The following is a 57,671-nucleotide window of genomic DNA, read 5'->3' as shown; positions in this document are numbered from 1 at the left end:
GACAGAAAGTGAGCGCCGTAAAGTTGAGAAAGAAAAGCTGAAAGCTGAATCTGAACAACTGATGAAGGGCGAAGTCAAACGCGAAAACAAAAATAAAAATGTCATGAAAATTCGCCATGATGGTGGTGTGAGTGTTTCTGGCGTTGATAGCATGTTGGTGCATATCAGTAAATGTTGCAACCCTGTGCCAGGGGATAAGATTGTCGGCTACATCACTAAAGGTCGAGGGGTTTCCATCCACCGCGCAGACTGTAAAAATGTTCGCAGTCAAGAAGATTATGAAAAACGTCTGATTGATGTAGAATGGGATGATTCACAACACCTCACTAAAGAATACGTGGCCAATATCCATGTGTATGCGTTTAATCGTCCGAATCTGCTTAATGATATCGTTCAAGTGTTGTCTAATACAACAAAAAGTTTGATCTCAATTAATGCTCATCCAACAAAGGATAAAAAAATGGCCAATATCCATCTTTCCATTGGAATAAAAAATCTATCTGATTTGACTTTGATTGTTGATAAGATTAAGATGACACCAGATGTCTATAGTGTTAAGCGGACCAATGGTTAACATAAAATAGCAAAAAACTGTCCTTTGGGATAGTTTTTTTGTTAAAATGAAATTATGAAAATAGTAATCCAAAGAGTTAAAGAAGCTTCAGTAAAAATTGAAAATAAAATCAGAAATCAAATCACATCTGGCCTATTACTTCTCGTTGCAGTAGAAGATGCAGATACAGATTTTGACTTAGATTATGCCGTACGCAAGATCAGTAAAATGCGTATTTTTTCAGATGAAAATGGCAAGATGAACTTATCTGTACAAGATATCTCTGGCGAAGTACTTTCTATCTCACAGTTTACACTCTATGCGGATATTCGCAAAGGAACACGCCCAAGCTTTTCGCAAGCCGGGAATCCAGCATATGCAGAAGCGATGTATCTTAAATTTAATGAAAAGCTTAACCAGATTGTTCCGACTAAAGCAGGAGAATTCGGTGCAGATATGGAAATCAGTTTAATTAATGATGGACCAGTAACAATAATTATTGATACAAAAAGTGCACGAAAATAGAAAGCAGAGGACAATCGATGACAGTTAAAAATATCATTTTTGATCTCGGCGGTGTGATTCTTGATCTAGATTTTGAAAGAATGATACAGCAATTCCACAAATTAGGTATTCCAGATTTCGAAGATTATTTCACCTTGAAAAAACAGGCGGATTTTTTCGAAGCTTTGGAGTTGGGACTCATTACACCAGAAGGATTTTGTGACCGCCTTCGAGAAGAAGCAAAAGTCGATGTGGATAATGAGGCGATAGAAGAAGCTTGGAATCTTATTTTGAAAGATTTCAGTTCAGAGCGGATGAATTATCTGGAAAGAATTTCTGAAAAATATAACATTTTTCTCTTTTCAAACACTAACAGTATCCATGCAAAATGTTTTGAAAAAAGATGCTCAGAACAAACGGGAAGAACTTTGGAGTCTTACTTTAAACAGGTGTTTTATTCACATAGTTTACACCTGAGAAAACCAGATATGGCTGGGTTTAAAGAGGTTTTAGAATACTCTGGTTTACAGGCGGCGGAAACTTTGTTTATAGATGATAATTTAGCTAATATAGTGGGAGCGCAGAAGGTGGGGCTCCAAACAATTCATCTCCAAAAGCCTCAGACCATTCTCGACTTAGAAATTGATTAGCGTCAAGTCAATTGATAAATAAAAACTCCAGAAGGAGTTTTTTTGCTTTTCTGACTAGCCAAATTGAAGTAAATAGTATAAAATTTATAAAGCTAAATATTTTTAGGAGTATTCTACAGTTATGTTTTATATATTTTTACGCGGTTTAGTTCGCTTTTTACTTTTCATATTTAATGGTAAGGCTACATACCATCATACGGAACGCATTCCAGACAAGTCTGAGAATTATATTTTGGTAGCGCCACACCGCATGATTCTTGATCCTGTTTACATGGCTTTTGCGACACGTCCAAAACAGTTTATCTTTATGGCCAAGAAAGAGCTTTTTAAAAATCCTTTCTTTGCGTGGTGGATTAAAAAATGTGGGGCTTTCCCAGTCGATCGTGAAAATCCTGGACGTGAAGTCATTCAGTATCCAGTAAAGATGCTAAAAAAATCAGATAAATCTCTCATCATGTTTCCAACAGGTTCACGGCACTCCAACGAACTCAAAGGCGGTGTTACAATTATCGCTAAAATGGCAAAAGTTCGGATTGTTCCTGCTGTTTATCAAGGTCCTTTATCAATGAAGGGTATTTTTAAGCGTGAAAAAGTACAATTGAATTTTGGGGAACCTATTGATATTTCAGATATTAAAAAAGCAAATGCTGAAGGTATCGAAGAAGTAAATCGCCGTTTGGAAGCTGCATTTGCTCAACTCGATAAGGAAATCGATCCAAATTACAAATACGTTGCTAAATGATACAGTTGTATTGATATTTTTGAGGTAACTATTGGAAAAAACCTTTAAAAATGCTAAAATTAAGGAAATATCCCTTATTGGATAGTAAACGGAGAATACATGGCAAATATTATTAAAAAATTAGTAGAAAACGACAAAAAAGAGCTCAAAAGATTACATAAAATGGCTCAAAAAGTCGAATCATACGAAGAAGAAATGGCTGCCCTTGCAGATGAGCAACTGCAGGCCAAAACAGAAGAATTTAGAGAACGTGCAGCTGCCGGTGAGAGTCTTGATGACATGCTGTATGAAGTTTTTGCTGTCTGCCGTGAAGCAGCAAAACGTGTCCTTGGTCTTTTTCCTTTCCACGTGCAAATTATGGGGGGGATTGTCCTCCACAATGGTGACGTTCCGGAGATGCGTACTGGTGAAGGTAAAACTTTGACAGCTACCATGCCAGTTTATTTAAATGCGATTTCTGGCAAAGGTGTACACGTAGTAACAGTCAACGAGTATTTGACAACACGTGATGCAACCGAAATGGGTGAATTATACAACTGGCTCGGTTTGACTGTTGGACTTAACCTTAACTCTAAGTCACCAGAAGAAAAACGTGAAGCATATAACTGTGATATCACTTATTCGACATCATCTGAGCTTGGTTTCGACTACTTGCGTGACAACATGGTCACTCGTTTTGAAGATATGGTACAGCGTCCGCTCAACTATGCTCTTGTCGATGAGGTTGACTCCATCTTGATTGATGAGGCGCGCACACCATTGATTATTTCAGGTCAAGCAGAGGGCTCTTCTGCGCTTTATTACCGTGCAGATCAGTTTGCTAAGACTTTGGTTGGTCGTGAAGATTATGAAGAGGGCGATGATTATAAGATTGACTTACAATCTAAAACTATCTCACTCACAGATGAGGGGATAGATAAAGCAGAACGTTTCTTTGATATTGAAAACCTTTATGACATGGAAAATGTTGCCTTGACTCACTTTGTGGACAATGCACTCCGTGCCAACTATATCATGCTTCATGATATTGATTACATGGTTGATGACCAACAAGAAGTCTTGATTATTGACCAGTTTACAGGTCGGACAATGCCTGGGCGTCGCTATTCTGATGGTTTACACCAAGCGATTGAAGCCAAAGAAGGTGTGCCGATTCAAGATGAATCTAAAACCATGGCTTCAATTACGATTCAAAACTACTTCCGTATGTACAAAAAATTGTCAGGGATGACTGGTACAGCGAAAACGGAAGAAGAAGAGTTCCGTGAAATCTATAATATTCAAATTATTCCGATTCCAACGAACCGCCCAATCCGTCGTGTGGACCATCCAGACTTGCTTTATCCAACCCTTGAAGCAAAACTAAATGCTGTCTTGGATGACGTGAAGAAACGTCATGCTGAGGGACAACCTATTTTGATTGGTACTGTGGCTGTTGAAACTTCTGAGATTATTTCGAAAAAATTGGTCGAAGCTAAAATCCCGCATGAAGTTTTGAATGCGAAAAACCACTTCCGTGAAGCACAAATCATTATGAATGCCGGTCAACAAGGTGCGGTAACCATTGCGACCAATATGGCTGGTCGTGGTACAGACATCAAGCTTGGCCCTGGTGTTAAAGAACATCCAAATCCAGAATATCAAGGTCTTGCGGTAATCGGTACTGAACGTCATGAAAGTCGTCGTATCGATAATCAGCTCCGTGGACGTTCTGGTCGTCAAGGGGATGCTGGTGTCTCTCAATTTTATCTTTCACTTGAAGATGACTTAATGAAACGTTTTGGTTCCGAACGCGTTTCTGCCTTCCTTGATCGTATGCGTATCAGTGGTGATGATGCCGTCATCAAATCTGGCTTAATCACACGACAAATCGAAGGTTCACAGAAACGTGTCGAAGGAAATAACTACGATTCACGTAAACAAGTCTTGCAATATGATGATGTGATTCGTGAACAACGTGAAGTTATTTATGCACAACGCCATGAAGTGATTGTAGCAACTGAAGATATGACACCTGCTCTGTATGGTATGTTTAAGCGTACAATCGATCGCCAAGTTGACGGCCATGCAGCAACAGGAGATCTTCAAGAAGAAGCAAATCTGCTCAATCTTTATGAAACTGTTGAAAATACAATGCTTTCAGCGGATGTCTTTAGCATTGAAGATCTTCGTGGTAAAAGCCCACAAGAAATTAAAGATTTTCTTTTTGAAAAAGTTAAAGAACATTATGCAACACAAATGGAACGCTTGGGCGATAAAGAGCGTCAGATTGACTTCCAACGTGCTGTTATCCTTCGTGTAGTAGACAACAATTGGTCTGAGCATATCGATCATTTGGATCAAATGCGTCAGTCTGTAGGCTTGCGTGGTTATGCACAAAACAATCCGATTGTTGAATATCAAGAAGAATCGCACAAAATGTTTAATAACATGATTGGAGCTATTGAGTTTGAAGTAACTCGTTTGATGATGAAAGCTCAAATTCATCCGCAAACCGCTGTTCAAGAACAAGCACCGCGTGTAACTGTAACGGCTTCACAAGAAAACTTGACAAATGTGGGACAATCCTCTGCAGAAGGTATTGATTTCAGTAAAGTTGGCCGTAATGACATGTGTCCATGTGGTTCAGGTAAAAAATATAAGAACTGTCATGGTCGCGTTCACACAGCTTAGATAAAAAAGTGATAAAATAGACGAAACACCCTAACTTAGGGTGTTTCATTTTTCTAAGTTGATAAATACAAAAGATATCAATAAATTGAAAGGAGAAAGATGTCTTTCAAAATAATAAGCCCAGAGATAAATGTTGATGCAGTCAAAATGCTGGGCCACCTTGATAGCGAACAACATCAGCGAAAAGAAGCAAGAGACAGGGAATTAGAAGCAATTATCAAAGGTGAGGATTCCCGGCTTTTATTAATTATTGGTCCTTGTTCCTCGGACAATGAAGCAGCTGTTCTGGAGTACGCACATCGTTTGGCTAAACTCCAAGAAAAAGTAAAAAACAAGATTTTCATGGTAATGCGTGTTTATACAGCGAAACCGCGAACAAACGGGGAAGGTTATAAAGGAATCATTCATCAACCAGATGCAGCAGGTGAAGCTGATCTTATCAATGGTATTCGTATGGTACGTGATCTTCACTATAAAGTTATTACACAAACTGGACTGACCACTGCTGATGAAATGTTGTACCCAGAGAACTTGCCTTTAGTAGATGATTTAGTTTCTTATTATGCAGTTGGCGCCCGCTCAGTGGAAAATCAGCAACATCGCTTCGTGGCTTCCGGTATTGATGCGCCAACGGGGATGAAAAATCCAACTTCTGGTAATATCAAAGTCATGCTAAATGGCATTTACGCAGCTCAGCAAGAGCAAGGCTTTCTCTTTGGCCGTGCAGAAGTTCAAACTGCAGGGAACCCTTTGGCACATGCCATTTTACGTGGGGGGCAGGACGAGCATGGCAAAAATCTTCCCAATTACTATACGGATAATTTGCAGGAAGTCATTGCAAATTACGAAAAAATGGGCTTAAAGAATCCCTTTATCATTGTGGATACCAATCATGATAACTCTGGGAAGAAATATATGGAGCAAATTCGAATTGTACGACAAACGTTAGTCAATCGTGATTGGGATGAAAAAATACGCCGTTATGTACGAGGCTTTATGATTGAGTCGTATTTAGAAGATGGACGTCAAGACCGACCGGAAGTGTTTGGAAAATCAATCACGGATGCTTGTCTTGGTTGGGAGAAAACAGAGGCCTTGATTCAGGAGATTTATCAAGCGGAAATATAATAATTTCAGAGGATAAATAAAAAAGCCGAAATGATGAAGATAATTTAATGAAAAAATGATTGCAAACCTTTTCACTTTGTAGTATAATTTTAAAGTATAGATATGCTGAACAAAAAGGCATTATCGAATAAAAATTGAAATAAGGAGATTCCAAAAATGGCATCTAAAGAATTCCACATCGTTGCAGAAACTGGTATCCACGCACGTCCAGCTACATTGCTCGTTCAAACAGCTTCTAAATTCACTTCAGAAATTAACCTTGAATACAAAGGTAAATCTGTAAACCTTAAATCAATCATGGGTGTTATGTCACTCGGAGTTGGTCAAGGCGCTGATGTAACTATCACTGCTGAAGGTGCTGATGCTGATGACGCATTGAGCACAATCGCTGAAACAATGGTTAAGGAAGGTCTTGCTGAATAATGACATCTATGCTTAAAGGTATCGCTGCATCATCTGGTGTAGCCGTAGCGAAGGCATACTTGCTTGTTCAACCTGATTTGTCATTTGAGACAGTGACTGTTGAGAATATCGAAAATGAAGAAGCTCGTCTTGATGCAGCTCTTGCTGCCGCTCAAAGCGAGCTTCAAATCATTAAAGATAAAGCAGTAGATAGCCTCGGAGAAGAAGCCGCAGCCGTATTTGACGCACACATGATGGTTCTTGCAGACCCAGATATGACCGCTCAAATCAAAGCTACTATTGAATCTAAAAAAGTTAATGCTGAAGCAGCCCTTAAAGAAATCACTGACATGTTCATTGCTATCTTTGAAGGTATGGAAGACAATGCTTACATGCAAGAGCGCGCTGCCGATATTAAAGACGTTACAAAACGTGTAATGGCAAACCTTCTTGGTGTTAAATTGCCAAGCCCAGCTTTGATTAACGAAGAAGTGATCATTGTTGCTGAAGACTTGACACCATCAGATACTGCACAGCTTGATAAGAAGTACGTTAAGGCCTTTGTTACAAACATTGGTGGACGTACATCTCACTCAGCAATCATGGCACGTACGCTTGAAATTCCTGCTGTATTGGGTACAAACAATATCACTGAACTTGTTTCTGAAGGTCAACTTATGGCTGTATCAGGTTTAACAGGTGAAGTTGTTCTTGATCCAACTCCAGAGCAACAAAGCGAATTCCATGCAGCTGGTGAAGCGTATGCGGCACAAAAAGCTGAATGGGCTGCTCTTAAAGATGCTGAAACAGTAACAGCTGATGGTAAACACTTTGAGTTAGCTGCAAACATTGGTACGCCTAAAGATGTTGAAGGTGTTAACGACAATGGTGCGGAAGCTGTTGGTCTTTACCGTACAGAGTTCCTCTATATGGATGCTCAAGACTTCCCAACGGAAGAAGATCAATACGAAGCTTACAAAGCAGTACTTGAAGGCATGAATGGTAAACCAGTCGTTGTTCGTACAATGGACATCGGTGGTGACAAAACATTGCCATACTTCGACTTGCCAGAAGAAATGAATCCATTCTTGGGTTGGCGTGCTTTACGTATCTCACTTTCTAATAGTGGTGATGCAATGTTCCGCACACAACTTCGTGCACTTCTCCGTGCATCAGTTCACGGTACACTCCGTATCATGTTCCCAATGGTTGCATTGGTTACAGAATTCCGTGCTGCTAAGAAAATCTACGACGAAGAAAAAGCTAAATTGATCGCCGAAGGTGTTCCAGTAGCTGAAGGTATCGAAGTAGGTATCATGATCGAAATCCCAGCAGCAGCAATGTTGGCTGACCAATTTGCGAAGGAAGTTGATTTCTTCTCAATTGGTACTAACGATTTGATCCAATACACAATGGCTGCAGACCGTATGAATGAACAAGTTTCATACCTTTACCAACCTTACAACCCATCTATCCTTCGCCTTATCAACAATGTTGTTAAAGCTGCGCATGCAGAAGGCAAATGGGCTGGTATGTGTGGTGAAATGGCCGGTGATCAAACTGCTGTTCCACTTCTCATGGGTATCGGACTTGATGAATTCTCAATGTCAGCAACATCTGTTCTCCAAACACGTTCATTGATGAAACGTTTGGACTCAACTAAGATGGAAGAACTTTCAAACAAAGCTCTTACTGAATGTGCAACAATGGAAGAAGTTGTCGCACTCGTTGAAGAATATACAAAATAAGAAAAACGCGAAGAAATTCGCGCTTTTTTTGTATTTTAAGAATGATCAAAGTCCTTATTTTCGAATTTATTATTCTAATTAATAAGAAGAATAAAATAAAAAAGCCTTCAGAGGCTATTTTATTAGAAGGGGAGTCCTTTAGAGAACTTACCGAGTTTTTGTTCAGTAGTTTTTTCGATTTGAGTGAGAGCATCATTTACAGCATCTGCAACCAAATCTTGCAATGTTTCAGGATCTTCAGGGTCAATCACATCACTCTTGATTGTCAAGTTTGTTAATTTACGATCACCAGAAAATTCAGCGATTACTAAATCTTGTGCTGCTTTACCAAAAAAAGTAGTGTTGGCAATTTCTTCTTGTGAAGCTTGCATTTGTTTTTGCAATTTTTGTGCTTGCTTCATCATGTTTTGCATATTCATCATCGTGGTTTATTATCTCCTTGTTTCAAGACTTAAGTGCCTTGAGTATTGCAAATATATAGTTTCTTGATGTCATTATTATACCATTTTTGTGAATGATTTTGAAGCAGATGAGAAAACAAAAAAACGTCTAATTACTAGACGTTTAAATAATATGCGGAAGGCGGGACTTGAACCCGCACAGCCAAGATAGGCCACAGGATCCTTAATCCTGCGCGTCTGCCAATTCCGCCACTTCCGCGAATTGGTACTTTAATATAATACCATTTTAGGAAGGGGAATGCAAGAATAAACTGTAATAGGGTGTTTAGCACTGTAAAATAATCAATCGTTATAGTTTTTCAGAAATTTTTCAACAGATTGACGGTAAAGTTGAGGATTTGTCTCAAAGGCCTTGGCATGTGCAGCACCTTTAATCAAAAGCATTTCCTTTGGTGTTCCTGTCTTGACTGCTTGGTAGTTTTCCTTAAGCATTGACGTAGGCACATAAGTGTCTGAATCGCCGTGGATAAGGAGGATAGGGCGATTGTTTTGAGAGAGTGCTTGTGTCGCACTTGCTTCTTTTAAAAACCAACCTTGGCGCACTTTATTCATAGCGGATAAACTATAGACAAGGGGAAATGGCGGAATATTGTAGGTCGATTTGGCTTGATAGGTAATTTCCGACCAAACATCAGTATAGCCACAATCTTCGATAATACTGTTGACAGAGCTAGGTAATTCTGTCTCACTTGATGCCATCATAACAGTTGCAGCTCCCATAGAAAGTCCAAATAAAGTAATACGACTTTCAGGGTTTTCTTGTGTTAATTTTTTTGACCAGGCAATCACGTCTTTTTTATCGTAGTAACCATAAGTAATGAGCTGACCTTCTGAGGCTCCAGCAGCACGATTGTCAGGCATAAGCACATTATAGCCTAAATCATGGAAGAGTTGTCCATATTGGCGCATCGCTTCTTTATTTTGGCGAAAACCGTGGACAACAATAACTGTTTTATTTGTTTTATGTTCCGCTGGGATGTACCAAGCATTGAGCTTTAAGCCACCATTTTCCATGGTAAGTGTTTTTTTATTCAACTTATCAAATTGTGTGACGAGAGGATAATTTTTACTTGATGCTTGAACTTGGCCCACGGGAGCATCATTGCGGACATAGGCAACGGAGTAGAAATAATAAGTAATCCCCAAATCAACGAGCAGCAGTAGGCTTATGATACTAATTGTCCATAAAGCGAAAATTTTCTTTTACGTTTTTTCATCGCATTATTATACCAAATTTTTTAAGGAAAATAGGAATAATATTACCTAAGAGACATAACGTTCATACCAATAAATATGATTTCGTATGAAAAAACCTTCCCACAAGAGCCAACAAATGTGTGGGAAGGAAAAGGAGTAGTCGGGAATCAAAGGGGATTGATTCTTTGAGCCATTATGTTTAGGGAAGCGAAATGAAGATCACTTTATTGGCTCTTGGCTACATCTATCTTTTATTTACCTTTATTCTAACATGGTTTTGAGCTTATAAGTAATGATATGCAACAAGAATTAAAGCTAAAAAAGCGCTTTCTCGGAAAAAGGTGACTTTTCCTCTACTTTGTGTTAAAATAATGGAGATAATTTTTAGTATGGGAGAGAGTGGCTTGGCTATAAAAAAGACCTATCGTGTAAAACGCTCGAAAGACTTTGAACAAATATTTTTAGCGAAAAATAGCTTTGCCAATAAGAAATTTGTTGTATATAAACTCGATACTGAGCAACAGCATTTTCGTACAGGGATTTCAGTAAGTAAAAAGATTGGAAATGCGGTCACACGGAATCGTGTGAAGCGACTCATTAGACATGCAGTAGCAGAGTTTTCTTCTCATTTAGAAGATGAAGATTTTGTGGTTATTGCACGTCCAGGAGTCGAAAAACTCAGTTTTGATGAAGTAAGAAAAAATCTCAAGCATGTATTGAAATTGTCTAAAATTTATAAAGATGGAGAAAAGAATTGAAAAAGAAAATAACTTTGCTTTCGATGGCAAGTGCTTCTTTACTCTTATTGGCTGCCTGTGGACGTTCTGAGGTCACACAACATTCAACAAACTTTTGGGAACAGATAGTTTATGGATTTGCTCAGGTTATTCGTTTCTTGTCATTTGGTGGTATGACAGCTGTTGGTATTATTTTATTTACCTTGATTATTCGTGCGGCACTTTTGCCTTTGATGAATATTCAAATCAAGTCTAGCCAAAAAATGCAGGAAATTCAGCCTGAAATTAAAAAAATACAAGCGCAATATCCAGGTAAAGACGTGGATTCGCGTCGTAAAGTTCAAGAAGAAACACAAGAACTTTACGCTAAAAACAAGGTGAATCCTTATGCAGGATGTTTACCACTCTTAGTGCAAATGCCAATATTATGGGCGTTGTACCAAGCTTTGACACGTGTAGATTTCTTAAAGCACGGAACTTTCCTCTGGTTTAATATCGGAGATAAAGATCCAACATTTATCTTGCCAATTTTGGCAGCACTCTTTACATTTGCTAGCTCATGGTTGACAATGAAATCAGCCCCTGAGAAAAATGCAATGACAAGTACGATGACATTTGCTATGCCAGTGATGATTTTTGTTTTTGCGATCAATGTCGCAAGCGGTGTTGCTCTTTACTGGGTAGTATCAAATGGTTTCCAAGTCTTACAAACTTTGCTTATTGCCAACCCCTTCAAAATAATCGCAGCGCGTGAAGCTAAAGCCCAAGCGGAAAAGGATAAAGTAAAAGCACGTGAGAAGGCATTAAAGAAGGCTTTGAAAAATAAAAAGTAAATCAGGAGATAGGAGTTTTAAATCATGACTATTTTTACTGGGAGAACAGTTGAAGAAGCAATAGAACGCGGCTTATATCGTTTAGGTGTAAAGCGTGAGAATGTGCATATTCATGTAAAACAAAAAGAAAAACGTGGTTTTTTAGGATTTGGTAAAAAACGAGCCCTCGTAGACATAGAAGAAATCAAAGAAGAAACCATTCGTAAAGCGGATCGATTAGCAGAACGTGGTGTGGAAGATATCAACCTTGGTGTGCCTAAAGCACAGTCTGCTATGGAAGCAACGCTTGAGTTAAGCCAAATTGTTAAAGCTGTACGTGCAGCTGAAAAAGAACAAGAAGGTGAATTAACTCCAGAAGAACGTGAAGTTATAATTGAAGAAGTTAAAGCAGACATTGCTCAAAGCAAAGATCCGCTTCCAGAAGTCGAGGTTCCTGAGAAGGTAAAAGAAAAAGCTAAGGCTGTGCCGATGGAATTAACTGCTGAGGAAACAGAGTTTGCGGATAAAATTTCGACTTACTTAACAAACATTACCTCTGAAATGGGTATTGCGATCACTGTAAATGTAGCAAAAGAAGGAACTCTGATTGTTTTTAACTTAAATTCGAATCAAGATGCTTTACTCATTGGTAAACATGGGAAGATTTTGCAAAGTTTACAAACCTTGGCTAAAGCTTATGCTAACAGTATTTTAAGTACCCGTATAAATATTGCTGTCAATGTTGGCGATTATCATGAAAAGCGTAAAGCATATATTACCAGCTTGGCGCATCGTGCAGCAGAACGTGCTCGTTCTGGTGAAACTGTCTATATTAATGATTTACAGTCGAATGAACGCAAGATTGTGCATACAATTATTTCGAAAGAAGAAGGTGTTTCTAGCCATTCTGAAGGTAATGAATACAATCGTTATATCACCGTTACAAAAGAAATTTGACATTTGCGATGATTTGGTGTAGAATATTTTAGTATGCTTTAAGCACAGAAATGAAAGAAAGGAACACCGCAAGAACGGTGGAGCTACTTTCCCAAGTGAAGTAGCCCAGGGATTTAACAAATGAAACGTACTTACCAACCACATAAAAAACCTCGTAAGACTACTCACGGATTCCGTGCACGCATGGCAACTAAAAACGGACGTCGTGTACTTGCAGCTCGTCGTCGTAAAGGACGTGCTTCACTTACAGTTTAATTGTAAAAAAAGATTCTCACCCTCGGGTGGGTTTTTTCTTTTGGAAACATGATTCATAAAAAGGAACAAAAATAACTCTTGGAAAAGTAAAGCGTTTACTTTTATTGTGATATAATGAATTTATTGTAAAAGAAGAGGAGTTTTTGTTAATGAAAAAAATTCAAATTGCCGATATGCAAGCTTCACAAATTATCTTAGGCTGTATGCGTATCATAGAACCAGGAAAGAATCCTGTCAAAGTTATTGAGACAGCTTATGAAAATGGTATTAACTTTTTTGATCACGCGGATATTTATGGTGCTGGACAGTGTGAAACGTTTTTTGCCGAGGCTTTGGCGCAAACCTCTATTCGACGGGAAGACATTTATCTCCAATCGAAATGCGCTATCCGTCCAAGGATTGCCTTTGATTTTTCAAAAGAACATATTATCCAGTCGGTAGAAGGCTCTTTACAACGGCTACAGACGGATTATCTCGATACCATGCTCTTGCACCGCCCTGATACGCTAATGGAGCCAGAAGAGGTCGCAGAGGCCTTCTACGAGCTCGAGAAATCTGGAAAGGTTCGCTATTTTGGAGTTTCCAATCAAAATCCGATGCAAGTGGAGTTACTTAAAACAGCAGTGAAGCAGCCGTTACTCTTTAATCAGCTTCAATTTGGCTTGAAGCATACTGAAATGATTGATGCAGGTCTCAATGTGAATATTCCTAATCAAGCCAGTCATATGCAAGATGGTTCAGTACTAGAGTATTCCCGGATAAATAAGATGACGATTCAAGCTTGGTCTCCTTTCCAACATGGATATTTTGATGGTCCTTTTGTTGGTAATGATAAATTCCCAGAATTAAACAAAAAGCTTGAAGAATATGCTGAAAAATACAATCTTACCCCTTCAGGGATTGCTATAGCATGGATTAACCGCCATCCAGCGCGTATGCAAACAATAATTGGTACGATGACGGAACGACGGATCGAGGAAGTAACAAATGCCAGTGATCTGGTTCTCAGCCGTGATGAGTGGTATGCCTTGTATATGGCAGCTGGAAATATTCTCCCTTAAGCCGGTAAATTTATAGTTTAGCATTGAGTGATAAATGGGTCTAGTAGAGTCGTCTAGAGGTCCATTTATTCTAGCTACTAGACGAAATAGATTGAATTAGTGTCAGAAATGATGTATAATTAAAGAGCATTATTAGAAAAAATTAATTAAAAGGATTTTTAAGCAGTTTGCTTGAACCTACCCCAAAGGAGGTACATATTATGAGTTTTACAGATGAAACAGTCCGCTTTGAATTTGATGATTCAAGTAAAAAAGAAATCGGCGAAACACTTGTAAATGTTTATCGTGCACTTGATGCTAAAGGTTACAATCCTATCAACCAAATGGTAGGTTATGTTTTGTCAGGAGATCCAGCTTATATTCCACGTCACGACGATGCACGTAACAAAATCCGTCGTTTTGACCGTGATGATATTGTTGAAGAACTGATTAAAGAATACTTAAAAGCACACGGTGTACAACTTTAATGTACAGTAGAATTTTAGGTTTGGATGTCGGTACAAAAACTGTTGGTGTAGCTGTGAGTGATTTATTGGGAATGACGGCTCAGCCTGTTGAAACAATAAAGATTGACAGTGAAGCTGGTGAATTTGGTTTTGAGCGCTTAGCAGAACTAATAACAGAATATAAACCTTCAAAAATTGTACTCGGTTTACCCAAACATATGAATAATGATGAAGGTATTCGTGCAGAGGCTTCAAGAAACTATGGTGAAAAAATTACTGAAACGTTTGATGTCGCTGTAGAATACCAAGATGAACGCTTGACGACAATGCAAGCAGAAAAAGTATTAATTGATGGCGGTGTCCGTCGCAAGGACCGTAAAAAATCAATTGATAAACTCGCCGCTGTCTTGATATTACAAAATTATCTTGATGCGCACAAATTATTTTAGAAGTAGGAAGTATTATGTCAGAACATACACATGACCATGACCACGAAGACCGTTTTATCACTCTGATTGATGATAACGGTAATGAAAGCCTTTTTGAAATCTTGATCACTATTGATGGCCAAGAAGAATTTGGTAAAAATTACGTCCTCGTTATGCCTGTTGACGGTGCAGAAGATGATAATGGTGAAGTTGAAATCCAAGCTTATTCATTTACTCAAAATGAAGATGGCACTGAAGGTGATTTACAACCTATCGCTGAAGATTCAGATGCTGAATGGGATATGATTGAAGAAGTTTTTAATAACTTTATGGAAAATCAAGACGACGAAGTTTATTGATAAATCAAGAGGCAAAGCCTCTTTTTTTATTGCATCAATATTGAAATATTATAAATTATTACATAAAATTTTTAGCAAAAATTGAGTACTTCGAAGAAATTTGTTATAATTTAGTGATTACTCTTTGAAGGAAAATTAAATGAAAAAAAGATATGGTTCACGTTCACTTAGGCATGAACATAAAAAACAATTAGAACAATCAGAAGAAATCGAAGAATTCGAGGAGCTTGAGGTCAATGAAGACCTTGATATTCCTGCGGAAGAGACTGGGTTTTATTCGCGTCGTCATAAATCAGAAGCGAGTTTTGTACCAACTCGAGAAAAAACACCACGGCTTATGCCAGCTGACTGGTTATTTATTGGGCTCGTGTCCTTGGTGCTTAGTCTAAGCTTCTATGCTTTCCCTATCTTCAATCTTCAACCTACAGGTGTACAGTCGCAATACCTCTATTCGGGAATGGCAATGCAGGCAGGATTGGTCCCTTACAATGATTTTTGGGGTGCTGGCGGAATTGTCTTTTACCTAATTAACTGGCTCGGTCATTTTGGTCAAACAACTTGGTTGCTTTACCTTTTCCAAATGCTAGCTTTATTTATGAGCGGTGTGCAAGTTTATCGTTTAATTTCACAACGTACACGTAGCCGTTTGGCAGCGCGAATTACCACAGGTTTCACCTTGGTTTCGGTTGCAGGATTGGCTCAAGGTGGTACAGCGCCAACCTTAATCGCCTTGCCTTTTGCATTATGGGCATTACAGTTCTTGGATCGTTATCTACGTCAAGATGCACGTGACGAAGCTTTTATCTTCTTTGGTATGAGCGGAGCTCTTGTGTTTGTCATATCACCAATCATGACCATATTATGGCTTCTTTCTTGTCTCGCTTTGCTTGTCTTTAATATTCAGAATAAAAGAATTGGGCGTGGTATTTATCAACTTTTAGCAATTTTATTTGGCTTATTGTTGGTAGGTTATACGGTTGCTTTTTACTCCTTAAATGCTCAAGTACTGTATACATCCATCGAACAATCCATTATCATTCCGCTTACGACACTAGGCTTTACAGATAATTTCTGGATGTCACTTCTGAAAGCTCTCGTTTTTCTTTTGGTGTTTGGTCTTGCGGCCAATTTCGTACATGGCGTACGTAATATTAAAAGTTCGGGTCAAACATTTATCTGGCAACTTTTACTCTTATTGGGTTCAATTCTTGTGTTAGGATTTGTTGTTTTTTCTCAAGTATTCGAAAGTTCAAACTTGCTTGCCATCTTGCCGTTACTTTTATTATTCGTCAGCGATACTATACAAGATGCGGTGGATCAACGTCAGAATATCCTACAAGATTATATGAAGGCCAAGCTTTTTGCGCCAATTTTAGCTCTGCTCTTTGTGATAGGAGCCCCTATCGTTACCCAAACGATGCATCAACAAGTTTTCTCAGAAGAACAACAAGTTGCGCAGTTTGTGAAAGCCGATACGACAAAAGAGGATAAAGTGCTGGCTATAGCATCGGATAAAAACATTAACTTGCGATCACAGCGTGTGGGTGGCATAGATGACTTCCCTCGCCATTATCCAGTGAGATTCCATCAGAACTTTGATTTGCTCTTTGCTAATGCAGGCAACAAGTATGTCGTAGTGCAAAGTGGACAGGATCTTTCAGATTCAGTAAAAGAAACACTTAAAGATTCTTACAAAAAAGTGGAAGTTGGTAATGTTAGTCAATTTTCTGTATATAAAAAGAAATAAGATATACATAATTGTATATCTTGTTTTATTATAATGAAAAAAGCGAATTTTCTGACTATTCCTGTTGTTTTTTGAATTTTTTTGTGTTATAATTCATTAAGAGTTTATTTAGAAAATAATATAATAGGAGAAAACCGTGGCTACTTTACTAGAAAAAACCCGCAAAATTACATCAGTTCTGCAAGATGGAGTAACTGATTTAAAGCAGGAGTTACCCTATGATAACATGACAGAGCGTTTAGCCAACGTTATTGACTGTAATGCTTGTATCATTGATACAAAAGGGAAACTTTTGGGCTATTCACTGCCATACGAAATTAACAACGATCGTGTTAATGAACTTTTCCATGTACAAAAACAATTGCCAGAAGATTATGCACGTGCGGCTATCCGTATCTACGACACTTTAGCAAATATCACAATTAACGAGCCTTTGTCAGTATTTCCTGCAGAACTTTTAGGTGAGTATCCTAATGGTTTGACAACATGTGCACCAATCTATGGTAGTGGTATGCGCTTGGGAACCTTCATCTTATGGCGTACAGACGGAAAATTCAGTGATGATGATCTTGTGCTTGCAGAGCTTGCAACAACAGTTATCGGTGTTCAACTTTCAAATCTTAAGCTTGAACAAATGGAAGAAAATATCCGTAAAGACACGATGGCTAACATGGCAGTCAATACACTTTCGTATTCAGAAATGAAGGCTGTGAAAGCAATTCTTGAAGAACTTGATGGTGAAGAAGGACATGTTATTGCTTCAGTCATTGCCGACAAGATTGGAATTACACGTTCAGTAATCGTTAATGCACTACGTAAGCTTGAATCTGCTGGTGTTATTGAAAGCCGTTCGTTGGGAATGAAAGGGACTTACCTCAAAGTTCTTAACCAAGGTTTATTTACAAAGCTTGAAGGTCGTAACTTCTAACCTTAAAAGTAATAAAAAAACTTCTCTTAGTGAGAGGTTTTTTACTTGTGGTAAAGGCAGTAGGCAGTAAAGCCTAGCTGTATCAGTTTTTAAAGATTTTTGCTATAATTGAGAATGAAAATCTTTAATAGTTAGGGAAAATAACATGAGCAAGATTACAAAAGAACAAGTGGAGCATGTGGCAACTTTGTCAAAGCTTAAATTTGAGAAAAATGAACTTGATGCTGTGACGGATAAACTCGATAAAATTATCGAAATGGTGGAGCAGTTAGAGGAAGTCAATACGGAAAATGTAGAATTTACGATGAGTGTTGCGGATAACTTAAACCGCATGCGTGAAGATATTGCTGTACCGGGTGATGACCGTGATGAATTAATGCGTAATGTACCAACGAAGCAAGATGGCTTTATTAAGGTTCCCGCAATGTTGGCTGATGGAGGAGATGCATAATGTCATTGAATAATAAAACAATTAAAGAGTTGCATGACCTCTTGGTGAAAAAGGAAATCTCTGCTGTTGACTTGACACAGGCGACATTGGATGATGTGCATGCACGTGAAGCAGCAATGGGCAGTTTTATTTCTGTATTAGATGAAGAAGCATTAGCGCAAGCAGCTGCTATTGATGCGCGTGGGATTGATGCAGCAAAACTTACAGACGGTATTCCCTTAGCAGTTAAAGACAATATTGTTACTAAAAATATTGAAACAACTGCAGCAAGTAAAATTCTTTCTGGTTTTATCCCACCTTATGATGCAACTGTCGTTGAAAAGCTTTATGACAATGGCATGGTTATTATTGGTAAAGCCAATATGGACGAATTCGCAATGGGGGGCTCAGGGGAAACTTCTTCTGTTAAGCCAACATACAATGCGTGGGATCAAACAAAAGTACCTGGTGGATCATCTTCAGGTTCAGCTAGTGCTGTTGCGAGTGGACAAGTACGCTTGTCATTAGGATCCGATACAGGTGGTTCGATTCGTCAACCAGCTTCGTTCAGTGGTATTGTGGGTCTGAAACCAACTTACGGACGTGTTTCTCGTTATGGTTTAATTGCTTTTTCTAGTTCACTTGATCAAATTGGTCCCTTTTCAGCTACTGTTGAAGAGAATGCACAACTTTTAAATGTTATCTCAGGTAGTGATGCTAAAGATGCTACAAGTTCAGAAGTAGCTGTGCCAGATTTTGGTTCAAAAATAGGTCAAGATATTAAAGGAATGAAGATTGCTTTGCCTAAAGAATACTTTGGTGAAGGCATTGATCCAACAGTCAAAGAGCAAATTATGGCGGCAGCGAAACACTTAGAATCTTTAGGTGCTATTGTTGAAGAAGTGAGCTTGCCACATAGCAAGTATGGGGTAGCTGTTTACTACATCATCGCTTCTTCAGAAGCGAGCTCAAATCTCCAACGTTTCGATGGTATTCGTTATGGTTATCGTGCACAGGATATCGAAAACCTTGAAGATGTCTATGTGAAATCACGTTCAGAAGGCTTTGGCGATGAGGTCAAGCGTCGTATTATGCTAGGTACATTTAGTCTTTCTGCAGGGGCCTATGATAAGCACTTTAAAAAGGCTGGTCAAGTGCGTACAATGATTATCGAAGACTTTAATAAAGTATTTGCGGATTATGATTTGATTCTTGGCCCAACAGCCCCAACGGTTGCTTTTGGCTTTGATGAAAAATCAAAAGACCCTGTTCAAATGTATCTTTCAGATATCTTAACAATTCCAGTCAACCTTGCTGGATTACCAGGAATTTCGATCCCGGCGGGTTATGTTGAAGGTCTACCTGTTGGGATGCAATTGATTGGTAAACGCTATGATGAGGAAACAATTTATCAAGTCGCAGCAGCGTTTGAAGCAACAACGGATCATCATAAGAAAAAACCAATTATCTTTACAGAAGGAGGGGCAAAATAAGATGAACTTTGAAACAGTCATTGGACTTGAAGTCCATGTTGAGTTAAATACAAACTCAAAAATTTACAGCCCAACTCCAGCTGAATTTGGCTCTGAACCAAATGTCAATACGAATGTTATTGACTGGGGAATGCCAGGTGTTTTGCCAACATTGAACAAAGGTGTTGTCGTTGCTGGGATGAAAGCTTCTCTTGCTATGAATATGTCGATTCAAAAGAGTATGCATTTTGATCGTAAAAATTATTTTTACCCTGATAATCCTAAAGCTTACCAAATTTCGCAGGCAGATGAACCTATTGGTTACAATGGTTCTATTGAAATTGAACTTGAAGATGGTACAAAATCGACTGTTCGTATTGAGCGTGCACATATTGAAGAAGATGCCGGTAAAAATACGCACGGAACAGATGGCTATTCTTATGTTGACTTGAACCGTCAAGGGGTACCATTGATTGAGATTGTTTCTGAGCCAGATATGCGAAGCGCTGATGAAGCTTATGCGTATTTGACCGCCTTACGTGAATTGATTCTCTATACAGGTATTTCTGATGTGAAGATGGAAGAAGGTTCCATGCGCTGTGATGCCAATATTTCATTGCGTCCTTATGGCCAAGAAGAGTTTGGTGTTAAAACAGAAGTGAAGAACATGAACTCTTTCAGTAATGTGAAGAAAGCCCTAGCCTTTGAAATTGATCGCCAAGCGAAAATTCTTCGTGCTGGTGGTGAAATTCGTCAAGAAACACGTCGTTTTGATGATAAAACAGGTGAAACAATCTTGATGCGTGTTAAAGAAGGTGCGTCTGATTATCGTTATTTCCCAGAACCAGATTTGCCACGTATTGAAATTTCCGAAGCTTGGATTAACGAAGTTCGTGCTGAACTTCCTGAGTTTGCAGCAGCACGCCGTGTACGTTATGTAGAGGAAATGGGGCTCAGTGAATACGATGCGCGCCAGTTGACAAGCTCAAAAGATGTTTCTGATTTCTTTGAAGCAGCTGTTAAATTAGGTGGTGATGCCAAATTGGTATCCAACTGGCTTCAAGGTGAAGTTGCTCAGTACTTGAACACAGCACATCTGGAACTTAAAGATATTCACTTAACTCCAGAAAATCTCACAGAAATGTTGCGTTTGATTGCAGATGGGACTATTTCATCGAAAATTGCGAAGAAAGTCTTCCTCGAATTAGCTAAAAACGGTGGTTCAGCAGAAGCTTTCGTTAAAAAGGCCGGCTTGGTTCAAATCTCTGACCCAGCTGTACTCTTGCCTATCATTCATGAAGTATTTGCTAAAAATGAACAATCTGTTGCTGACTATCGTGGCGGTAAGGAAAATGCAGCTAAGGCATTAGTTGGTCAGCTTATGAAAGCTACAAAAGGACAAGCCAATCCAACAGTAGCGCAAAAACTGCTCTATCAAGAATTAGATAAAGACTAATATAAAAAAATCGTTCAATTTAGAACGATTTTTTCTTGTGCATTTTCGCGGTTAAAACGACGCACCATTCGGATGGTTGTGGGAATCAGAATAGCGGTTGACCCCAACCAAGCAGCTGGATTGGATGAAATAATCACGGTGTAATTTAAGAGGTTAACTCCGATGATGGCCACTGCGGCACGCATGACCAGTTCTGCCACGCCACAAATTGTTGGAATGCGCGCATTGCCCAAACCCTGTAATGTTGAGCGCGTAACGAAGAGGATAGCAAGTAGCCAGTAGAAACCACCATTCACAATATAGTAATGTCTAGCCATATCAATAACAGCTGTTTGGCTTGGTGAGATAAAAGCCGTCGTGAAGTAATAGTTCAAGCTTACCAAAAGAATGGCAAAGCCAATCGCCCAGGAAACAGCTATGAGGAGAGATTGGAAAAGCCCTTGATTTATTCGGCGGTATTGTTTTGCACCATAGTTTTGGGCTCCAAAGGTAGCCATAGCAAGTCCGATCGACATCATTGGCAACATCGCGATTTGGTCAATCTTAGATACAATAGCTTGAGTGGCGACAGCGTTTGTTCCCATAGTGTTAAGTGCTACTTGAAGTGTAATAGAACCAATAGCGATAATACTAGATTGAAATCCCATGGGAATACTCAGTCGTGCATGTGTACGTATTTCTTGGGTATCGTAAACAAGGAGTTTTCGATTAAGGTGTAACTCAGGCACTTTGCGTTTAATATGTAAAACCAGATAAAGCACAGAGATACATTGGGCCAAAATGGTGGCTGCACTTGCTCCCGCTAAGCCTAAATGGAGAACGAGGATTGCGAAATACTCAAAGCCGATATTTAAAATACTGGCGACGATAAGTGCATAGAGCGGTGTCTTGGAATCACCTAAGGCGCGGAGCGCGTTCGAATAATAAGCATATAGTGTGGTCGCTGTAAGTCCACCTAACATAATACTCAAAAAAGTGTGTGCACCTTCGTAAATCTCAGCTGGAGTCTGCATAAGTTGTAGTAATTGACCCACAAATAGGACAGACAAGACACTGAGCAAGAGGGAGATAGCTATCGTAAAATACAGCCCTGTCACAAAGGACTTTTTGACAGCATGTGCATCTTTGGCACCAAAGCGTTGCGCAGTAATAATCGTGAGCCCTGCGGTCATTCCCTGAGCAAAACCAACGATTAAAAAGTTGATGGATCCCGTAGCCCCCACTGATGCAAGCGCATTTTTTCCTAGCGTTTGACCAACAATCAGTGTGTCTGCAGTATTATAGAGCACTTGAAAAAAGTTTCCCAAGAGCAGGGGAAGTGTGAAGGTAATTAAACCTTTGAGAATGTTTCCTTTTGTTAAATCTTTCATAATATTCCTAAATTCTTTGCTTTATACATTGTAAACTTTTTATATCTATAAAACAATAGCATAACTGCTTTTATTGTGGTGTTTAAACAAAAAGAAAAAGCACCGTAAAGGTGCTTTAATTACCAATTATTTAGTAACGTTGATTGCTTGAGGTCCACGTGGGCCTTCTTCAAGATCAAAGCTAACTTTTTGGCCTTCATCAAGAGTTTTGAAGCCATCAGTTTGAATAGCTGAGAAGTGTACGAATACATCGTTGCCTTCTTCAGTTGTAATGAAGCCAAAACCTTTAGTAGCGTTAAACCATTTTACAGTTCCTTGTGCCATTTGAATACATCCTTTCTTTAGTTTGGTAAATCTTATCTTCGGAAAGCGTGTAACAAAAAGCATAAACGTTAACTTGAAAAAAACTTACAGCTTTATGATACCATATAAAGTATGGAAAAGAAAGCGCTAATTCGAAAAGAAATGATAAATTTACTGAAAAGTTTTGATTTTGCTGACAAAAGCCGTCAAAGTCAGAAAATTATTGCAGAGCTGCTTGCCTCAGAACAATGGAAAAACGCTAAAACCGTGGCGCTCTATATGCCGCAAGAGTTTGAATTTGATTTGCAACCCCTTTTTGAGCAGGCAGATAAACAAATAGTTTTACCAAAAACCTTGGCTAATCGCCACATGATTTTTGTAAAATACGACAAAAATGACTTAGAACGTACAAAATTTGGTATACTAGAACCTAAGTCGAAAAACGAAGTTGTGCCTGATTTGATTTTGGTCCCCGGCTTGGCTTGGAATAAAGAAGGTTATCGGATTGGTTTTGGTGCGGGATATTATGACCGTTATCTGGCAAGCTTTTCTGGACAGACAGTTAGTCTATGTTATGATTTTCAGCATAGAAATTTTCATCCAGAACCTCATGATATAAGCATAGGAGAAATATTTACTTATGAACATTGATATGATAAAAAAAGACTTTATGAAGCATAAAGCGACTTATATTTTATCACTTTTAACAACGATGGTTTGGCTTTATCAATTTTTACGTTATGGTTTAGCTGCAACCTCGGCAATTAACCTTTTTAATACTGGTGCATTATTTCCACCAGCCATTTTAGCTGATCCAACTCAATTGTGGCGCCTTGTGACACCAATTTTTATTCATATTGGATGGACTCACTTTCTTATGAATACTCTGACGCTCTTTTTTATCGGACGTCAGGTTGAAGCTGTATTTGGTAGCCTTAATTTCAGTTTGATCTACATTCTTTCAGGAATTTTTGGTAATGCAACAACCTTTATCTTTTCGCCCAATTCCTTATCTGCAGGAGCATCAACTTCGATTTTTGGTCTTTTTGCAGCTATTGCAGGAATTGGCTTCTTTACAGGCCATCCGATGCTAAAACAGATTGGTAAGACATTTACCATCTTGATTGCGATTAATCTTTTCTTCAATATGTTTAATCTTAGCTCGGTCAATATTTGGTCACATGTTGGAGGAGCAGTGGGCGGACTTCTTTTAGCTCCTGTTTTTCCACCTAAATATTTCAAGAATTCTGTACCAATGCAAAATCGGATTTTATCAGGAGTAACGGTTGTTGTCTTATTTATCGTTTTTCTGATTTTGCCCTTTATAAAATAAATAGATTAAAAATAACCAATAAGGAGTAATTATGAAAACACGTGGATTTGAAATAGTAAGTAAATACCAAAATGAAAACCTAGAATTACCAATACGTGCGACCAAGCATGCGGCAGGCTATGACTTATCAGTGGCTGAAAACATTACCATTGAACCTGGTGAAATTAAACTGATCTCAACAGGCCTTAAGGCATATATGCAAGCAGGAGAAGTTCTGTATCTGTTTGATCGCTCATCAAATCCGCGTAAAAAAGGTTTAGTGATGATTAACTCGGTAGGTGTCATTGACGGTGACTATTACAATAACCCAGGGAATGAGGGCGAGATATTTGCTCAAATGCAAAATATTACGGAATCAGAAGTGGTCTTGGAAAAAGGTGAGAGGATTGTCCAAGCGGTCTTTATGCCTTTCTTGGTTGCTGATGGGGATGCAGAAGTGACTAAATCTACACGAACTGGCGGCTTCGGATCAACAGGAAAATAGGAATGATGCCTTGTTTTTGATTTGCAGGCGTAAGTAAAAAAGTACAAAAACTACCGCTTTAGCGGTCTTTTTTGTGCTATAATGGTAAAATGAATTCATTGCGCATTATTCACTTGAACGATTTGCACTCGCATTTGGAAAGATTTCCAGTGATTGAGCGTTTTTTTGCGGAAAAAACAGTTGGACATCCAGATGTCTTGCGATTTGACTTAGGGGATAATGTTGACCGGGTACATCCTTTAACTGAGGCCACAGAAGGACAGATTAATGTTGCTCTGATGAATAAGCTGGACTTGACAGCAGCGACCCTCGGTAACAATGAAGGTTTAGGATTAACTCATGATATGCTAAGCCGTTTATACAATCAAGCCGACTTTGATATATTACTTTCAAATATCAGTAATATGCCTTTTGCTCAAGGTCCTAAATTTATAGAGAGCAGTTGGGGGATGCGTATTGGAATCATTGGCTTAACAGCTCCTTATCTAGCCTATTTACAAGCAGGTTGGGATATTGTTGATCCTTTAGTTTGCTTGGATCAGCTCTTGCCACTGGAATGTGATTTTACGATTCTTTTGAGTCATTTGGGTAAAACCGTTGATGAGAAAATCGCTAAAAATTACGATATTGATTTAATTATTGGAAGCCATACGCATCATCTTTTTGAACACGGAGCGGAATTACATGACACCTTACTTGCGGCTGCAGGAAGATACGGGGAGCATATCGGCGAAATCAATCTTACTTTTGATCAAAATAACAAAGTAATTGCTTCGGAAATTTCCACGATTGCTACCAACACGCTCAAAAAAGAAAAAGGTGATGCTTTACACATCAACTCGTGGGAGTTGAAAGGACGTAAAATGTTGCAAGGCAAGACTGTCGGAGAACTTCCCTATAGCCTGACCAATGTTTATCCTGATTATAATGCAAGTCATTTTATTGCAGAGTTACTTGCCCAATATGGCAAGGTGGGAGCCTGTGTTTTCAATACTGGGCTCTTGGTTACAGAAGCATTGCCAAACCAACTTACTTTAGATGATTTACACCAATTTTTGCCTCATTCCATGCGTTTAGTGCGGCTTACGCTGACTGGTAAGGTACTGAAAGAAGTTTTACGTGAAATGCTTGATGTATCTGCAATGCTGTCTGGGCAAAATATTCGAGGTATGGGTTTTCGAGGGAAGCAATTTGGTCGGCTTATTTTTCAGGGAATAAATTTCAACAGAGGTAAATTTTATTATAGAAATACGGTTGTGGTCGATGCTGAGTCTTATAGCATAATCGTTCCTGATCAGTATCTCTTTGCTTGGTATTTTCCTTTATTGAAAAAACAAGAGAAAGCCGAAATACTTTTTCCGTATTTTCTACGAGAAATAGTAGCAAATGAATTAAAAAACGAGAAAATGAACAAAAAGAGAAAGGGAGAGGAAAGTGCCAAAAGAAGTTGATGAATCAAAATTAAATTATAATCGTTTCCCTGGTGAGCGGGTAACTGCGACAGATGACATTGTAAAAGTAGGTGGTAAGACTTTTCATCTGGTTTACAATTATCGTGAAGGGTTTGATGCTGAAAAGCTGGAGCAGCGATTTAGCGATATTTTCGATAAGTATGATTACATCGTGGGAGATTGGGGCTTTGAACAGCTCCGTTTAAAAGGCTTTTTTTCAGTAAGTAGAAAAAAAATGCAATCTGAAAATAAGATTGACCGATTAGAAGATTATATCAATGAATATTGCAATTATGGCTGTGCCTACTTTGTTTTACGTCGTGTACGCTCACAAGATGAAGCTTACACATCCGAACGTGTTTTTGAAGACAAGCCACGTCAACCTAAATTTGAAAAACCACGACGTCGAAATAATCGCAATAAAAATCGAAGCTCTCAAGAAAAGCAAAAGAAAAATGAGAAAAAATCATTTGAAATTCGCGAGAAATCAGGTAAGAAGCCTGCTAAAATAAAACAAAATGAGAAAAATGAGAAAAATACAACCTCTAAATCTAATTTTGTAATACGCGAACGTGCAAAAAAATAAAATAGACAAATATCAAAAATGTGTCTAAAAATTTATTGAATAATATGCAAAAAAGTTCCCTCAAAAATTTTTTGGGGGAAAAATATCGGAGATATAATGGAAAAACAAACAATTTACGGCTTAACACGTGATCAACTTATTGATTGGGCGATTGAAAATGGTGAAAAAAAATTTCGGGCAACCCAAGTGTGGGATTGGCTTTACCGAAAACGTGTCCAAACATTTGAAGAAATGACAAACCTCTCCAAGGATTTTATTGCAAAGTTGAATGCGCATTTTATTATGAATCCTCTAGAGCAAGTCGTCGTACAAGAGTCGGAAGATGGAACAGTTAAATATCTTTTTATGTTACCAGATAAAATGATGATTGAAACTGTATTGATGCGCCAATCTTATGGCTTATCTGTATGTGTGACTACACAGGTAGGATGTAACATGGGCTGTACGTTTTGTGCCTCTGGTATTCTAAAAAAAGAGCGTGATGTGACAGCTGGAGAAATAGTCGCTCAGATTATGTTGGTCCAAAAATACTTCGATGAAAAAGGCCAAGATGAGCGTGTTTCTCACGTTGTAGTTATGGGTATCGGTGAACCATTTGACAACTATGTAAACTTGATGAACTTTTTACGCACAATTAATGATGATAATGGCCTTGCTATTGGAGCACGTCATATTACCGTGTCAACCTGTGGTTTCATGCCAGCAAAAATCAAAGAATTTGCAAATGAAAACTTGCAAGTGAACTTGGCTATTTCTTTACATGCACCAAACAATGAATTACGTACAAGTCTGATGCGTATCACACGTAGCGCACCACTTGAAAAACTTTTTGATGCGATAGATTATTATACTGAAACAACAAATCGTCGTGTAACCTATGAGTATATTATGCTTTCTGGAGAAAATGATACTCCGGAAATTGCACAAGAATTAGCTGATTTAATAAAACCCCGAAATAAACTTTCGTATGTCAATCTGATTCCCTATAATCCTGTCGCTGAGCATATCAAATATGAACGTTCAACACGAAATGATACTGCGAAATTTTACGATGTACTCAAGAAAAATGGTATCAACTGTGTTGTGCGCCAAGAGCATGGTACAGACATTGATGCCGCTTGCGGACAACTCAGAAGCAAACAAATTAGAAAAAACAAAGAAAAGTAATAAAAAAATAAAAGAAACTAGCACAAAGGCTCAACCTTGGTATTGCTGGTTTCTTTTTGTATATTTATTATTTTTCATGAAATGAAAGCGCATTATTATAATGGCGTTCAATTTGCATTCAAAAAAAGATTAGACTATAATAAAAGGTGTTGAAAGCGCTTTTACAATTTTAATATATAGTTTTATATAAAAGAAAGGATGCTTATCTCATGGAAAAAGCAATCAATGTCAATTCAGAAATCGGAAAACTTAAATCAGTTCTCCTTCATCGTCCAGGTGCTGAAGTCGAAAACATCACACCAGACACAATGCATCAACTCTTGTTTGATGATATCCCTTACTTGAAAATTGCTCAGAAGGAACACGATTTCTTTGCTCAAACATTGCGTGATAACGGAGCAGAAACAGTTTATATAGAAGATCTTGCCGCAGATGTTTTTCAAACTGAAAGTGTTAAAAAAGATTTCTTGGCTCGACTCTTGCATGAAGCAGGCTACCGCCCAGGACGTACACTTGAAGGTTTGACTGAGTACTTGACAAGCATGGATACAAAAGCAATGGTTGACAAGATTTATGCAGGTGTTCGTAAAAATGAATTGGACCTAAAACGTACAGTTCTTAGCGACATGGCCGGTTCTGATGCCGAAAACCATTTCTACCTTAATCCATTGCCAAATGCTTACTTCACTCGTGACCCACAAGCATCTATGGGTGTAGGGATGACTATTAACAAAATGACTTTCCCAGCACGTCAACCTGAATCATTGATCACAGAATATGTAATGGCAAATCACCCACGTTTTAAAGACACTCCAATTTGGCGTGATCGTAACCATACAACACGTATTGAAGGTGGTGATGAACTCGTATTAAACAAACACACTGTAGCTATTGGTGTTTCTGAACGTACTTCATCTAAAACAATTCAAGCTTTAGCAAAAGAATTGTTTGCAAACCCATTGTCAACCTTTGACACTGTACTTGCTGTTGAAATTCCGCATAATCACGCAATGATGCACTTGGATACTGTATTTACAATGATTAATCATGATCAGTTTACAGTCTTCCCAGGAATCTTTGATGGTTCTGGAAATATCAATGCATTCATCTTACGTCCAGGTAAAGATGGAGATGTGGAAATTGAACATTTGACAGACCTTAAAGTTGCTCTTAAGAAAGTGTTGGAACTCTCAGAACTTGATTTGATTGAATGTGGTAATGGAGATCCAATCGTTGCACCGCGTGAGCAATGGAATGATGGTTCAAACACATTAGCTATCGCTCCAGGTGAAATTGTTACTTATGACCGTAACTATGTCACAATCGAATTACTTAAAGAACATGGTATCAAAGTACATGAGATTCTTTCAAGCGAGTTGGCACGTGGTCGTGGTGGAGCACGTTGTATGTCTCAACCATTGTGGCGTGAAGATATTTAATCAAAGTTTTACCCTCTATTTGCTTGGTTTACAGCTCTGTCAACCTCGTTGACACTTTATTGCTTACAGCACAAGCAAATGTCTTTATTTCAAAAAAACAAAAAAATTATATTTAGGAGAAAATTAAATGCAAACACCAAAAATTAACTCAGTTTTCCAAGGCCGTTCATTTTTAGCAGAAAAAGATTTTACACCTGCAGAAATTCAATATCTTGTTGACTTTGCTATTCACTTAAAAGCATTGAAGAAAAATAACATCCCTCACCATTATCTTGAAGGAAAAAATATCGCCTTACTTTTTGCTAAAACTTCTACACGTACGCGTGCTGCATTTACAACAGCAGCTATCGACCTTGGTGCTCACCCAGAATATCTTGGTAAAGATGATATTCAACTTGGTATCAAAGAATCTACTGAAGATACAGCACGTGTTCTTGGCTCAATGTTTGATGCGATTGAACGTCGTGGTTTCTCACAAAAAGAAGTTGAAGATTTGGCAAAATACTCAGGAGTTCCTGTATGGAATGGTTTGACTGACGATTGGCATCCAACTCAAATGATTGCAGACTACATGACAATCAAAGAAGAATTTGGTTACCTTAAAGGTCTTAAACTTGCTTATGTCGGTGATGGTCGTAACAATATGGCTAACTCTCTTATCGTAACAGGTGCGATGCTTGGAGTGAGCGTAACTATCGTAGCGCCTGAATCACTTCAACCTTCTGAAGAAGTTATGGAAATTGCGCGTAAATTTGCAGCTGAGTCAGGTGCAAAACCAGAAACAACTGCAGATATTGAAGCAGGGGTTAAAGGTGCAAACATTATCTACTCAGACGTATGGGTATCAATGGGTGAATCAAACTGGGAAGAACGTGTGGAACTTCTCACTCCATACCGTATCACAATGGATATGATGAAATTGACTGGAACGCCAGATGAAGAACTTATCTTCATGCACTGCTTGCCAGCCTTCCACGATACTGAAACTGAATATGGTAAAGAAATTAAAGAAGAGTATGGCTTGACTGAAATGGAAGTTACTGACGAAGTATTCCGTTCTAAATATGCACGTCAATTTGAAGAAGCTGAAAACCGTATGCACTCAATTAAAGCAATTATGGCAGCAACTTTGGGTAACCTCTTCATTCCAGATGTACCAAGTATCAAATAATAAATTTTGAATTTGATTTTTTCCGGATTTGACAGACTTTCCACTTCCTAATACCGGTGGGAAGTTTGCACAAATCTGGAAAAAATATTTTTGGTTCCCTCTATAACTCTTGTTTTGAAAAGGTCAGACCTCGTATATTTTCATAATTGGAGACTTTTTTAAAGCATATGACTTTATGAAAAAAATAGGAAGTAATATGGAAGTAGAAAATAAAAAAGGAATAGGGCTCATGGCCCTCGTAGCAATTATCGTATCCGGAGCTATTGGTGGTGGGGTATTTAACCTCTCGAACGACTTGGCAAATGGAGCCACACCAGGTGGTGTGGTCATTTCATGGCTCTTTATTGGTTTTGGTATTCTTATGCTCGTTTTGAGCTTAAATCACCTTGTTGTTAATAAACCAGAACTCTCCGGTGTTTCAGATTATGCCCGCGCAGGATTTGGTGATTTTGCCGGATTCTTATCAGGCTGGGGTTACTGGTTGTCCGCTTGGGCAGGTAACGTGGCTTTCGCTGTCTTGATGATGACATCTGTCAACTATTTCTTTCCTGGTGTTTTTGCTAATGAAGACGGTTCTTTGACCTTTTTATCAGTCATCGTTGTTTCAGTCGTTTCTTGGTCTTTAACTGCACTTGTTATTCGTGGGGTTGAAGGGGCAGCAGTAATTAATGCTATTGTACTCATTGCTAAATTAATTCCAATCGCAATTTTTGCCGTTGTTGCTATTGTTATGTTCAGAGCTGGAGTCTTTACAGAACATTTTTGGCAAAATGTCGTCATTAATACAGATGGAACAGCAGCATTTACTCAGATGACTGCCTCAGGATTAATCGGACAGATTCAAAGTTCCTTGATGGTTATGATTTGGGTCTTCGTTGGTATTGAAGGTGCGGCAATGATGGGCGACCGTGCTAAGAAAAAATCAGATGCTGGTAAAGCTTCAATTATTGGGTTATTCACTTTGCTGGTGATTTATATCTTGCTCTCGCTCTTACCTTATGGATATTTGGATCAAGCACAGCTTGCAAGTATGCCACAACCAGGTATGGTTGGTATCTTACGTGAGATGGTTGGCCCTTGGGGTGGTAATTTGATGGCTATCGGGTTGATTATTTCACTTCTCGGTGCTTGGTTATCGTGGACGATGCTTCCAGTTGAGTCAACTTCTCAATTGGCTTCACAAAAGCTCTTGCCTGCTTGGTTTGGAAAAGAAAATAAAGCTGGTGCACCTGTTAATTCATTGCTTTTGACTCAAGGTTTTGTACAACTCTTTATCATTATTACTTACTTTGCCTCAGATGCTTATAATGTCTTTGTTTATCTCTGTACTGCAGTAATTATGGTTTGCTACGCTCTCGTCGGTGCATATCTATTAAAAGTTGGTTTAGTCGAAAAATCAACTAAAAATATTTTAATCGGCTTCTTTGCCATGGCATTCCAAATTATTGCCCTTTACCTGAGTGGTTGGCAGTTTGTCTGGATGGCTTCCATTCTATATGTAGTTGGTTTTGTCCTCTATATCCGTGCAAAACGTGAAAACAACAGAACTATTTCAACAGGCGAATGGTTTGCTATCATTATCTTTACTCTTGCCGCTTTGCTCGCTCTTTATGGCTTGCTTGCTAATCAGTTTGGTTTGAGAGAGTTACTTGGTATTTAAAAAGAAAATTAAGAGTAAAATTTTTGAGCAATCAAAAGTTTTATTCTTTCAAGCGCAAAGTAAGCGCTTTAATAATATAAAATAGGAGAAAATAATTATGGTTAGACGTATTGTAGTTGCTCTTGGCGGTAACGCTATTTTGACAGATGATCCAACAGCTCAAGCACAACAAGAAGCGCTTGAAGTTACAGCGAGTCAATTGATCCCGCTCATTAAGGATAACGATGTAGAAATAGTTGTTACGCATGGTAACGGCCCTCAAGTTGGTAATTTACTTTTACAACAACTGGGATCAGACAGTGCCAAAAATCCTGCGATGCCTTTAGATACAGCCGTGGCTATGACTCAAGGACAAATTGGATACTGGATGACTCAAGCCTTTACTAAAGCTTTAATCAAAGAAGGCTTGGAACGAATTCCTGTAGCTTCTGTTGTCACACGTGTCGTGGTAGACAGTAATGATCCTGCATTTGAAAACCCAACAAAACCGATTGGCCCATTCTATGATGAAGCACAAATGAACAAAATGTTGGAACAATATCCAGATTGGAAATTTGTCGAAGATTCAGGTCGTGGGTATCGTCGTGTTGTTGCCAGTCCAAAACCAGAACGTATTGTAGAAGCAGAAGCCATCAAACCACTGTTAGATGCTGCAGTTTTAACTACTGTATCAGGCGGCGGTGGCATTCCTGTAGTTGAGCATGAAGACGGCACATACACAGGAGTGGAAGCTGTAATAGACAAGGACTTTTCAGCAGCTAAACTTGCAGAACTTGTGGATGGTGACGAGTTAGTTATTTTGACAGGCGTGGACAATGTTTTTGTCAATTACAACAAACCAGATCAAAAGAAATTGGAAAAAGTTACTTTGTCTGAAATTGGCGCCTACTTGGAAGACGGTCAATTTGCTGCAGGCTCTATGAAACCAAAAGTTGAAGCAGCTATGGCTTTTGTAGAACGTACTGGTCGTGCGGCAACAATTACTTCCCTTGAAAATCTTGAAGATTTCTTGGCAAATGGTTCAGGAACAACAATTGTTGCTGACTAAAATGTAAGAGGTCGTGTTTTGCGCGGCCTTTTTCTTATATGAGGAGGCTGAATGAGAGACTTTAAAGAAGTAGAGAAGTTAATGGCTCAGCTCGAAATTCCCTATAAAATTGTCGAGCATCCGGGCAGTCATTCTACAGAAGAATCTGACCATTATATTGAAGGACATGAAGGTTGTAGGTCGAAGACTTTAGTTTTGGCTAATAAAAAATCCACGCAATTCTATATGGTTATTATGGATGATAGTAAGCGCGTTGAGATGAACAAACTGGGGGAGGTACTTGGAGTAAACCGACTTCATTTTGTATCAGAAGAACGCTTGGAAAGCATGTTGGGACTGCAGTCTGGGATTGTTTCTATTTATGGTCTGGTTGATAATAAAATGGATAATATGCATGTTTATTTTGACCGAGATATGCTTGAGGAGCATGACATTATGACGTTACACCCTAATGACAATACAAAGACAATCTTTTTTCCAATGGAAGATTGCTTTAAAATACTGGATGCACAATGCTATACTTATACTATAATTGATATTTAGGAGGCACATATGAAGATAGATGGTTTTGGAGTAGAAGAATGGCTCAATGTATGGGAAAAAGAAGCAGTTTATGACATTGCTCAATCAACGATTTCATCCATGACGTTGCAAGAAATATTAAATCTGGAAGAAGACAAGGGCCAAAGCTTTATGTCTCACTTAATGCAGGAAAAATTTAACTACGGATGGATTGAAGGCTCTCCTGAATTTAAGCAAGAAGTAGCCAAGCTTTATACGAAAGTTCCCGCAGAAAATATTTTGGCGACAAATGGCGCAACGGGTGCCAATCATTTGGTCTTGTATGGATTGATCGAGCCGGGAGATCATGTGATTGCAGAGTATCCAAGTTACCAGCAGCTCTATGATATTCCACGTTCTTTAGGAGCCGAAATTGAGTTTTGGCAAATTTATGAATCGGAAAACTGGTATCCACGATTGGATGAACTCCGTCAGATGATTCGTCCAAACACAAAGATGATTTGTTTGAACAATGCCAATAATCCGACAGGTACAACCCTAAACCGTGCCTTTTTGGAAGAGGTCATTCAACTGGCTCGAACAGTTGATGCTTATGTCTTGGTCGATGAGGTTTACTTGCCTCTTGATGATGCGGAAGATTATGCGCCAATTGTTGACTTATATGAAAAAGGTATCTCGACGAACTCGCTTTCTAAAACATATTCTGTACCTGGTGTACGTTTAGGTTGGGTGGCGACTCAAGATGAAAAACTAGCAGATGAGTTTCGCAAATACCGCGATTATACAATGATTTGTTGTGGAGTCTTTGATGATGCCTTAGGAACTCTAGTCTTAAAACACCGTGATCAAGTACTGGCGCGGAATAAAGAAATCGTCACTAATAATTTGCAGATACTTCGAGAGTGGGTGGAAAATGAGCCACTTGTATCAATGATATTTCCTAAAGCAGTATCGACAAGCTTTGTGAAATTTGAAACGCTCGATCCGGCCCAAACAGAAGAATTTTGCGTGGCCTTGCTTAAAAACAAAGGCGTTCTTTTAGTACCGGGCAATAGGTTTGACTTGCCAGGCTATGCACGTTTAGGCTATTGTACGGATGAAAAGACATTACGCGAGGGTTTGTCTGCTTTGTCTCAATTTTTGCGAGAATATAACAAATAGGATAATAGAGGGGATTTACCCCTTTTTTATATACTAAAAATATGCAAATTTGGTACAATAATGAGAGGAGGATATTCATGGATTTTGTAAAAATTAATAAAGAACGCCACGCTGTAAAAACATTTGACGGTAAAAAAATACCAACAGTAGATGTGAAACAGATTATTTCTGCTGCAAGTTTAGCACCTTCTGCACATAACATCCAACCTTGGCACTTTGTCATTGTTGAGAGTGAACAAAAACGTCAAGAACTTCTATCCGTTGTTCATGGAAAAAATGGTCAACAAGTGAAAGAAGCTGGAGCGGTCATTGCTATCTTTAGTGATACTAATCTTTCCGAACGCTCAAGTGAAATTGCACGTACCGGGGCTGGAGAAATGGATAGTGAACAACTGCAACGTTTCAATAGTCGCTATCCCCAAATGTTTGAAAATATGGACGAGATGATGGAAGCAAGCTATTTATCATTGAATATCGGTTTTGTGACGATGAATCTCATGTATGTCATCAAAAATAGAGGCTATGAAGGCAATATTATTCTTGGCTTTGAACGTACTGAGCGCGTGAATGAAATTCTCGAAGTCGATAAACGTTACCGTCCAGAGCTCTTGGTTGTATTGGGCTCATCAGAAGCAAAAGGTCAAGCAAGTTACCGCTTGCCACAACAAAATATTATTGAAATTCGATAATAAGTAATAAGAGAAAAAAGTGAGTCGTTTATATCGAAATTTAAGGTGGATTTTGCTAGAATAAGAGAGATATAAAAACGATAGATATAGGTAGTAAGGGGAAAAAGTGCTAGATTTTTGGCAGGACTATCCTGAAATTAAGGAAAAACTTATCGCAGTACAAACTATGATGACAGAACGTTTAGCGGTAAATAATACAGATATACGTGACGCATTACAAAAGTTTACGACGCGCGGAGGTAAAATGGTTCGGCCAGCGCTTTTTTTTCTATTTTCTGGCTTAGTTGACGAGGAGATAGAAGACGAAGAACGTTTGGTTAAAATAGCAGCCAGTTTGGAGTTGTTACACTCGGCAACACTGATTCATGATGATGTTATTGATGATTCCCCTTTACGTCGAGGCTTGCCGAGTGTTGAAGCACAATTTGGCAAGGATGTTGCAGTATACACGGGTGATTTTATTTATACGGTTTACTTCGAGTTGCTTTGTGAAACAATGGCTGCGACACCATTTTTGCCGCGTAATGCAAGATCGATGAAAAAGATTCTTCAAGGTGAACTTACACAGATGCAATCAGCTTTTAATGCAGACAACAGTATTAGACGCTATCTTAAAGCTATCAGTGGTAAAACTGCAGAGCTATTGAGTTTAGCTTGTTTAGAAGGTGTGTATTTCTCTGGTGGTGATAAGCAGATGCAACGGTCTGCACGAAAGATTGGTTTAGCGATTGGTCTTGCTTTTCAGATTTATGATGATGTACTTAATTTTACAGTCGGTTTGGAAGAAGCTGATAAACCAATATTAACGGATTTTCGTCAAGGGATTTATACCTTACCCTTGTTGCTGGCAAAAGAAGATGCGCCTGAAAAAGTCTTACCTTATCTGGAAGCACCAGAAGGACTGAGTCGTCAAGAATGTATCGAATTTTCCGAACTGGTCACTGATCTAGGAGGCATTACAGGAAGTCTTTTCTTAGCAAAACATCTAACCAATCAAGCGTTACTTGAAATAGAAAAATTCCCAGAATCTCGTAACCGCGAAATTTTGATGGAAGTTACCCAAACCTTATTACAAAGAAATTATTAAAAAATGAACTTTAAAATATTTGCTGAGCTTATTGAGCTGAAAGCTAAAACAGCGAGCGTTTTTCCTTTTATACTGGGAGTTGCTTATTCACTTTATCATTATCAAATAGCCAATTTTGGCCCATTAATCATCTACTTTGTGGCTATGTTCTGCTTTAACTGTTTTGTAGATATTTGGGACAACTACAATGATTACCATAAGGCTGTGGATACGGAAGATTACAAGAAAAATACCAATATCATTGGTCGGGAAAATCTATCACTTTCGCTGATAAAGGGCTTGTTACTCTTCTTCTTCTCTCTTTCCTTGATTTTAGGATTAATTGTAGCAGGACTTGTGGGCTGGCCGGTGTTTTGGTTAGGACTTTTTTGCTATTTCATTGGTATCTTTTACTCAGCTGGACCAAAACCCTTATCAAGTTTACCTGTAGGTGAGTTGGCCAGTGGTTTAACAATGGGCTACTTAATTTTTCTGATCTGTGTGTATATCAATACGAGTGCTGTTTTTGTTTGGGATTTTGCAACTTTGGCATCAACCTTCCTTGTTGCTTTACCAAGTACCTTGTTAATTTCTAACTTGATGCTGGCGAATAACACTTGTGATTTGGAAGAGGATGAAGGTAATCATCGATATACTATCGTGCATTACATCGGGAGAAAGAATGCTTTGCGCTGGTGGACATTAGCCATTATATTGGCCTATATCTCAATCGTTGGGGCAGTAGTTCTGGGACTAATCTCTCCACTCATGTTGCTCATGTTTATACTTTTGCCTTTCATTATCAAACAAGCGCGTCCTTACCTCCAAAGACAAGTAAAAAGTGAAACTTTTATTGCTTCAGTAAAAATATTAATGGTCTTCTCGCTATTGCAAGCGGGTCTCATGCTTCTTGCTTTAGTTCTCTGAGAATAAGAAAAACCTTCTCTTAAGGAAGGTTTTTCTTATTCACAACAGTCTTTTTTCGATGGGATTTCTAAGGCAGAGACCCCCTTAACAGGACAGGTCGTAGTTGTACAGTCATCGCAAGCTCCTTTGCTCCGCACTGTTTTGCGCAGTGAAAAGAAGGCTGCTATTAAAATAAGGGCTAAAAGAACGATGCTAGCTAAGTTCAAGAGAAAGTTCCTCCTTGTTTGATGTGTATTTTGGTCGACGGAAGATAAGATAAAGGCCAAAAACCAAGAGAAGTACTGCAAGTAATGTACTAATGCTAAAGGATTGTGTAAGAAAGGCAGAGCCTAACTGATAAATGATAAAGCTCATGCTGTAAGCCACAGCGGTTTGAAAGCCCACAGCGCGTAAAGTCCATTTAACTTCACCCATTTCCTTATAAATTGCCGAAATAGCAGCAATACAGGGTGCACATAACAGGTTGAAGACAAGTAAAGAATAAGCGGCCAGTGGTGTGTAGCTATTTTGTAGAGCCGTCCAAATGGCTCGACCGTTATTTTCTACCTCTGCACCTTGGGCGTACAATTGGCTCATAGTTCCGACAATAGTCTCTTTGGCAATTAGTCCAGTCAAGGTAGCTACCGTGGCTTTCCACTCCCCAAAGCCTAGAGGAGCAAAAACAATACTCAGGTATCCTCCGAGCGTTGCTAATATTGATTGGCCGGGTTCAACTTGGTGCAAAGTGAAGCTATAGTTTGACAAGAACCAGAGTGCGACATTGAGCGCAAAAATGATTGTCCCAGCGCGCTTAATAAAACTCAAACCTCGATCAAACGCATATTTAAAGACTGTAGGAAAGTGAGGTATATGGTAAGTAGGCAATTCTAAGATGAAAGCAGAAGTATCTCCCGCGAACATTCTCGTTTTTTTCAAAATAATTCCTGAGAGGATAATCATGGCCATGCCTAAGAAGTATGCGCTAGGTGCAACCCAACTGGTGGAGTGAAAAAAGGCACCTGAAACTAAAGCAATAATCGGCAACTTTGCTGAACAGGGCATGAAGGTGGTCACCATGATGGTAATTTTTCTGTCCCTTTCTTGTTCAATTGTACGGGTAGCCATAATTCCCGGTACACCACAGCCAGAAGAAATCAACATGGGAATAAAGGATTTACCAGACAAGCCAAATCTTCTAAAAATACGATCCATCACAAATGCGACACGAGCCATATAGCCTGAATCTTCAAGAAAGCCTAACAGGAGGAATAGAACGAAGATTTGTGGAACAAAGCCTAGGATAGCCCCAATTCCGGCGAGGACACCATCAATGAGTAGGGATTGGACCCAAGGAACAATCGCCAAGCTATCCATTACTTGGTGTAAAATATCTGGCAGAAAACTACCAAAAAAGTTATCATTGAGCCAATCGCTAGCGGGTGTACCAATGACCTGTATCGCTAAAAAGTAAACGAGCCACATGATAAGGATAAAAATAGGAAGGCCCAACCATTTATGGGTAACGATGCAGTCGATTTTATCTGTTAGATTAAGTTGTCCTTTATGTGTGCTTGTAACAACCAAACGAACAATTTGGCCAATTAAATCATAGCGCTCGTTAACGATGATGGATTCACGATCGTCGCCCATAATTTTTTCGGTGATTGCTACGATTTCATCTAATTCTTGCCCTTGTGAGGCAGTGAGGGAGTTCGAGGCTATACTGTCCCCTTCAAAAAGTTTAATTTGTTCAAAACGATTCTTTGCTTGGGGACAAATCGTTTGAATTTCTGCTAAGGCACTTTCAAGACGGTGATCATAATCTAAAGGAGTCACTTCAAGAGGCTGGCAAGCTTTTCGAATAGCTTCGTCTAGGCCTTTCTTCTTTAAAGCACTAGTAAGTACGACAGGTAGCCCTAAACTGTAAGACAGTTTTTCGATATCAATCTGTTTACCTTGATATTCTAGCAAGTCGCTCATATTTAGAGCGATGACGATAGGAATATTAAACTCCATCAGTTGTAATGTGAGGTACAGTGAGCGTTCGAGATTTGTTGCATCAATAATATTGAGAAGGACATCTGGTGGTGTCTCTCTGAGATAATTTCGTGTGACTTGTTCTTCTAAAGTATAAGGTGAGAGAGAATAAGTTCCCGGTAAATCTTGAATAGCGATATTCTTGTCTTTTTTATAACGTCCTGTTTTACATTCAACTGTTACACCTGGCCAATTTCCTACCTGCTGATTACTGCCAGTTAATATATTGAAAATACTTGTTTTCCCACTATTTGGGTTTCCTAGCAAAGCGATTTTAGTCATCTTTATTTCCTTTTAATCTTGGACAACAATTTTTATTTTTTCAGCATCTTTCTTTCTTAAAGAAAGTGAGTAACCCCGCAGATGAAGCTCCATAGGATCTCCTAGTGGTGCAAGTTTATGCACCGCAATACTTGTTCCCCTCGTAATCCCCATATCCATAAGCCGACGTTTTATTTCACTTTCTCCCTCGAGTAATCGGACCACGCCACTTTGACCGATATTCAAAGACGAGAGAGGTATAAGTTCCTCATTTGATTGTTCATCTTTAATCAAAATCGTGTTGAGGTAGAAACTGCTTAGCGCTAAACGTGTCTGACCAATCTTTAAAAGCGCATTTTCCCCGTCCATAGAAATTAAAACAACTTCCGTATCAGGGGCAAAACCAAGCTCTCGAAGTTTTCCAGCATGCTCGGATTTTAATATTTTATTTACATAATATATTTGGCCGATACGGGCAGTATTCAGTGTTTTCATGCATGCTCCTTCAATGGGATGTAAAAAGTATTTGACATTACAATAAGTATAACACGAATTACTTGTAATTTCGAGGAAATTTGTGTATGGGACGAAGTGAATAAAAAAAGAATGTTTCACGTGAAAACAAATACACAAAAAAACTAGCTTTGAGAGGCCAGTTTTTTGTGTTTTATTCTACAGAGAAAATGTATGGATAAACAGGTTGCTTACCGTCATGAATCTCTACTTCGAGTTCAGGGTAACGTTTTTCTAGTTCTTTGGCAATACGTTCGGCATTTGATTTTTTACCATCTTCACCAATATAAATTGCTGCAATTTCGCTGTCTTCATCAATCATTTTTTCAAAAGCAGCAAAGATAGCATCGTTCATTTTTTTGGTTGATGCGACAATTTTATTATTGACCATGCCAAGTGTATCTTTTTTATGGATATCAATACCATCAATATTGGTGTCACGAATAGCTTGTGTCACTGAACCAGATTGTACGTCTGCTAATGAAGCAGTCATATTTTCTTTGTTTTCTTCAATTGATTTTGTTGGGTCAAAGCTGAGCAAGGCAGTAAAACCTTGAGGAACAGTTGCTGTTTCAATCACTTCAACAGGAATATCTGAAACTTCAGCAGCAGATTTGGCAGCCATGAAGATATTTTTATTATTCGGAAGAATAATAACTTTTTCGGCATTGACAGCTTCAATAGCTTTGAGAATGTCTTCTGTTGATGGGTTCATTGTTTGACCACCAGAAACCACATGCTGTACACCCATTTCACGGAAAATATCAGCAAGACCATCACCAGCAGCGATGGCAATCAAGCCCCAGTCAGATTTAGAAGTAGAAGTGCTGATGTTGTTTGTTTTTCTTTTTCAGCAACGCCTTCGTTTTGGAGGCGCATGTTGTCAACTTTAACCTTAACCAGACGACCATATTTAAGCCCTTCTTGCATGACAAGACCAGGATCTTCAGTATGGACATGGACTTTAACGATTTCTTCGTCATCAACAACTAAAAGTGAATTACCGATACCTGCCAAGTAAGCTTGGAAATTATCGTGATCATAACTCTCACGGGCTGTTGGACCTTGGCCTAACTCGACCATAATCTCTGTACAGTAGCCGTATTTAATATCGCTTGTAGAAGCACCCGCAACACTTGTTTCAGACTCGTGTTCAAGGTTAATCATACGGTCCATGGCACCTAAACCTTGCTCAGGATTTTCAGGGACGAATTCACCGTTGAGAGCCATCAAGAAGCCTTCGTAGATATAAACCAAACCTTGACCACCTGAATCGACAACGCCGACTTCTTTAAGGACTGGCAACATGTCTGGAGTTTTGGCTAAGGCGATTTTAGCGCCTTCAAGAGCAGCTTCCATAATAGCTGTTGCATCGTCAGTCTCATTAGTTTTACGATTTGCAAGTTCTGCAGCACCGCGTGAAACAGTTAAGATTGTACCTTCAACAGGTTTCATAACTGCTTTATAAGCGACTTCAACACCATTTTGCAAAGCGTTAGCTAAATGAATACCATCAAGTTCATCGTAGTCTTTGGCATATTGTCCAAAACCGCGGAAGATTTGACTAAGGATAACACCAGAGTTACCACGAGCGCCCATGAGCAAACCTTTGGAAAGGATTTGAGCAACTTGTCCAACAGTTTCGGCTGGCTTTTCGGCGACATCTTTGGCACCATTTGTGATTGTCATCCCCATGTTTGTTCCTGTATCTCCATCTGGGACAGGAAAGACATTCAGAGAATTGACATATTCAGCTTGTTCGTTAAGGCGACTTGCTGCCGCCTGAATCATTTCTTGAAATTTACTTGCGTTAATATTTGACACTAGTCTTCGACCACCTTCACATTTTGTACATATACATTGACTTTAGCTGCTACAATGCCAAGTTGATTTTCCAGATTGAAACGGATACGTTCTTGGATGTTTTTGGCAACTTCGCTAATTTTAACACCATAGCTGACAACAACATAAACACCGATGATTGTTTGGTTATCGGTTGTCGTAACGACAACACCTTTAGAATAGTTTTCTTGTCCGAGGATATTACGGAAATTGTCTTTTACAGCATTTTTGCTTGTCATGCCGACAACGCCGAAAATTTCAGTAGTGCTTGCACCTACAACAGTAGCGATAACATCTGTTGCAATGTCAACATTACCATGTTGAGTATTAATAGTAACGGTCATTTTCATATGCGTGCTGTTGAATCATACAGCACTTTCCTCCATAATAATTTATGTATCACTTCATTTTATCATAATTTTGTAAAATAGAACAGTTGTTTTATTGGTTTTTTGGTCAATTTAGCCTTGTAAGTGCTTTAGGGGAAGGGGTCTTAAGTCGAAAGAGTTTTAGAAGATGAAAAAACCAAAGATCAATCGTTAATTATGATCTTTGGTTTTTAAAGTGTTGGAGAAAGAGAAGAAAATAAAAAAGACCAGTAAATAAGATTCACTAGCTTTCTTTATTTTATCCAATTATACACGCTCAACGCCTGCAGGCAATTTTTTCAATGCTTTAGCTGAAGCCCATACAGTTTTGAGTTCACCGTTTTCAAGAATTTGAACTTTTTGAAGATTAGGTTTAACTACACGTTTAGTTTGGTTCATAGCGTGTGAACGGTTATTACTTGATACAGTCTTACGACCAGTAAAATAACATTCTTTTGACATGGTTTGGTTCCTCCTTAAAAATTTTATGCTTTTTTTAAAGAGCATCTCTAAAAATTCAGATCTGAAACACAATTCTTACAGAAACCCTCAAAATAACATACCAAATTAGTATAACATTTTTTTATTAAAAAAATCAAGTTTTATTTCCAAATTTCACCAAAATTTTTATATAATAGGAGATATGGAAAATCTAATCGAGCAACTCACTGCCAAAAATAGCGAATATGTACATAACGTAACAAAGCAATTGATGCTTTTAGGAAAATCAGACGAGGAAATCAAAGCAATACTCGCTGAAATCTTGCCGAAAATCATTGAAGGACAAAAGGAAGGTATTCTGGCCCGCAAATTATTGGGGGCACCAATGGAATTTGCGACACAGTATAAACCTGAGGAAGATAAGGTAAAACGTCAGGAAACAGCGAAAAATGAATCACCCTTCTTGATGTGGCTAGATAGTGCTTTACTTTTCTTTGGTGTGATTTCAGTGGTTATGGGACTGATGGGTCTCTTCCAGCCACAAGCAAGTGTTTACGGTCTATTGACAACGCTGGCTTCTTCTGCTCTCGCTGGTTTGGTGATGTACTGGATGTATAAATATTTTTACAGTGCACAACGCCCACAGAAAAAAGGTAAAGGCTTTGCAATGTTAGCTGTTGCGATGGTGGCATGGGCAGGCGTTTCTGTCTTGGTCGCTCTCTTACCTAAATCCATCAATATTGTACTTGCTCCGTACATTACAATTATTCTCGGAGCAGCCGTGATGGGGATTCGCTTTCTTATTCAACGTAAATTCAATGTGCAGTCTTCGATGGCACGTCAAACAAAGTAAACTAATTAACCCCGTCCTCATTGTGACGGGGTTTTATTTCGAAAATGTAAGGTATTTGCTTCTCTAATAATGTTAGGATAGAATAAGAGTTAGGAGAGAGCTTATGTCATTTAAATATGAAGGTTTATCACAAAAAGAAGTTGAAAATCGGTTGAAATCAGGTCAGGTCAATATCGCAAAGAATGAGAGCAGTAAAACATACGGCCAAATTTTTGCGAGTAATTTGCTGACTTTTTTAACTTAATCAATATTTTCCTTTTTATTTTAGTGCTTTCAGTGGGCTCGCATCGAAATGCGCTTTTCATTATTGTTGTTGCAGTGAATGCAGGAATTGGTTTATATCAGGAAATTAAAGCACGTCGCTTGCTCGACAAGCTCTCTTTATTGAATACAAGTAAGGTCAAGACTTTTCGTCAAGGGAAACAGATTGAATTAAAACAAGAAGAGCTTGTGCTTGATGACATTATTCTTCTGGGACTTGGAGATCAAATTCCATGTGACTGCCAAATCATTGAAGGGCAAGTGGAAGTAAATGAAGCTTTGCTTACCGGAGAGGCTGACGCGCTGACTAAAAAAGCAGATGCAGAACTTTTTTCGGGTAGTTTTGTTACAAGTGGGACAGCCGTTGCACGGGTTGTTCATGTAGGAAAAGACAATTATATTCATCAATTAGCCCATGAAGCTCAAAAAATAAAGAAACAGAAACGAATGTTGCGTGACAGTTTAGCAAAAGTTGTACGCATTGTAAGTTTCATTATGATACCCTTGGGGATTTTGCTTTACCTCAAGTTGTTTTATGTCATTGATACGGGCCACAAACAAGCCGTTCTAGGAACGGTTGCTGCCCTAGAGGGTATGTTCCCACAGGGGTTGATTTTATTGACCAGTATGGCTTTAACGTTGGGAGTTATCAACTTAGTGAAGCAAAAAGTTTTGGTTCAAGAGCTGCATACGATTGATGCGCTTGCACGAGTGGATGTGCTGTGCTTGGATAAAACAGGGACCATTACGACGGGTGAAATGAAAGTGGAAAAGATTGAGAGTCTGACTGAACATTCTGAGCCGCACATTATCCGTGTTATGGGGAATCTTCTAGAAAACCTCCCAGATCAAAACGTCACTGCACAAGCCTTAAGGAAGTATTTTGCTTCATTAAAGGATTACAATGTTTCTCAAGTGTTGCCATTTTCTTCTGAGAGAAAATACAGCGCAGTTGAGTTTACAGAAGGGACCTTTTATTTAGGTGCTTGGCAGTTTTTGTTTCCAAAGGGAAGTGTCGTGTTAGAACAGCACGCACAAAAGTATGCAGAAAAGGGTTATCGTGTGTTAGTCTTGGCCCGCTCAAAACAAGCACTTGATAGAGACCGACTTCCTGAAGACCTAACTGCAGAAGCGCTCATTGTTATTTCTGATGTTTTACGTGACGATGCTAAACAGACTCTGGCCTATTTTAAAAAGCAGGGTGTACGTTGTAAAATCATCTCTGGAGATGATCCTGTAACAGTATCGGCAATTGCGAAGGCTGTTTCCTTACCGGATGCCGAGCAGTATGTTGATGCCAGTCAACTAAAAACAGAGGCAGAACTGGAGTTTGCAGTAGAAAATTTTCAAATTTTTGGTCGTGTCTCCCCTCAACAGAAAAAAATGATGGTGCAAATCCTGAAGAAGCAGGGGCACACAGTAGCGATGACTGGAGATGGTGTCAATGATATTTTGGCCTATTAAGCGCTATCGTTTATGGATTTTCACAATCACACAGCTTTCGTTTTTTGTAGCTTTAATTGTGGGTACAGATTTCCTTAATTTGGCATGGCCGAGTCCACTTCATTTTACATTACTTATCCCATTTCTGATTGTTGCACCTCTTGCACAATATTTACTGACAAAGGGAGGCTTATTCATGTTTAAAAAATTATAATTGAAACATACTAAACAAAAGGTGCTAGAGCGTTGCTTCTAGTCCTTTTTGCTCCTACCTCAGGCAGAATTAGAATGAAATAAAAGTAAAAATATGCTATAATTATGCTGATTAACTATAATAAAATAGAAGAAATAAAGTGAGGTACCTCATGAAAGGGATTATTTTAGCAGGTGGATCAGGAACGCGTTTGTATCCACTGACTCGTGCAGCAAGTAAACAATTGATGCCCGTCTATGATAAACCAATGATTTATTATCCATTATCTACACTGATGTTGGCTGGGATCAAAGATATTTTGATCATCTCAACACCAGAAGATACACCGCGTTTCCAAGAACTCTTGCAAGATGGTTCTGAATTCGGTCTAAACTTGCAGTATGCTGTTCAACCAAGTCCAGATGGTTTGGCTCAAGCTTTCATCATCGGCGAAGACTTTATTGGTGATGATTCAGTTGCTCTTATCTTGGGTGATAACATTTATCATGGCCCAGGGATGTCTAAGTTACTTCAAACTGCTGCAGCCAAAGAAAAAGGCGCAACTGTGTTCGGTTACCAAGTGCCAGACCCAGAGCGTTTTGGTGTTGTTGAGTTTGACGAAGACATGAACGCTGTTTCAATTGAAGAAAAACCTGAGGTACCAAAATCTGACTACGCAGTAACAGGGCTTTATTTCTACGATAATGATGTTGTAGAGATTGCTAAAAACATCAAACCTTCACCACGTGGAGAGTTGGAAATCACAGATGTGAATAAGGCCTATCTTGAACGTGGTGATCTCTCTGTCGAACTTATGGGGCGTGGCTTTGCATGGCTCGATACAGGAACACATGAAAGCTTGCTCGAGGCAGCGCAATATATTGAAACAGTTCAACGTATGCAAAACGTTATGGTTGCTAACCTTGAAGAAATTGCATGGCGTATGGGCTATATTTCTGAAGAAGCCGTACGTGAACTTGCACAACCGCTTAAGAAAAACGCATACGGTAAATATTTACTTAAATTGGTAGGTGATAAATAAATGACGGATAACTTTTTTGGAAAAGAACTTGCAGCACGCAAAATTGAAGCTATTCCAGGTATGTTTGAATTTGATATTCCGGTTCATGGTGATAATCGCGGCTGGTTTAAAGAAAACTTTCAAAAAGAAAAGATGCTTCCACTCGGTTTCCCAGAAAAATTCTTCGCAGAAGGAAAATTACAAAATAACGTTTCTTTCTCACGTAAAAATGTTTTGCGCGGTTTACACGCTGAACCATGGGACAAATATATTTCTGTAGCAGATGGTGGACGTGTTTTGGGCTCATGGGTAGATCTTCGTGAAGGCGAGAGCTTTGGTCATGTTTACCAAACAGTGATTGATGCCAGCAAGGGCATTTTTGTACCACGTGGCGTTGCCAATGGTTTCCAAGTTTTAAGTGATACTGTTTCATACTCTTACTTAGTAAATGACTATTGGGCTTTGGAACTTAAACCAAAATACGCTTTCGTCAATTATGCAGATCCAACTTTAGGTATTGAGTGGGAAGATCTTGCACATGCTGAAGTGAGTGAAGCAGATAAAAATCACCCACTGCTTGCAGATGTAAAACCCCTAACCGCAGATTTACTCGGCTAAAATGAAGGCCAAACATCTACAAAGTAAAAGAATACTAGAGTTTTGGCAAGTGAATAAGGAAAATGAACAACCTGTGTGGGTAAAGAAGGCCTTTGCTTCAGGTGGATTTTCTTGGTTAAATGATAAAACATTACGTATTGTTAATACTGGTGGTTTGATCAAGATTAACGCTGCTCAAGATGAATTTCTGGTGTTTAATGGCAAATATTTAAAAATTGTGTCAGCGCAGAAATTCAAACAAGACTATCGCTTGCAATAAAAAATATACTAGAGGAAAAACAATGACTGAATTTAAAAATATCGTAGTCACTGGTGGTGCTGGATTCATCGGTTCAAATTTCGTACACTACGTTTATAATAATCATCCAGATGTACATATTACCGTTTTAGATAAATTAACGTATGCGGGAAATCGTGCCAATATTGACATGATTCTTGGAGATCGTGTAGAGCTTGTCGTTGGTGATATTGCAGATCCAGAGATTGTGGATCAGGTTGCTTCCAAGGCAGATGCGATTGTGCACTATGCGGCAGAAAGCCACAACGACAACTCACTTAAATCACAAGATGAGTTTATCCAAACGAACTTTATTGGGACATATACCTTGATTCAAGCGGCACGAAAATATGATTTACGCTTCCATCATGTATCGACAGATGAAGTTTATGGTGATTTGCCTTACCGCGAAGATTTACCAGGACATGGCGAAGGCGAAGGTGAGAAATTCACTGATAAAACACCTTACAATCCATCAAGTCCTTACTCTTCGACTAAAGCAGCATCGGACTTAATTGTCCGTGCTTGGGTACGTTCATTTGGCTTGAAAGCGACAATTTCAAACTGTTCAAATAACTATGGACCTTACCAACACATCGAAAAATTTATCCCACGTCAAATTACAAACATTTTATCTGGGATTAAACCAAAACTTTATGGCGATGGTAAAAATGTGCGTGACTGGATCCATACAGAAGACCATTCTTCTGGCGTTTGGACAATTTTGACCAAAGGTCGTATGGGTGAAACTTATCTTATCGGAGCCGATGGCGAAAAAAATAATAAAGAAGTTTTAGAAGAAATCTTAACGGAGATGGGACAAGCACCTGACGCTTATGATCGTGTAACTGATCGTGCTGGCCATGATTTGCGCTATGCTATCGACAATACAAAACTTCGTACAGAACTTGGCTGGGAGCCTAAACACACAGACTTTGAGTCAGGCTTGAAGGCAACAATTGATTGGTATACTGAAAATCAAGACTGGTGGAAGGCAGAAAAAGCTGCTGTTGAAGCAAAATATGCTGAAAGCCAAAAAGTTCTCTAAGATAAAGGAATAAATATGATTTTAATTACTGGTGGAAATGGCCAACTTGGTACTGAGTTACGCCATCTTCTTGATGAACGTGATGTAAAATACTTTGCAGCAGATGTTAATGAACTTGATATTACGGATAAAACTGCTGTTGATACTTTCTTTGACAAAAATAAACCAGAATTGGTTTATCACTGCGCTGCCTACACTGCTGTAGATAAAGCAGAAGATGAAGGTAAAGCTCTTAACGAAAAAATTAATGTTGATGGCACACGTCATGTAGCTGAGGCAGCTGCTCGTGTTGGAGCAACACTTGTTTATATTTCAACGGACTATGTTTTCAATGGTGATTTACCTGTTGGTCAAGAATGGGAAGTTGATGCGCCTAAAGGCCCTGTTTCAGAATATGGACGTACAAAATTACTCGGGGAGCAAGCAGTTGAAGCATCTGGTGTGAAATTTTATACGATTCGTACAGCATGGGTATTTGGTAGCTACGGACCAAATTTTGTTTTTACAATGCAAAATCTCGCCACTCGTTTTCCAGAAATCACCGTTGTTAATGATCAACACGGTCGTCCTACTTGGACCCGTACATTAGCAGAGTTTATGGTCTACTTGGTTGATCAACAAGCAGAAGCAGGTTATTATCACCTGACAAACGATGCTGCACCTGGAGAAGATGTAACATGGTTTGATTTTGCTAAAGAAATTTTGAAAGATACAGATACAGTTGTAAAACCTGTAGATTCAAGTAATTTCCCATCTGCCGCGAAACGACCATTTAACTCAACGATGAGTCTTGCTAAAGCGAAAGCTACAGGATTTAATATTCCAACATGGCAAGAAGCTCTTGCACAATTGCTGACCATTGGTGACTTAAGAGAAAATAAAGATAAAGTCAAAGGCGAAACAGCAAAATAAATATGGCATCGACAAGTTTTGGAGATGATAAAAAAACAGCGAAATTCTGTCTTTAAGGCAGAATTCTCGCTTTGAGAGGTTAAAAGTTTGCGCTTGCAAACGTAGAAAAACATGAAAACACACATTTTTATTATTGGTAGTCGTGGATTGCCAGCAAAGTATGGAGGGTTTGAGACTTTTGTAGAAGAGTTGGTTAAACACCAAAGTAATCAAAATATTAAATATCATGTGGCTTGTCAAAGCGAGAATTCAGATATAGAAGTTGTGGATGGTCATTTTGATTATCGAGGGGCTGATTGCTTTGTTATTAATGTGCCAAACATTGGACCAGCACGTGTAATTGCATATGATGCTCTGGCAATTAATGCAGCCCTTAAGCAAATTAAAGAGGAACAAATTATTGAACCAGTCTTCTATATATTAGGAAATACGATAGGTGGCATTATTGGTCACTATGCTCATAAAATTCATAAGGTCGGCGGAAAGCTGCTTGTCAATCCAGATGGGCTTGAGTGGAAACGTACCAAGTGGCCGAAACCTGTGCGCCGCTATCTTAAGCATGCGGAGAAAAAAATGGTCCGTTGTGCGGATATGATTATTAGTGACAATCAAGGTATTCTTGATTATTTACGTGCAGAATATGGCCAAGTCAAGAGTGAGGTGATTGCTTACGGTACGGAGAAGTTCAATTCAAATTTGACAGAATCAGAAACTCTGGTAAAATATAAAACTAGTGATTATTATTTGATTGTAGGGCGATTTGTGCCTGAAAACAATTATGAATTACTCATTCGTCACTTTATGAAAAGTAAAACGAAGAGGGATTTAGTGATTATTACAAATCACGAAGGAAATCCTTATTATGAAGAACTCCGAGCTCAGACAAATTTTGACAGGGATCCTCGGATCAAATTTGTGGGCACAGTTTATGATCAAAATGAATTGCGTTTTATCCGCGAGCAGGCTTTTGCTTACCTGCATGGTCATGAGGTGGGCGGAACCAACCCAGGTCTTCTTGAAGCCATGTGGTCGACTCCAGTCAATGTCGTCCTTGGTGTGAATTTTAATCGGATGACTGCGGGAGATTCCGTCATTTATTTCGATAAGGAGAACCTTTCAAACGTGCTTTCAGAAGTTGAAAAAATAACAACTGATGCACGTCAAAATTTACAAAACAAAGCAAGACTAATTATTGAAGAAAAATACACATGGGAACACATTTGTGCCCAGTATGAAACCTTATTTACAAAAATAAGCGACTGAAACCGAAAGAGGCCTCTCAACATGCCCAAAGTTAATATTTTAATGTCGACTTACAACGGTGAAAAGTTTGTTGCTGAGCAAATTGAAAGCATTCAGAAACAAACATTTCAAGATTGGAACTTGATTATTCGAGATGATGGGTCCAAGGACGAAACCGTTAAAATAATCGAGCATTTTGCCAGTAAAGATCATCGAATTAAAGTAATTAAAGCCAAAAACGTTGGTGTAATTCAATCTTTTTATCAATTGGTAAAAGCTGATATTGCTGATTTTTATTTTTTTGCTGATCAGGATGATTACTGGCTACCAGAAAAATTGGAAATTATTCTGGTAGAAGCAGAAAAGCATGATAGTAATATCCCTACTATGTACTACACGGACCTTAAGATTGTTGATAAACAACTCAATATCTTATCGGAAAGTATGATTCGCAGTCAGTCCGATCATGCCAATACGGAACTGGTTCAAGAACTCACAGAAAACACTGTTACTGGTGGTGCGAGCATGATTAATCATGCTTTAGCAGAAGAGTGGCAAACCACTGAGGATATCATCATGCATGACTGGTATTTAGCACTTCTAGCTACCGCAATAGGGAAATTGGTATACATAGATCAACCAACGCACCTCTATCGCCAGCATGATGCGAATGTACTGGGGGCAAGAACGTGGACGAAGCGGATGAAAAAATGGTTACGGCCACATCTTTGGTTTGAAAAGTATTGGTGGCTTATCGAATCTAGTCAAAAGCAAGCACAAAAACTTCTGACAGAGAAACTGGATAAGTTATCATTGTCGAACGAGGCGCTTATCCAAGACTATGTTGATTTGCTCAACATGCCAAAGGAAAAGCGACGTCTCACACTCAATCAGTACAAGTTACGAAAGAATAAAAGTTTCCATACTAAAATCTTCCGTACTCTGATTCTTACAAAATTTGCATATAAAGGAAAAAATAAATGAATTTCTTCAGCCGTAGAAATCAAATTCTACTTAAAGAACTGATTAAAACAGACTTCAAACTTAGATATCAAGGGAGTGCTATTGGTTATTTATGGTCGATCCTCAAGCCCGTAATGCTCTTCTTGATTATGTATCTCGTATTTGTACGTTTCATGCGTTTTGGTGAAGGAACACCTCACTTTGCTGTAGCACTGCTCTTAGGGATAACCATCTGGAATTTCTTTGGTGAAACAACAGGAATTGGAATGCTCTCAGTCGTAAGTCGAGGGGATATGCTTCGAAAAGTGAACTTTTCAAAATCAGTTATCGTTTTTTCAGTTGCTGTCAACGCTTTTATTAATTTGATGATTTCACTTGCAGTAGTGACTGTCTTTGCCTTAATTAATGGTGTTCAGATGTCATGGACAGTTATTTTTGTCGTTCCACTCTTATTAGAGCTTATCCTTTTTACTACAGGGATTTCCTTTATACTTGCTACATTTTTTGTCTATTTTAGAGATTTGGGGCCTATTTGGGAAGTTGTCATGCAGGCCGGATTTTATGGTACACCGATCATTTATCCAATTACCCAAATTTCAACCAATCATCTTACCGTAGCAAAATTTCAAATGTTGAACCCAATGGCACAAATTATTCAAGATATGCGTTATGTGTTAACTTTTAGTAATAATACGAATCCGACCTTATGGCAACTTTGGGATAATTCATTCGTAATTGCTATCCCTTATGTTCTTTCCGTCCTCATTTTTGGTTTAGGATTGTGGGTATTCAATAAAAATTCGAATAAATTTGCGGAAATTGTTTAAGGAGGAAAGAATGTCAGAAGTAGCAGTAAAAATAGATCATGTAAGTAAATACTTCCGCCTCCCAACTGAAGCAAGTACGAGTCTACGTACAACTTTGGTCAATCGCATGCGAGGCATTAAAGGATATAAGGAACAACATGTTCTCAAAGATATTGACTTTACCGTTGAAAAAGGTGACTTTTTTGGAATTGTTGGTCGTAACGGTTCAGGAAAATCAACACTTTTAAAGATTATCTCTCAAATATATACACCAGAAAAAGGAACAGTTACCGTTAATGGAAAACTGGTCAGTTTTATTGAGCTTGGCGTCGGCTTTAACCCAGAACTTACAGGTAAAGAGAATGTTTACCTGAATGGCGCGATGCTTGGCTTTTCTACCGAAGAGATCGATCAGATGTATGATGATATCGTGGAATTTTCTGAACTCCATGAATTTATGAACCAAAAGTTAAAGAACTACTCAAGTGGAATGCAAGTGAGATTGGCCTTTTCAGTCGCAATCAAGGCTAAAGGTGATGTACTTGTTCTTGACGAAGTACTTGCTGTGGGAGATGAAGCCTTTCAACGTAAATGTAACGATTATTTCTTAGAACGCAAAGCTTCAGGTAAAACAACGATTTTAGTCACTCACGATATGAATGCCGTGCAAAAATATTGTAATAAAGCAATTTATATTAAAGAGGGCATTGTTGAAAAAGGCAATATCCAAGATATCACCAACAAATATTCTGAAGATAATCTTGCAAGAAATAATACATCCGTTGGAGAAGAAGCAACTGTTGCCGCAAAGATTGCAATTGAACCAGTATCTCCTCTTTCGCTTTCAAAACCAGAAGATAAGTTTGTTGGAAAATTAAATGTACAACTTTTTGATGAAACATTGGATAAATCAGATTTATTTATTTCTTACAGCCTTCACGATGTAAAACGTGGTGGAATAATCTACGATAGTGGTTCAATGCCAATACACACAGTAGACACTATTGAAATCCCGATGGAGAATTTTCACAATACCGAATTCGGCTTAGTTGCAACAATCCGGATGAAACGGCGTGTAGCAGAGGATGGGTTCATTGAAACTGAGCTTCTGACTGCCTCGCCGTTACTTAGCTTTGTTTATCGTGATTCTTCAGACAAACGCACTTATGGACTTTTAAAAGAAATCAAATGATCCCAAAAAAGAAAATCAAACTGTATTCATGGAAAGCACCTGGTGATAAACCTAACTTTGGGGATGAACTTGGTCCGGAAATTATCCAAAACCTATTCTCTTACCTTGAAGTGGTTTATGAACCAGATATCAGAAAAGCAGATCTGCTCTCTGTTGGGAGCCTTTTGCATATCCTACTTGATTTAGAGTGTAATCGGCCAACGAAAAAGGTACATATCTGGGGCAGTGGAACAATCTACCCACTTCAGGCAGAAGTAGGTTCGATCAAAGAAACATATCCCTTGCACAACTTTTCAGAGCTTAATTTTTCGAAACTAAAATTTCATGCAGTACGTGGAAAGCTTACGCAAGAAGATTTGAAGCTCCCACCCCTGCCACTAGGTGATCCAGGACTTCTTGTTAATAAAGTTTACCAAGAAAGTCCCAATAAAGAAGATAAAATAGGAATCATTCCTCATTTTGAGGAAGCAGACCACCCTTTTATTCAAAAATTGGCTGCAGATCCAAGATTTAAAATTATTGATGTATTGCGTGCACCGCAAGCAGTAATCACTGATATCACCTCTTGTAAACTTGTTTTTTCTTCCTCACTTCATGGACTAATCGTTGCTGACAGTTTTAAAATCCCTAATCTACATATGAATCTCTCAGACCGTCTGGTTGGGGGAGATTTCAAATTTGAAGATTATTATTCAGCAATAGGAAAAGAGCATAAGTTGGCAGACTTGGACTTGATGTTGAATCAAGATTACCAAGAACAACAAATTGCAGCATACTTCCCTATCCAAGGGCTTGAAGAAAAACAGCAAGCCTTATTAAAAGCCTTCCCCTATAGAAGAACGAACTATATTTATTCATTATTAGCTAAACTAAAAATCATTTCATAAGGAGAAAAAAATGAACACGACGGACAATAGAAAATTAAAGCTCCCTGCAGAGAAATTCTTTATCATCGTTGTGCTCATTTTTGGTGTATTCTCAACTTTTCTCACACCACCGATGACGACAGGGGATGAAGGTTATCATCTTAGTTATGCCTATAATCAGTTTTCATCGAAACATCCAGAAGTAATGACCACACCTACTCTCAGAACATTAGAAGTTGAAGCTATAGGAGGTGTTACAGGTAGTACAGCAAATATCAGTATCAAGGATACTATTTTCAAAAAAGTGGATTTAGAGAATGATGGTATTCGCTTCAATTTAACGAGTAATGGAAATAGTTTTGTCCCCATTAATTTTATGCATCTCCCAGCGTCCATAGGTGTGTTAATCGCCCGTCTTATCTATCCAAGCATTGGTGTGATGGACTATGGTGGTAGACTTGCTAATCTCCTGTTTTTCGCTCTTTGCTTTTACTTTATTATCAAGAAAAGTAATCAGGGTAAGTGGTTGCTCGTGATGCTCTTTACTGTTCCTTACCTTATGAAGATTGCAAGTCCAAGTTACGATATCTTTAGTTTTATTGTCTTTGCAATGTTTGCACTCAACTTTTTAGAGTTAACACAAATCAAGAATTTTAAGGAGTTGAGTAAAAAGCAAAAGATTTATAGTTTAGCGACTATCTTGTTGCTCTTTTTAGCGAAGAAAAATTATGTTTTCTCTCTCTTTGCCCTTATTGGACTACCAATGGTCTATAAACCTGTTGTTACCACGATTAAGAAAATGAAGAAACACACAATAATTGTGTTATCTACATTAATTGTTGCCTTGGTTATCGCAGGACTTGTTCTTTTCAACGAAAAACTTGGCTTAATTCATTTTGGAAAAGTATTTTTTAATAACTATTTAAATTTTGCAACTATGGGCCCTAACGCACGAAGAATGTGGATGATTACTCCAATGAATCTTCCAGACTTTTTCAATATCATATGGATTTTATTATTCTGCTGGGTTGCTATGGGGGAGTTCAGACGTGTGTATCCTAAATGGACAGTATGGAGCTCAGGAATGACTTATTTTATTAACTGGATTGGTATTTTCGCAGGCTTCTATATTGGTCAGAGAGCGCTCTCGACCTTCGATGAACTCTCTGGTCGCTATCTCCAGCCCCTGATTATTTTCTTCCTTCCAGCATTACAAAACTTGGGCGCAAAGTATAATATTCAACTTTCAGAACGAACAGTCGCAAATATTGCAAAAGTCTCTACAATTACGATAATGGTTCTTTATTTATTTATCGTTTTCTATCGAGGATTTATTCTAAGAGTAAAACCGACAGGAGTTGTTTAAAAAAGGAGTAAAAACCCCCATGAATGATAAGGTTTCTGTTGTAGTCACTTGCTACAATCATGAAAAATATATTGCAAAATGTATCAAAAGTATCTTTGAACAAACGTATCAAAATATTGAGCTTATTGTCTTTAACGATGGTTCTACAGATCGTTCGGGAGAGATTATCTCTTCGTTACTTCTAGAATCTCCTTTTAAAGAAACAAAATACTTTTCAGGCGCGAATCAAGGTGTAGTAAAAGTTAGAAATGCGGCCCTAGAACAAATAACAGGTGAGTACTTGTTGTTTGTGGATAGCGATAACTTTTTGAATAAAAATCATATTGAAGTCTTACTCAAAGAAGCAGAGAAAAATGGGGCAGATATTGCTTACTGTCAAATTTGGGATTTCGAAGCGAAACACAATATGTTACGTGAAAACCTTGACTTTAGCTTGGAAGATGAACTTGTACACAATTCAATTGACATGTCATCTTTAGTTAGAACAAAAGTTATAAAAAATGTTAAATTTGATGAAAATTTAAAAAATTTAGAAGACTATGATTTCTGGCTTAACTTAATTCTTAATAATGGTGCGAAAGCTTTTTTTGTAAGAGAGACGAAATTAAATTACAGAGTTCTTGATGATTCACGAAGTCAAAGAGACGACTTTGAACAATATTTTGAAAGTTATCTTTATATTTTGAATAAGTATAGAGAGGTTCTTGGAGATAAACATGATCAAGCACTTAAGGAAAAACTTACTTCCATAAATGAAATTGCTGAGGAGCGACTTCTCTTAATACAGGATCTAGAGAAGGTATTACATTATAATGAACAGCAACTCCAGATCAAGGAGCGACAGCTCCAAGTTAAGGAGCAACAACTCCAAAATTTAGTCCAGTCAAGAAGCTATAAATTAGGGCATTTTATTATACATAACACGAAACGCACCCTATTTGTCTTAAAAAGACCAAAGCTATTATTAAAAGCTCCTAAAAAAATATACTGCAAATTGATAGGAAATGTCCATCCGCTTCTAGAAATACGTAAAGATTTGCTTCGGCCTTTCCGAAATAAAGCGCGTGCGAAAAATAACTACCACAATCCGAAACGTGCACTCGTTTACGTGGTGTATGCAGATGGTAAAAAACTTCAAGAATACAAAATCATTTTCTTGAGAGCACTTGCTAAACTGTCCAATGAGATTATTATTGTGGCCAATGGTTCCCTCATTCCAGAAGATAAGACGATTTTGGAAACTTATGGTCGCGTAGATATTCGTCCCAACGAAGGCTACGATACAGCAGCGTTTAGACAGGGAATCCTTACACTGGCAAAAGATTCACTTTCGCAATTTGATGAACTATTGCTTGTCAATGATACAAATGTGGGTCCTTTTATCGACCTAAAATCTACTTTTGAAAAAATGGCTTCACAAAAACTGGATTTTTGGGGGATTTCATATGGTGAGCCGCAAGCAGATTTTACCGGGTATAATAAATATAAAACTATTCCGATTCATCTTCAGTCTTATTTCCTCGTTATTGAAAAAAGTATGTTTACCTCTCGAGAGTTTATAAAATATTGGGAGAAGATGGATGATACAAATTCCAGAAACAAAGCTATTGGAAAGCACGAAACAGTCTTCACAAAGCATTTTGAAT

57 protein-coding genes, 1 tRNA gene and 2 pseudogenes (1 of these 60 only partly in view) are annotated in these 57,671 nt (G+C 38.5%); 50 read left to right on the top strand and 10 right to left on the bottom strand.

Translation table 11 applies throughout. The features are described from left to right. The 8 genes from LACDD01_RS07455 to ptsP all read left to right on the top strand — a co-directional run. A protein-coding gene (locus LACDD01_RS07455; protein WP_003133614.1) for a RelA/SpoT family protein crosses the window boundary here: on the top strand, positions 1-574 show its 3' end. 1,652 nt of this gene lie to the left of the window's left edge; the window shows 574 of its 2,226 coding nt (coding positions 1,653-2,226); its start codon lies beyond the left edge, outside the window; the stop codon is at positions 572-574. Positions 575-628: 54 nt separating this feature from the next. Further along, positions 629-1,078 carry a D-aminoacyl-tRNA deacylase gene (dtd, locus tag LACDD01_RS07450; RefSeq protein WP_019291929.1) on the top strand — a complete coding sequence of 150 codons (450 nt, stop codon included), beginning with the start codon at positions 629-631 and terminating at the stop codon, positions 1,076-1,078. A gap of 17 nt (positions 1,079-1,095) precedes the next feature. Further along, on the top strand, positions 1,096-1,707 hold the full coding sequence (locus LACDD01_RS07445) for an HAD family hydrolase (protein ID WP_061414028.1): 612 nt from the start codon (positions 1,096-1,098) through the stop codon (positions 1,705-1,707). A gap of 121 nt (positions 1,708-1,828) precedes the next feature. Continuing rightward, positions 1,829-2,449, top strand: coding sequence for a lysophospholipid acyltransferase family protein (locus tag LACDD01_RS07440; RefSeq protein WP_019291927.1), 621 nt, complete (start codon positions 1,829-1,831; stop codon positions 2,447-2,449). Positions 2,450-2,548: 99 nt separating this feature from the next. After that, positions 2,549-5,122, top strand: coding sequence for a preprotein translocase subunit SecA (gene secA / locus LACDD01_RS07435; RefSeq protein WP_019291926.1), 2,574 nt, complete (start codon positions 2,549-2,551; stop codon positions 5,120-5,122). A gap of 99 nt (positions 5,123-5,221) precedes the next feature. Next, a complete protein-coding gene (locus LACDD01_RS07430) occupies positions 5,222-6,250 on the top strand; it encodes a 3-deoxy-7-phosphoheptulonate synthase (RefSeq protein ID WP_061414025.1) in 1,029 nt (342 codons plus the stop codon). A 156-nt stretch (positions 6,251-6,406) separates the two neighbouring features. Next, complete coding sequence (locus tag LACDD01_RS07425) at positions 6,407-6,673, top strand: phosphocarrier protein HPr (protein ID WP_003133620.1); 267 nt, start codon at positions 6,407-6,409, stop codon at positions 6,671-6,673. Beyond that, on the top strand, positions 6,673-8,400 hold the full coding sequence (gene ptsP, locus LACDD01_RS07420) for a phosphoenolpyruvate--protein phosphotransferase (protein ID WP_003133622.1): 1,728 nt from the start codon (positions 6,673-6,675) through the stop codon (positions 8,398-8,400). Before LACDD01_RS07425 ends, ptsP begins: the two co-directional genes overlap by 1 nt. 122 nt (positions 8,401-8,522) lie before the next feature. On the opposite strand, the gene LACDD01_RS07415 is transcribed toward ptsP, so the two are convergent. The 3 genes from LACDD01_RS07415 to LACDD01_RS07405 form a co-directional block, all read right to left on the bottom strand. Next, entirely contained in the window at positions 8,523-8,822 is a 300-nt protein-coding gene (locus LACDD01_RS07415) for a YbaB/EbfC family nucleoid-associated protein (protein WP_019291923.1), read from the bottom strand. A gap of 152 nt (positions 8,823-8,974) precedes the next feature. Next, a tRNA-Leu gene (locus LACDD01_RS07410) sits at positions 8,975-9,060 on the bottom strand. A gap of 83 nt (positions 9,061-9,143) precedes the next feature. Continuing rightward, the gene (locus LACDD01_RS07405) at positions 9,144-10,058 is read right to left on the bottom strand and encodes an alpha/beta hydrolase (RefSeq protein ID WP_061414023.1); all 915 of its coding nucleotides are present in this window, start codon (positions 10,056-10,058) and stop codon (positions 9,144-9,146) included. A 389-nt stretch (positions 10,059-10,447) separates the two neighbouring features. Between LACDD01_RS07405 and rnpA the strand changes: the two genes are divergently transcribed. The 13 genes from rnpA (at position 10,448) to gatB (ending at position 21,146) form a co-directional block, all read left to right on the top strand. Beyond that, positions 10,448-10,816: a ribonuclease P protein component gene (gene rnpA / locus LACDD01_RS07400; RefSeq protein ID WP_017368690.1), complete on the top strand. Its 369-nt coding sequence runs from the start codon at positions 10,448-10,450 to the stop codon at positions 10,814-10,816. Beyond that, entirely contained in the window at positions 10,813-11,628 is an 816-nt protein-coding gene (locus LACDD01_RS07395; protein WP_003133626.1) for a YidC/Oxa1 family membrane protein insertase, read from the top strand. The genes rnpA and LACDD01_RS07395 overlap by 4 nt, the downstream gene beginning before the upstream one ends. Positions 11,629-11,652: 24 nt before the next feature. Further along, positions 11,653-12,564: an RNA-binding cell elongation regulator Jag/EloR gene (gene jag, locus LACDD01_RS07390; protein ID WP_019291920.1), complete on the top strand. Its 912-nt coding sequence runs from the start codon at positions 11,653-11,655 to the stop codon at positions 12,562-12,564. Positions 12,565-12,684: 120 nt separating this feature from the next. Continuing rightward, entirely contained in the window at positions 12,685-12,819 is a 135-nt protein-coding gene (gene rpmH / locus LACDD01_RS07385; protein WP_003135255.1) for a 50S ribosomal protein L34, read from the top strand. 149 nt (positions 12,820-12,968) lie between these two features. Continuing rightward, a complete protein-coding gene (locus tag LACDD01_RS07380; protein ID WP_061414021.1) occupies positions 12,969-13,880 on the top strand; it encodes an aldo/keto reductase in 912 nt (303 codons plus the stop codon). 200 nt (positions 13,881-14,080) lie between these two features. Further along, entirely contained in the window at positions 14,081-14,347 is a 267-nt protein-coding gene (locus tag LACDD01_RS07375) for an IreB family regulatory phosphoprotein (RefSeq protein WP_003133629.1), read from the top strand. Then, positions 14,347-14,775, top strand: a complete 429-nt coding sequence (ruvX, locus tag LACDD01_RS07370; protein WP_003133630.1) for a Holliday junction resolvase RuvX — start codon at positions 14,347-14,349, stop codon at positions 14,773-14,775. Before LACDD01_RS07375 ends, ruvX begins: the two co-directional genes overlap by 1 nt. A 14-nt stretch (positions 14,776-14,789) precedes the next feature. Continuing rightward, a complete protein-coding gene (locus LACDD01_RS07365) occupies positions 14,790-15,113 on the top strand; it encodes a DUF1292 domain-containing protein (RefSeq protein WP_003133632.1) in 324 nt (107 codons plus the stop codon). A gap of 139 nt (positions 15,114-15,252) precedes the next feature. After that, entirely contained in the window at positions 15,253-16,860 is a 1,608-nt protein-coding gene (locus LACDD01_RS07360; RefSeq protein WP_019293819.1) for a hypothetical protein, read from the top strand. A 136-nt stretch (positions 16,861-16,996) separates the two neighbouring features. Beyond that, positions 16,997-17,788, top strand: a complete 792-nt coding sequence (codY, locus tag LACDD01_RS07355) for a GTP-sensing pleiotropic transcriptional regulator CodY (RefSeq protein ID WP_003133634.1) — start codon at positions 16,997-16,999, stop codon at positions 17,786-17,788. Positions 17,789-17,933: 145 nt separating this feature from the next. Continuing rightward, a complete protein-coding gene (gene gatC / locus LACDD01_RS07350) occupies positions 17,934-18,239 on the top strand; it encodes an Asp-tRNA(Asn)/Glu-tRNA(Gln) amidotransferase subunit GatC (RefSeq protein WP_017368695.1) in 306 nt (101 codons plus the stop codon). Continuing rightward, positions 18,239-19,711 carry an Asp-tRNA(Asn)/Glu-tRNA(Gln) amidotransferase subunit GatA gene (gatA, locus tag LACDD01_RS07345; RefSeq protein WP_061414020.1) on the top strand — a complete coding sequence of 491 codons (1,473 nt, stop codon included), beginning with the start codon at positions 18,239-18,241 and terminating at the stop codon, positions 19,709-19,711. The genes gatC and gatA overlap by 1 nt, the downstream gene beginning before the upstream one ends. Before the next feature lies 1 nt (position 19,712). Beyond that, positions 19,713-21,146 carry an Asp-tRNA(Asn)/Glu-tRNA(Gln) amidotransferase subunit GatB gene (gene gatB / locus LACDD01_RS07340; RefSeq protein WP_019336035.1) on the top strand — a complete coding sequence of 478 codons (1,434 nt, stop codon included), beginning with the start codon at positions 19,713-19,715 and terminating at the stop codon, positions 21,144-21,146. A 14-nt stretch (positions 21,147-21,160) separates the two neighbouring features. Here gatB and LACDD01_RS07335 read toward each other — a convergent pair whose 3' ends face one another. Then, a complete protein-coding gene (locus LACDD01_RS07335) occupies positions 21,161-22,516 on the bottom strand; it encodes an MATE family efflux transporter (RefSeq protein WP_061414018.1) in 1,356 nt (451 codons plus the stop codon). 126 nt (positions 22,517-22,642) lie between these two features. Next, positions 22,643-22,840: a cold-shock protein gene (locus LACDD01_RS07330; protein WP_003133641.1), complete on the bottom strand. Its 198-nt coding sequence runs from the start codon at positions 22,838-22,840 to the stop codon at positions 22,643-22,645. A 111-nt stretch (positions 22,841-22,951) separates the two neighbouring features. Here LACDD01_RS07330 and LACDD01_RS07325 point away from each other — a divergent pair, with 111 nt between their 5' ends. The 15 genes from LACDD01_RS07325 (at position 22,952) to LACDD01_RS07255 (ending at position 37,523) form a co-directional block, all read left to right on the top strand. Continuing rightward, entirely contained in the window at positions 22,952-23,470 is a 519-nt protein-coding gene (locus LACDD01_RS07325) for a 5-formyltetrahydrofolate cyclo-ligase (RefSeq protein ID WP_061414015.1), read from the top strand. Beyond that, positions 23,460-24,152 carry a rhomboid family intramembrane serine protease gene (locus tag LACDD01_RS07320; protein ID WP_061414013.1) on the top strand — a complete coding sequence of 231 codons (693 nt, stop codon included), beginning with the start codon at positions 23,460-23,462 and terminating at the stop codon, positions 24,150-24,152. Before LACDD01_RS07325 ends, LACDD01_RS07320 begins: the two co-directional genes overlap by 11 nt. 31 nt (positions 24,153-24,183) lie before the next feature. Further along, positions 24,184-24,636, top strand: a complete 453-nt coding sequence (locus LACDD01_RS07315) for a dUTP diphosphatase (RefSeq protein WP_061414012.1) — start codon at positions 24,184-24,186, stop codon at positions 24,634-24,636. 89 nt (positions 24,637-24,725) lie between these two features. Continuing rightward, positions 24,726-26,087 (top strand): bifunctional metallophosphatase/5'-nucleotidase, encoded by a 1,362-nt coding sequence (locus tag LACDD01_RS07310; protein ID WP_061414010.1) that lies wholly within the window; start codon positions 24,726-24,728, stop codon positions 26,085-26,087. Further along, the gene (locus LACDD01_RS07305; protein WP_019336031.1) at positions 26,071-26,673 is read left to right on the top strand and encodes a YutD family protein; all 603 of its coding nucleotides are present in this window, start codon (positions 26,071-26,073) and stop codon (positions 26,671-26,673) included. Before LACDD01_RS07310 ends, LACDD01_RS07305 begins: the two co-directional genes overlap by 17 nt. Positions 26,674-26,769: 96 nt before the next feature. Continuing rightward, on the top strand, positions 26,770-27,840 hold the full coding sequence (gene rlmN, locus LACDD01_RS07300; RefSeq protein WP_019292691.1) for a dual-specificity RNA methyltransferase RlmN: 1,071 nt from the start codon (positions 26,770-26,772) through the stop codon (positions 27,838-27,840). 209 nt (positions 27,841-28,049) lie between these two features. After that, complete coding sequence (gene arcA, locus LACDD01_RS07295) at positions 28,050-29,279, top strand: arginine deiminase (protein WP_003133654.1); 1,230 nt, start codon at positions 28,050-28,052, stop codon at positions 29,277-29,279. Positions 29,280-29,406: 127 nt separating this feature from the next. Then, a complete protein-coding gene (gene argF, locus LACDD01_RS07290; RefSeq protein ID WP_003133656.1) occupies positions 29,407-30,450 on the top strand; it encodes an ornithine carbamoyltransferase in 1,044 nt (347 codons plus the stop codon). Positions 30,451-30,646: 196 nt separating this feature from the next. Next, the gene (locus LACDD01_RS07285; protein ID WP_019293039.1) at positions 30,647-32,110 is read left to right on the top strand and encodes a basic amino acid/polyamine antiporter; all 1,464 of its coding nucleotides are present in this window, start codon (positions 30,647-30,649) and stop codon (positions 32,108-32,110) included. Between the two features lie 97 nt (positions 32,111-32,207). After that, entirely contained in the window at positions 32,208-33,158 is a 951-nt protein-coding gene (arcC, locus tag LACDD01_RS07280) for a carbamate kinase (protein WP_019292689.1), read from the top strand. A gap of 51 nt (positions 33,159-33,209) precedes the next feature. Next, the gene (locus tag LACDD01_RS07275; protein WP_019336029.1) at positions 33,210-33,701 is read left to right on the top strand and encodes a YbaK/EbsC family protein; all 492 of its coding nucleotides are present in this window, start codon (positions 33,210-33,212) and stop codon (positions 33,699-33,701) included. A 9-nt stretch (positions 33,702-33,710) separates the two neighbouring features. Beyond that, positions 33,711-34,841 carry an aminotransferase gene (locus LACDD01_RS07270; protein WP_061414008.1) on the top strand — a complete coding sequence of 377 codons (1,131 nt, stop codon included), beginning with the start codon at positions 33,711-33,713 and terminating at the stop codon, positions 34,839-34,841. A gap of 77 nt (positions 34,842-34,918) precedes the next feature. Further along, on the top strand, positions 34,919-35,530 hold the full coding sequence (locus LACDD01_RS07265) for a nitroreductase family protein (protein ID WP_019293036.1): 612 nt from the start codon (positions 34,919-34,921) through the stop codon (positions 35,528-35,530). 106 nt (positions 35,531-35,636) lie between these two features. Further along, positions 35,637-36,617 (top strand): polyprenyl synthetase family protein, encoded by a 981-nt coding sequence (locus LACDD01_RS07260; protein WP_019336027.1) that lies wholly within the window; start codon positions 35,637-35,639, stop codon positions 36,615-36,617. Between the two features lie 3 nt (positions 36,618-36,620). Beyond that, on the top strand, positions 36,621-37,523 hold the full coding sequence (locus tag LACDD01_RS07255; protein ID WP_019292684.1) for a prenyltransferase: 903 nt from the start codon (positions 36,621-36,623) through the stop codon (positions 37,521-37,523). Positions 37,524-37,715: 192 nt separating this feature from the next. Here LACDD01_RS07255 and feoB read toward each other — a convergent pair whose 3' ends face one another. From feoB to rpmB, 5 genes and pseudogenes are all read right to left on the bottom strand, one after another. After that, positions 37,716-39,821 carry a ferrous iron transport protein B gene (gene feoB, locus LACDD01_RS07250; protein WP_061414007.1) on the bottom strand — a complete coding sequence of 702 codons (2,106 nt, stop codon included), beginning with the start codon at positions 39,819-39,821 and terminating at the stop codon, positions 37,716-37,718. Between the two features lie 12 nt (positions 39,822-39,833). Then, entirely contained in the window at positions 39,834-40,295 is a 462-nt protein-coding gene (locus LACDD01_RS07245) for a ferrous iron transport protein A (RefSeq protein ID WP_019292682.1), read from the bottom strand. A 172-nt stretch (positions 40,296-40,467) separates the two neighbouring features. Next, positions 40,468-42,137, bottom strand: a pseudogene (locus LACDD01_RS07240) (DAK2 domain-containing protein). Next, entirely contained in the window at positions 42,137-42,499 is a 363-nt protein-coding gene (locus LACDD01_RS07235; protein ID WP_026063759.1) for an Asp23/Gls24 family envelope stress response protein, read from the bottom strand. Before LACDD01_RS07235 ends, LACDD01_RS07240 begins: the two are co-directional and overlap by 1 nt. A gap of 291 nt (positions 42,500-42,790) precedes the next feature. Further along, entirely contained in the window at positions 42,791-42,985 is a 195-nt protein-coding gene (rpmB, locus tag LACDD01_RS07230) for a 50S ribosomal protein L28 (RefSeq protein WP_003133678.1), read from the bottom strand. A gap of 181 nt (positions 42,986-43,166) precedes the next feature. On the opposite strand from rpmB, the gene LACDD01_RS07225 reads away from it, so the two are divergent. The 14 genes and pseudogenes from LACDD01_RS07225 to LACDD01_RS12365 form a co-directional block, all read left to right on the top strand. Further along, the gene (locus LACDD01_RS07225; protein ID WP_019336023.1) at positions 43,167-43,817 is read left to right on the top strand and encodes a DUF1129 domain-containing protein; all 651 of its coding nucleotides are present in this window, start codon (positions 43,167-43,169) and stop codon (positions 43,815-43,817) included. 103 nt (positions 43,818-43,920) lie between these two features. Further along, positions 43,921-45,735 (top strand): annotated as a pseudogene (locus LACDD01_RS07220) (HAD-IC family P-type ATPase). 151 nt (positions 45,736-45,886) lie between these two features. Next, positions 45,887-46,756 (top strand): glucose-1-phosphate thymidylyltransferase RfbA, encoded by an 870-nt coding sequence (gene rfbA, locus LACDD01_RS07215; protein ID WP_019292678.1) that lies wholly within the window; start codon positions 45,887-45,889, stop codon positions 46,754-46,756. After that, positions 46,757-47,353 (top strand): dTDP-4-dehydrorhamnose 3,5-epimerase family protein, encoded by a 597-nt coding sequence (locus LACDD01_RS07210; RefSeq protein ID WP_061414005.1) that lies wholly within the window; start codon positions 46,757-46,759, stop codon positions 47,351-47,353. Between the two features lies 1 nt (position 47,354). Continuing rightward, the gene (locus tag LACDD01_RS07205; RefSeq protein ID WP_019336021.1) at positions 47,355-47,612 is read left to right on the top strand and encodes a hypothetical protein; all 258 of its coding nucleotides are present in this window, start codon (positions 47,355-47,357) and stop codon (positions 47,610-47,612) included. Between the two features lie 22 nt (positions 47,613-47,634). After that, positions 47,635-48,678, top strand: coding sequence for a dTDP-glucose 4,6-dehydratase (gene rfbB / locus LACDD01_RS07200; RefSeq protein ID WP_019293029.1), 1,044 nt, complete (start codon positions 47,635-47,637; stop codon positions 48,676-48,678). Between the two features lie 15 nt (positions 48,679-48,693). Then, entirely contained in the window at positions 48,694-49,590 is an 897-nt protein-coding gene (gene rfbD, locus LACDD01_RS07195) for a dTDP-4-dehydrorhamnose reductase (RefSeq protein ID WP_061414003.1), read from the top strand. 111 nt (positions 49,591-49,701) lie between these two features. Beyond that, positions 49,702-50,853 (top strand): beta 1-4 rhamnosyltransferase Cps2T, encoded by a 1,152-nt coding sequence (cps2T, locus tag LACDD01_RS07190; RefSeq protein WP_061414001.1) that lies wholly within the window; start codon positions 49,702-49,704, stop codon positions 50,851-50,853. Between the two features lie 21 nt (positions 50,854-50,874). Beyond that, positions 50,875-51,816, top strand: coding sequence for a glycosyltransferase family 2 protein (locus LACDD01_RS07185; RefSeq protein ID WP_061413999.1), 942 nt, complete (start codon positions 50,875-50,877; stop codon positions 51,814-51,816). Further along, entirely contained in the window at positions 51,813-52,622 is an 810-nt protein-coding gene (locus LACDD01_RS07180; protein WP_019293026.1) for an ABC transporter permease, read from the top strand. The genes LACDD01_RS07185 and LACDD01_RS07180 overlap by 4 nt, the downstream gene beginning before the upstream one ends. Before the next feature lie 10 nt (positions 52,623-52,632). Continuing rightward, a complete protein-coding gene (locus LACDD01_RS07175; protein WP_061413997.1) occupies positions 52,633-53,793 on the top strand; it encodes an ABC transporter ATP-binding protein in 1,161 nt (386 codons plus the stop codon). Continuing rightward, a complete protein-coding gene (locus LACDD01_RS07170) occupies positions 53,790-54,680 on the top strand; it encodes a polysaccharide pyruvyl transferase family protein (RefSeq protein WP_040086880.1) in 891 nt (296 codons plus the stop codon). The genes LACDD01_RS07175 and LACDD01_RS07170 overlap by 4 nt, the downstream gene beginning before the upstream one ends. A 10-nt stretch (positions 54,681-54,690) precedes the next feature. Continuing rightward, entirely contained in the window at positions 54,691-56,025 is a 1,335-nt protein-coding gene (locus LACDD01_RS07165) for a DUF2142 domain-containing protein (RefSeq protein WP_061413995.1), read from the top strand. Positions 56,026-56,044: 19 nt separating this feature from the next. Continuing rightward, positions 56,045-57,671 (top strand): rhamnan synthesis F family protein (locus tag LACDD01_RS12365; protein ID WP_231863398.1); only part of this gene is annotated, 1,627 nt, incomplete at its 3' end.

It is taken from the genome of Lactococcus sp. DD01 (genome assembly GCF_001578715.1).
Taxonomy (GTDB): domain Bacteria; phylum Bacillota; class Bacilli; order Lactobacillales; family Streptococcaceae; genus Lactococcus; species Lactococcus petauri.
The sequence above is the reverse complement of the archived record's forward strand: the minus strand, read 5'-3'. Positions and strand labels throughout refer to the sequence as shown.

What these genes read in the sequence shown, in the direction of transcription:
- LACDD01_RS07175 (WP_061413997.1), top strand. Translation starts at nt 52,633, where the DNA reads ATGTCAGAAGTAGCAGTAAAAATAGATCATGTAAGTAAATACTTCCGC.
- LACDD01_RS07255 (WP_019292684.1), top strand. Translation starts at nt 36,621, where the DNA reads ATGAACTTTAAAATATTTGCTGAGCTTATTGAGCTGAAAGCTAAAACA.
- gatA (WP_061414020.1), top strand. Translation starts at nt 18,239, where the DNA reads ATGTCATTGAATAATAAAACAATTAAAGAGTTGCATGACCTCTTGGTG.
- LACDD01_RS07360 (WP_019293819.1), top strand. Translation starts at nt 15,253, where the DNA reads ATGAAAAAAAGATATGGTTCACGTTCACTTAGGCATGAACATAAAAAA.
- secA (WP_019291926.1), top strand. Translation starts at nt 2,549, where the DNA reads ATGGCAAATATTATTAAAAAATTAGTAGAAAACGACAAAAAAGAGCTC.
- LACDD01_RS07330 (WP_003133641.1), bottom strand. Translation starts at nt 22,840, where the DNA reads ATGGCACAAGGAACTGTAAAATGGTTTAACGCTACTAAAGGTTTTGGC.
- rfbA (WP_019292678.1), top strand. Translation starts at nt 45,887, where the DNA reads ATGAAAGGGATTATTTTAGCAGGTGGATCAGGAACGCGTTTGTATCCA.
- LACDD01_RS07170 (WP_040086880.1), top strand. Translation starts at nt 53,790, where the DNA reads ATGATCCCAAAAAAGAAAATCAAACTGTATTCATGGAAAGCACCTGGT.
- LACDD01_RS07365 (WP_003133632.1), top strand. Translation starts at nt 14,790, where the DNA reads ATGTCAGAACATACACATGACCATGACCACGAAGACCGTTTTATCACT.
- LACDD01_RS07275 (WP_019336029.1), top strand. Translation starts at nt 33,210, where the DNA reads ATGAGAGACTTTAAAGAAGTAGAGAAGTTAATGGCTCAGCTCGAAATT.
- LACDD01_RS07415 (WP_019291923.1), bottom strand. Translation starts at nt 8,822, where the DNA reads ATGATGAATATGCAAAACATGATGAAGCAAGCACAAAAATTGCAAAAA.
- gatC (WP_017368695.1), top strand. Translation starts at nt 17,934, where the DNA reads ATGAGCAAGATTACAAAAGAACAAGTGGAGCATGTGGCAACTTTGTCA.
- ruvX (WP_003133630.1), top strand. Translation starts at nt 14,347, where the DNA reads ATGTACAGTAGAATTTTAGGTTTGGATGTCGGTACAAAAACTGTTGGT.
- feoB (WP_061414007.1), bottom strand. Translation starts at nt 39,821, where the DNA reads ATGACTAAAATCGCTTTGCTAGGAAACCCAAATAGTGGGAAAACAAGT.
- LACDD01_RS07335 (WP_061414018.1), bottom strand. Translation starts at nt 22,516, where the DNA reads ATGAAAGATTTAACAAAAGGAAACATTCTCAAAGGTTTAATTACCTTC.
- LACDD01_RS07430 (WP_061414025.1), top strand. Translation starts at nt 5,222, where the DNA reads ATGTCTTTCAAAATAATAAGCCCAGAGATAAATGTTGATGCAGTCAAA.
- LACDD01_RS07180 (WP_019293026.1), top strand. Translation starts at nt 51,813, where the DNA reads ATGAATTTCTTCAGCCGTAGAAATCAAATTCTACTTAAAGAACTGATT.
- LACDD01_RS07245 (WP_019292682.1), bottom strand. Translation starts at nt 40,295, where the DNA reads ATGAAAACACTGAATACTGCCCGTATCGGCCAAATATATTATGTAAAT.
- argF (WP_003133656.1), top strand. Translation starts at nt 29,407, where the DNA reads ATGCAAACACCAAAAATTAACTCAGTTTTCCAAGGCCGTTCATTTTTA.
- LACDD01_RS07320 (WP_061414013.1), top strand. Translation starts at nt 23,460, where the DNA reads ATGAACATTGATATGATAAAAAAAGACTTTATGAAGCATAAAGCGACT.
- LACDD01_RS07425 (WP_003133620.1), top strand. Translation starts at nt 6,407, where the DNA reads ATGGCATCTAAAGAATTCCACATCGTTGCAGAAACTGGTATCCACGCA.
- LACDD01_RS07285 (WP_019293039.1), top strand. Translation starts at nt 30,647, where the DNA reads ATGGAAGTAGAAAATAAAAAAGGAATAGGGCTCATGGCCCTCGTAGCA.
- rlmN (WP_019292691.1), top strand. Translation starts at nt 26,770, where the DNA reads ATGGAAAAACAAACAATTTACGGCTTAACACGTGATCAACTTATTGAT.
- LACDD01_RS07210 (WP_061414005.1), top strand. Translation starts at nt 46,757, where the DNA reads ATGACGGATAACTTTTTTGGAAAAGAACTTGCAGCACGCAAAATTGAA.
- arcA (WP_003133654.1), top strand. Translation starts at nt 28,050, where the DNA reads ATGGAAAAAGCAATCAATGTCAATTCAGAAATCGGAAAACTTAAATCA.
- gatB (WP_019336035.1), top strand. Translation starts at nt 19,713, where the DNA reads ATGAACTTTGAAACAGTCATTGGACTTGAAGTCCATGTTGAGTTAAAT.
- LACDD01_RS07185 (WP_061413999.1), top strand. Translation starts at nt 50,875, where the DNA reads ATGCCCAAAGTTAATATTTTAATGTCGACTTACAACGGTGAAAAGTTT.
- rfbD (WP_061414003.1), top strand. Translation starts at nt 48,694, where the DNA reads ATGATTTTAATTACTGGTGGAAATGGCCAACTTGGTACTGAGTTACGC.
- LACDD01_RS07380 (WP_061414021.1), top strand. Translation starts at nt 12,969, where the DNA reads ATGAAAAAAATTCAAATTGCCGATATGCAAGCTTCACAAATTATCTTA.
- LACDD01_RS07165 (WP_061413995.1), top strand. Translation starts at nt 54,691, where the DNA reads ATGAACACGACGGACAATAGAAAATTAAAGCTCCCTGCAGAGAAATTC.
- dtd (WP_019291929.1), top strand. Translation starts at nt 629, where the DNA reads ATGAAAATAGTAATCCAAAGAGTTAAAGAAGCTTCAGTAAAAATTGAA.
- LACDD01_RS07440 (WP_019291927.1), top strand. Translation starts at nt 1,829, where the DNA reads ATGTTTTATATATTTTTACGCGGTTTAGTTCGCTTTTTACTTTTCATA.
- rpmH (WP_003135255.1), top strand. Translation starts at nt 12,685, where the DNA reads ATGAAACGTACTTACCAACCACATAAAAAACCTCGTAAGACTACTCAC.
- cps2T (WP_061414001.1), top strand. Translation starts at nt 49,702, where the DNA reads ATGAAAACACACATTTTTATTATTGGTAGTCGTGGATTGCCAGCAAAG.
- rnpA (WP_017368690.1), top strand. Translation starts at nt 10,448, where the DNA reads ATGGGAGAGAGTGGCTTGGCTATAAAAAAGACCTATCGTGTAAAACGC.
- LACDD01_RS07315 (WP_061414012.1), top strand. Translation starts at nt 24,184, where the DNA reads ATGAAAACACGTGGATTTGAAATAGTAAGTAAATACCAAAATGAAAAC.
- LACDD01_RS07310 (WP_061414010.1), top strand. Translation starts at nt 24,726, where the DNA reads ATGAATTCATTGCGCATTATTCACTTGAACGATTTGCACTCGCATTTG.
- LACDD01_RS07445 (WP_061414028.1), top strand. Translation starts at nt 1,096, where the DNA reads ATGACAGTTAAAAATATCATTTTTGATCTCGGCGGTGTGATTCTTGAT.
- LACDD01_RS07265 (WP_019293036.1), top strand. Translation starts at nt 34,919, where the DNA reads ATGGATTTTGTAAAAATTAATAAAGAACGCCACGCTGTAAAAACATTT.
- rpmB (WP_003133678.1), bottom strand. Translation starts at nt 42,985, where the DNA reads ATGTCAAAAGAATGTTATTTTACTGGTCGTAAGACTGTATCAAGTAAT.
- rfbB (WP_019293029.1), top strand. Translation starts at nt 47,635, where the DNA reads ATGACTGAATTTAAAAATATCGTAGTCACTGGTGGTGCTGGATTCATC.
- LACDD01_RS07325 (WP_061414015.1), top strand. Translation starts at nt 22,952, where the DNA reads ATGGAAAAGAAAGCGCTAATTCGAAAAGAAATGATAAATTTACTGAAA.
- LACDD01_RS07225 (WP_019336023.1), top strand. Translation starts at nt 43,167, where the DNA reads ATGGAAAATCTAATCGAGCAACTCACTGCCAAAAATAGCGAATATGTA.
- LACDD01_RS07205 (WP_019336021.1), top strand. Translation starts at nt 47,355, where the DNA reads ATGAAGGCCAAACATCTACAAAGTAAAAGAATACTAGAGTTTTGGCAA.
- jag (WP_019291920.1), top strand. Translation starts at nt 11,653, where the DNA reads ATGACTATTTTTACTGGGAGAACAGTTGAAGAAGCAATAGAACGCGGC.
- ptsP (WP_003133622.1), top strand. Translation starts at nt 6,673, where the DNA reads ATGACATCTATGCTTAAAGGTATCGCTGCATCATCTGGTGTAGCCGTA.
- LACDD01_RS07375 (WP_003133629.1), top strand. Translation starts at nt 14,081, where the DNA reads ATGAGTTTTACAGATGAAACAGTCCGCTTTGAATTTGATGATTCAAGT.
- arcC (WP_019292689.1), top strand. Translation starts at nt 32,208, where the DNA reads ATGGTTAGACGTATTGTAGTTGCTCTTGGCGGTAACGCTATTTTGACA.
- LACDD01_RS07235 (WP_026063759.1), bottom strand. Translation starts at nt 42,499, where the DNA reads ATGACCGTTACTATTAATACTCAACATGGTAATGTTGACATTGCAACA.
- LACDD01_RS07270 (WP_061414008.1), top strand. Translation starts at nt 33,711, where the DNA reads ATGAAGATAGATGGTTTTGGAGTAGAAGAATGGCTCAATGTATGGGAA.